The sequence below is a fragment of the Brachybacterium sp. GCM10030267 genome (assembly GCF_042666875.1).
Lineage (GTDB): Bacteria > Actinomycetota > Actinomycetes > Actinomycetales > Dermabacteraceae > Brachybacterium.
Genome location: NZ_JBHTCX010000007.1, coordinates 1 through 55,542, shown reverse-complemented (window position 1 = coordinate 55,542; position 55,542 = coordinate 1). Strand labels below are relative to the sequence as shown.

The 55,542-nt window shown below is 71.6% G+C and carries 56 protein-coding genes, 1 tRNA gene and 1 pseudogene (1 of these 58 only partly in view); 33 read left to right on the top strand and 25 right to left on the bottom strand.

Features of this window, described 5'->3' with window-relative positions:
* On the bottom strand, positions 1–143 hold the start of the coding sequence (locus ACFQS2_RS05520; protein ID WP_377792964.1) for a histidinol-phosphate transaminase. It extends 973 nt beyond the left edge of the window; the window shows 143 of its 1,116 coding nt (coding positions 1–143); the start codon lies at positions 141–143; the stop codon falls past the left edge of the window.
* 242 nt (positions 144–385) lie between these two features.
* On the opposite strand from ACFQS2_RS05520, the gene ACFQS2_RS05515 reads away from it, so the two are divergent.
* The 5 genes from ACFQS2_RS05515 to ACFQS2_RS05495 all read left to right on the top strand — a co-directional run bounded on the left by ACFQS2_RS05515 (position 386) and on the right by ACFQS2_RS05495 (position 3,915).
* The gene (locus ACFQS2_RS05515) at positions 386–847 is read left to right on the top strand and encodes a hypothetical protein (RefSeq protein ID WP_377792963.1); all 462 of its coding nucleotides are present in this window, start codon (positions 386–388) and stop codon (positions 845–847) included.
* Between the two features lie 52 nt (positions 848–899).
* Positions 900–1,310, top strand: a complete 411-nt coding sequence (locus ACFQS2_RS05510) for a phage holin family protein (RefSeq protein WP_377792961.1) — start codon at positions 900–902, stop codon at positions 1,308–1,310.
* Between the two features lie 96 nt (positions 1,311–1,406).
* Positions 1,407–2,852 carry an adenylosuccinate lyase gene (purB, locus tag ACFQS2_RS05505; protein WP_377792960.1) on the top strand — a complete coding sequence of 482 codons (1,446 nt, stop codon included), beginning with the start codon at positions 1,407–1,409 and terminating at the stop codon, positions 2,850–2,852.
* Positions 2,849–3,244, top strand: coding sequence for a metal-sensitive transcriptional regulator (locus ACFQS2_RS05500; protein WP_377792959.1), 396 nt, complete (start codon positions 2,849–2,851; stop codon positions 3,242–3,244). Before purB ends, ACFQS2_RS05500 begins: the two co-directional genes overlap by 4 nt.
* Positions 3,241–3,915 (top strand): DNA-3-methyladenine glycosylase, encoded by a 675-nt coding sequence (locus ACFQS2_RS05495; protein WP_377018282.1) that lies wholly within the window; start codon positions 3,241–3,243, stop codon positions 3,913–3,915. The genes ACFQS2_RS05500 and ACFQS2_RS05495 overlap by 4 nt, the downstream gene beginning before the upstream one ends.
* Before the next feature lie 66 nt (positions 3,916–3,981).
* Here the strand turns inward: ACFQS2_RS05495 and ACFQS2_RS05490 are convergent, their stop codons facing one another.
* Positions 3,982–4,707 (bottom strand): SDR family oxidoreductase, encoded by a 726-nt coding sequence (locus ACFQS2_RS05490; protein ID WP_377792957.1) that lies wholly within the window; start codon positions 4,705–4,707, stop codon positions 3,982–3,984.
* 120 nt (positions 4,708–4,827) lie between these two features.
* Between ACFQS2_RS05490 and ACFQS2_RS05485 the strand changes: the two genes are divergently transcribed.
* Positions 4,828–5,580: a CPBP family intramembrane glutamic endopeptidase gene (locus ACFQS2_RS05485; protein ID WP_377018430.1), complete on the top strand. Its 753-nt coding sequence runs from the start codon at positions 4,828–4,830 to the stop codon at positions 5,578–5,580.
* Between the two features lie 27 nt (positions 5,581–5,607).
* Here the strand turns inward: ACFQS2_RS05485 and ACFQS2_RS05480 are convergent, their stop codons facing one another.
* From ACFQS2_RS05480 to mshD, 10 genes are all read right to left on the bottom strand, one after another.
* Entirely contained in the window at positions 5,608–5,934 is a 327-nt protein-coding gene (locus tag ACFQS2_RS05480; protein ID WP_377792956.1) for a rhodanese-like domain-containing protein, read from the bottom strand.
* A 170-nt stretch (positions 5,935–6,104) separates the two neighbouring features.
* Complete coding sequence (locus tag ACFQS2_RS05475; protein ID WP_377792955.1) at positions 6,105–7,457, bottom strand: FtsX-like permease family protein; 1,353 nt, start codon at positions 7,455–7,457, stop codon at positions 6,105–6,107.
* Positions 7,454–8,347 (bottom strand): ABC transporter ATP-binding protein, encoded by an 894-nt coding sequence (locus ACFQS2_RS05470; RefSeq protein ID WP_377018286.1) that lies wholly within the window; start codon positions 8,345–8,347, stop codon positions 7,454–7,456. The genes ACFQS2_RS05475 and ACFQS2_RS05470 overlap by 4 nt, the downstream gene beginning before the upstream one ends.
* Positions 8,348–8,439: 92 nt before the next feature.
* Positions 8,440–9,225 (bottom strand): phosphate ABC transporter ATP-binding protein PstB, encoded by a 786-nt coding sequence (gene pstB / locus ACFQS2_RS05465; protein ID WP_377018287.1) that lies wholly within the window; start codon positions 9,223–9,225, stop codon positions 8,440–8,442.
* A 27-nt stretch (positions 9,226–9,252) separates the two neighbouring features.
* Positions 9,253–10,416 (bottom strand): phosphate ABC transporter permease PstA, encoded by a 1,164-nt coding sequence (gene pstA / locus ACFQS2_RS05460; protein WP_377792954.1) that lies wholly within the window; start codon positions 10,414–10,416, stop codon positions 9,253–9,255.
* Positions 10,417–10,423: 7 nt separating this feature from the next.
* Positions 10,424–11,440, bottom strand: coding sequence for a phosphate ABC transporter permease subunit PstC (gene pstC, locus ACFQS2_RS05455; protein WP_377792952.1), 1,017 nt, complete (start codon positions 11,438–11,440; stop codon positions 10,424–10,426).
* Between the two features lie 108 nt (positions 11,441–11,548).
* A complete protein-coding gene (gene pstS / locus ACFQS2_RS05450; RefSeq protein ID WP_377792951.1) occupies positions 11,549–12,700 on the bottom strand; it encodes a phosphate ABC transporter substrate-binding protein PstS in 1,152 nt (383 codons plus the stop codon).
* Between the two features lie 237 nt (positions 12,701–12,937).
* The gene (locus tag ACFQS2_RS05445; RefSeq protein ID WP_377792950.1) at positions 12,938–13,432 is read right to left on the bottom strand and encodes a DUF4190 domain-containing protein; all 495 of its coding nucleotides are present in this window, start codon (positions 13,430–13,432) and stop codon (positions 12,938–12,940) included.
* 72 nt (positions 13,433–13,504) lie between these two features.
* A complete protein-coding gene (locus ACFQS2_RS05440) occupies positions 13,505–14,449 on the bottom strand; it encodes an NUDIX domain-containing protein (protein WP_377792949.1) in 945 nt (314 codons plus the stop codon).
* Positions 14,450–14,452: 3 nt separating this feature from the next.
* Positions 14,453–15,376, bottom strand: coding sequence for a mycothiol synthase (gene mshD / locus ACFQS2_RS05435; RefSeq protein WP_377792948.1), 924 nt, complete (start codon positions 15,374–15,376; stop codon positions 14,453–14,455).
* Between the two features lie 137 nt (positions 15,377–15,513).
* Here mshD and ACFQS2_RS05430 point away from each other — a divergent pair, with 137 nt between their 5' ends.
* The 6 genes from ACFQS2_RS05430 to ACFQS2_RS05405 all read left to right on the top strand — a co-directional run bounded on the left by ACFQS2_RS05430 (position 15,514) and on the right by ACFQS2_RS05405 (position 20,560).
* On the top strand, positions 15,514–16,263 hold the full coding sequence (locus tag ACFQS2_RS05430) for a hypothetical protein (RefSeq protein ID WP_377018294.1): 750 nt from the start codon (positions 15,514–15,516) through the stop codon (positions 16,261–16,263).
* Positions 16,264–16,456: 193 nt separating this feature from the next.
* Positions 16,457–17,143: a heme-binding beta-barrel domain-containing protein gene (locus ACFQS2_RS05425; RefSeq protein ID WP_377792947.1), complete on the top strand. Its 687-nt coding sequence runs from the start codon at positions 16,457–16,459 to the stop codon at positions 17,141–17,143.
* The gene (locus tag ACFQS2_RS05420) at positions 17,136–18,257 is read left to right on the top strand and encodes a YgfZ/GcvT domain-containing protein (protein WP_377792946.1); all 1,122 of its coding nucleotides are present in this window, start codon (positions 17,136–17,138) and stop codon (positions 18,255–18,257) included. Before ACFQS2_RS05425 ends, ACFQS2_RS05420 begins: the two co-directional genes overlap by 8 nt.
* A gap of 192 nt (positions 18,258–18,449) precedes the next feature.
* Positions 18,450–18,884 carry a hypothetical protein gene (locus ACFQS2_RS05415; RefSeq protein WP_377792944.1) on the top strand — a complete coding sequence of 145 codons (435 nt, stop codon included), beginning with the start codon at positions 18,450–18,452 and terminating at the stop codon, positions 18,882–18,884.
* Complete coding sequence (locus ACFQS2_RS05410; protein ID WP_377018298.1) at positions 18,881–20,188, top strand: aromatic acid exporter family protein; 1,308 nt, start codon at positions 18,881–18,883, stop codon at positions 20,186–20,188. The genes ACFQS2_RS05415 and ACFQS2_RS05410 overlap by 4 nt, the downstream gene beginning before the upstream one ends.
* 51 nt (positions 20,189–20,239) lie before the next feature.
* Positions 20,240–20,560 carry a DUF2516 family protein gene (locus tag ACFQS2_RS05405; protein WP_377792943.1) on the top strand — a complete coding sequence of 107 codons (321 nt, stop codon included), beginning with the start codon at positions 20,240–20,242 and terminating at the stop codon, positions 20,558–20,560.
* 421 nt (positions 20,561–20,981) lie between these two features.
* On the opposite strand, the gene fbaA is transcribed toward ACFQS2_RS05405, so the two are convergent.
* The 4 genes from fbaA to ACFQS2_RS05385 all read right to left on the bottom strand — a co-directional run bounded on the left by fbaA (position 20,982) and on the right by ACFQS2_RS05385 (position 24,399).
* Positions 20,982–22,010: a class II fructose-bisphosphate aldolase gene (gene fbaA / locus ACFQS2_RS05400; protein WP_377018300.1), complete on the bottom strand. Its 1,029-nt coding sequence runs from the start codon at positions 22,008–22,010 to the stop codon at positions 20,982–20,984.
* 170 nt (positions 22,011–22,180) lie between these two features.
* Positions 22,181–22,819: a TrmH family RNA methyltransferase gene (locus tag ACFQS2_RS05395; RefSeq protein WP_377018301.1), complete on the bottom strand. Its 639-nt coding sequence runs from the start codon at positions 22,817–22,819 to the stop codon at positions 22,181–22,183.
* 9 nt (positions 22,820–22,828) lie between these two features.
* On the bottom strand, positions 22,829–23,443 hold the full coding sequence (locus ACFQS2_RS05390; protein WP_377018302.1) for an orotate phosphoribosyltransferase: 615 nt from the start codon (positions 23,441–23,443) through the stop codon (positions 22,829–22,831).
* A gap of 110 nt (positions 23,444–23,553) precedes the next feature.
* Positions 23,554–24,399 (bottom strand): SDR family NAD(P)-dependent oxidoreductase, encoded by an 846-nt coding sequence (locus ACFQS2_RS05385; protein WP_377018303.1) that lies wholly within the window; start codon positions 24,397–24,399, stop codon positions 23,554–23,556.
* 89 nt (positions 24,400–24,488) lie between these two features.
* On the opposite strand from ACFQS2_RS05385, the gene ACFQS2_RS05380 reads away from it, so the two are divergent.
* From ACFQS2_RS05380 to ACFQS2_RS05350, 7 genes are all read left to right on the top strand, one after another.
* Positions 24,489–25,289: an exodeoxyribonuclease III gene (locus ACFQS2_RS05380; protein WP_377018304.1), complete on the top strand. Its 801-nt coding sequence runs from the start codon at positions 24,489–24,491 to the stop codon at positions 25,287–25,289.
* A gap of 445 nt (positions 25,290–25,734) precedes the next feature.
* On the top strand, positions 25,735–26,913 hold the full coding sequence (locus ACFQS2_RS05375; protein WP_377018305.1) for a hypothetical protein: 1,179 nt from the start codon (positions 25,735–25,737) through the stop codon (positions 26,911–26,913).
* Positions 26,910–28,193 (top strand): TadA family conjugal transfer-associated ATPase, encoded by a 1,284-nt coding sequence (locus ACFQS2_RS05370; RefSeq protein WP_377018306.1) that lies wholly within the window; start codon positions 26,910–26,912, stop codon positions 28,191–28,193. Before ACFQS2_RS05375 ends, ACFQS2_RS05370 begins: the two co-directional genes overlap by 4 nt.
* On the top strand, positions 28,190–29,290 hold the full coding sequence (locus tag ACFQS2_RS05365; protein WP_377792942.1) for a type II secretion system F family protein: 1,101 nt from the start codon (positions 28,190–28,192) through the stop codon (positions 29,288–29,290). The genes ACFQS2_RS05370 and ACFQS2_RS05365 overlap by 4 nt, the downstream gene beginning before the upstream one ends.
* 204 nt (positions 29,291–29,494) lie before the next feature.
* Positions 29,495–29,695 carry a DUF4244 domain-containing protein gene (locus ACFQS2_RS05360; RefSeq protein WP_377018308.1) on the top strand — a complete coding sequence of 67 codons (201 nt, stop codon included), beginning with the start codon at positions 29,495–29,497 and terminating at the stop codon, positions 29,693–29,695.
* Positions 29,695–30,090 carry a TadE family type IV pilus minor pilin gene (locus ACFQS2_RS05355; protein ID WP_377018309.1) on the top strand — a complete coding sequence of 132 codons (396 nt, stop codon included), beginning with the start codon at positions 29,695–29,697 and terminating at the stop codon, positions 30,088–30,090. The genes ACFQS2_RS05360 and ACFQS2_RS05355 overlap by 1 nt, the downstream gene beginning before the upstream one ends.
* Entirely contained in the window at positions 30,087–30,419 is a 333-nt protein-coding gene (locus ACFQS2_RS05350; protein WP_377018310.1) for an Rv3654c family TadE-like protein, read from the top strand. Before ACFQS2_RS05355 ends, ACFQS2_RS05350 begins: the two co-directional genes overlap by 4 nt.
* Before the next feature lie 98 nt (positions 30,420–30,517).
* Here the strand turns inward: ACFQS2_RS05350 and ACFQS2_RS05345 are convergent, their stop codons facing one another.
* Entirely contained in the window at positions 30,518–33,040 is a 2,523-nt protein-coding gene (locus ACFQS2_RS05345; RefSeq protein WP_377018311.1) for a DEAD/DEAH box helicase, read from the bottom strand.
* A 76-nt stretch (positions 33,041–33,116) separates the two neighbouring features.
* On the opposite strand from ACFQS2_RS05345, the gene ACFQS2_RS05340 reads away from it, so the two are divergent.
* The 9 genes from ACFQS2_RS05340 (at position 33,117) to ACFQS2_RS05300 (ending at position 45,457) form a co-directional block, all read left to right on the top strand.
* The gene (locus ACFQS2_RS05340; RefSeq protein WP_377018312.1) at positions 33,117–34,742 is read left to right on the top strand and encodes a methyltransferase; all 1,626 of its coding nucleotides are present in this window, start codon (positions 33,117–33,119) and stop codon (positions 34,740–34,742) included.
* A complete protein-coding gene (locus ACFQS2_RS05335) occupies positions 34,739–35,767 on the top strand; it encodes a phosphatase PAP2 family protein (protein WP_377018313.1) in 1,029 nt (342 codons plus the stop codon). The genes ACFQS2_RS05340 and ACFQS2_RS05335 overlap by 4 nt, the downstream gene beginning before the upstream one ends.
* Before the next feature lie 102 nt (positions 35,768–35,869).
* Positions 35,870–38,626: a type I DNA topoisomerase gene (gene topA / locus ACFQS2_RS05330; RefSeq protein WP_377018314.1), complete on the top strand. Its 2,757-nt coding sequence runs from the start codon at positions 35,870–35,872 to the stop codon at positions 38,624–38,626.
* 230 nt (positions 38,627–38,856) lie between these two features.
* Positions 38,857–40,215: an ABC transporter substrate-binding protein gene (locus ACFQS2_RS05325; protein ID WP_377018315.1), complete on the top strand. Its 1,359-nt coding sequence runs from the start codon at positions 38,857–38,859 to the stop codon at positions 40,213–40,215.
* Positions 40,212–41,435, top strand: a complete 1,224-nt coding sequence (locus ACFQS2_RS05320; RefSeq protein ID WP_377018316.1) for a carbohydrate ABC transporter permease — start codon at positions 40,212–40,214, stop codon at positions 41,433–41,435. The genes ACFQS2_RS05325 and ACFQS2_RS05320 overlap by 4 nt, the downstream gene beginning before the upstream one ends.
* Positions 41,432–42,295 (top strand): carbohydrate ABC transporter permease, encoded by an 864-nt coding sequence (locus ACFQS2_RS05315; protein WP_377018317.1) that lies wholly within the window; start codon positions 41,432–41,434, stop codon positions 42,293–42,295. The genes ACFQS2_RS05320 and ACFQS2_RS05315 overlap by 4 nt, the downstream gene beginning before the upstream one ends.
* A gap of 158 nt (positions 42,296–42,453) precedes the next feature.
* On the top strand, positions 42,454–43,530 hold the full coding sequence (locus ACFQS2_RS05310) for a Gfo/Idh/MocA family protein (RefSeq protein WP_377018318.1): 1,077 nt from the start codon (positions 42,454–42,456) through the stop codon (positions 43,528–43,530).
* Positions 43,527–44,258 carry a dTMP kinase gene (tmk, locus tag ACFQS2_RS05305; RefSeq protein ID WP_377018319.1) on the top strand — a complete coding sequence of 244 codons (732 nt, stop codon included), beginning with the start codon at positions 43,527–43,529 and terminating at the stop codon, positions 44,256–44,258. Before ACFQS2_RS05310 ends, tmk begins: the two co-directional genes overlap by 4 nt.
* A complete protein-coding gene (locus ACFQS2_RS05300) occupies positions 44,255–45,457 on the top strand; it encodes a DNA polymerase III subunit delta' (protein WP_377792941.1) in 1,203 nt (400 codons plus the stop codon). The genes tmk and ACFQS2_RS05300 overlap by 4 nt, the downstream gene beginning before the upstream one ends.
* A 71-nt stretch (positions 45,458–45,528) precedes the next feature.
* Here ACFQS2_RS05300 and ACFQS2_RS05295 read toward each other — a convergent pair whose 3' ends face one another.
* From ACFQS2_RS05295 to nth, 4 genes are all read right to left on the bottom strand, one after another.
* Positions 45,529–46,593, bottom strand: coding sequence for a DUF3027 domain-containing protein (locus tag ACFQS2_RS05295; protein ID WP_377018321.1), 1,065 nt, complete (start codon positions 46,591–46,593; stop codon positions 45,529–45,531).
* Positions 46,594–46,597: 4 nt separating this feature from the next.
* On the bottom strand, positions 46,598–46,984 hold the full coding sequence (locus ACFQS2_RS05290; protein ID WP_377018322.1) for a cold-shock protein: 387 nt from the start codon (positions 46,982–46,984) through the stop codon (positions 46,598–46,600).
* A gap of 246 nt (positions 46,985–47,230) precedes the next feature.
* Positions 47,231–47,938: an NUDIX hydrolase gene (locus tag ACFQS2_RS05285; protein ID WP_377018323.1), complete on the bottom strand. Its 708-nt coding sequence runs from the start codon at positions 47,936–47,938 to the stop codon at positions 47,231–47,233.
* Positions 47,935–48,714, bottom strand: a complete 780-nt coding sequence (nth, locus tag ACFQS2_RS05280) for an endonuclease III domain-containing protein (protein WP_377792940.1) — start codon at positions 48,712–48,714, stop codon at positions 47,935–47,937. The genes ACFQS2_RS05285 and nth overlap by 4 nt, the downstream gene beginning before the upstream one ends.
* Before the next feature lie 158 nt (positions 48,715–48,872).
* Between nth and ACFQS2_RS05275 the strand changes: the two genes are divergently transcribed.
* Positions 48,873–49,550 (top strand): Crp/Fnr family transcriptional regulator, encoded by a 678-nt coding sequence (locus tag ACFQS2_RS05275; protein ID WP_377018325.1) that lies wholly within the window; start codon positions 48,873–48,875, stop codon positions 49,548–49,550.
* A gap of 292 nt (positions 49,551–49,842) precedes the next feature.
* Here the strand turns inward: ACFQS2_RS05275 and ACFQS2_RS05270 are convergent, their stop codons facing one another.
* The 4 genes from ACFQS2_RS05270 to ACFQS2_RS05255 all read right to left on the bottom strand — a co-directional run bounded on the left by ACFQS2_RS05270 (position 49,843) and on the right by ACFQS2_RS05255 (position 51,791).
* Positions 49,843–50,664 (bottom strand): MBL fold metallo-hydrolase, encoded by an 822-nt coding sequence (locus ACFQS2_RS05270; RefSeq protein WP_377792939.1) that lies wholly within the window; start codon positions 50,662–50,664, stop codon positions 49,843–49,845.
* A 9-nt stretch (positions 50,665–50,673) separates the two neighbouring features.
* Complete coding sequence (locus tag ACFQS2_RS05265) at positions 50,674–51,210, bottom strand: RidA family protein (protein ID WP_377018327.1); 537 nt, start codon at positions 51,208–51,210, stop codon at positions 50,674–50,676.
* Between the two features lie 4 nt (positions 51,211–51,214).
* Positions 51,215–51,385, bottom strand: a complete 171-nt coding sequence (locus ACFQS2_RS05260) for a DUF4177 domain-containing protein (RefSeq protein ID WP_377018328.1) — start codon at positions 51,383–51,385, stop codon at positions 51,215–51,217.
* A 103-nt stretch (positions 51,386–51,488) separates the two neighbouring features.
* On the bottom strand, positions 51,489–51,791 hold the full coding sequence (locus ACFQS2_RS05255) for a WhiB family transcriptional regulator (protein ID WP_377018329.1): 303 nt from the start codon (positions 51,789–51,791) through the stop codon (positions 51,489–51,491).
* A gap of 206 nt (positions 51,792–51,997) precedes the next feature.
* Between ACFQS2_RS05255 and ACFQS2_RS05250 the strand changes: the two are divergent.
* The 4 genes and pseudogenes from ACFQS2_RS05250 to ACFQS2_RS05235 form a co-directional block, all read left to right on the top strand.
* Positions 51,998–53,701 (top strand): annotated as a pseudogene (locus ACFQS2_RS05250) (transglycosylase domain-containing protein); the annotation flags it as partial.
* Positions 53,604–54,350: a PASTA domain-containing protein gene (locus ACFQS2_RS05245; RefSeq protein WP_377793124.1), complete on the top strand. Its 747-nt coding sequence runs from the start codon at positions 53,604–53,606 to the stop codon at positions 54,348–54,350. The pseudogene ACFQS2_RS05250 and the gene ACFQS2_RS05245, both read left to right, overlap by 98 nt.
* Before the next feature lies 1 nt (position 54,351).
* Positions 54,352–55,284, top strand: a complete 933-nt coding sequence (locus tag ACFQS2_RS05240) for a metallophosphoesterase (RefSeq protein WP_377792938.1) — start codon at positions 54,352–54,354, stop codon at positions 55,282–55,284.
* 57 nt (positions 55,285–55,341) lie between these two features.
* Positions 55,342–55,418, top strand: a tRNA-Pro gene (locus ACFQS2_RS05235).
* The last annotated feature ends 124 nt before the right edge of the window (positions 55,419–55,542 follow it).

Below are 55,542 nucleotides of genomic sequence, written 5' to 3'. Positions count from 1 at the left end.
TTCGAGGACGCCTTGAAGCGGCGCCGGCCGTCGTCTCCGGCGGGCTTGCCCGCGACGTAGGCGGGCAGTGCCTCGAGCGCGGGGCGCAGGCGGACGGTCTCTGGGGGCTCGGGGTACCGGCCGGGGTCGGGAGGTGCGGACATGCGTTCAGGGTAGGACGAACGGGCGGTCTGTTCCGTGACGTCCGCGCCCGGCTCCGGGGCCCTGTCGAGCACCCCAGACGTCAGCCGACCTCGGCGGGCCGCAGCCCATGGGGACCTCTCCCCATCGCGCCGGGAAGGGCGTTCGGCGAGAATTGGTGCACAGTGCCGATCCTGGGATTTCCAGATGCTCACTATCGATGCCCAGCACGGGGTCGACGTTCGATTGCTGCCGGGAGGCATTGATGGGTGATCGCCGAGTCCTGACCTCCGCCGTCGTGATGATCACCGCTTCGCTCCTGAGCGGCTGCTCCCTCCTCGAGCACGACAGCCCTGTGGAGATCTCGCCGGCCCCGACACCGAACGAGGGCTCCGGTCCCACCGGCGTGCACGTCGAGGGGGACGACGAGGAGTTCGGTGACGCCTGCACGACGGAGGGCGACTACATCGTCGACTCCTCGGTCGAGCGCAGCTTCGAGGAGATCCCGGAAGTGGACGGCGCCGAGCTGAGGGTCGCCCTGGGGTACGCCGCCTCGGACGGACCCTCGGCGCGCCTCTATCTCTCCGCCACCGGCCCGTCCTCCGCCGCCCCCGAGCAGTTCGACGGCAGTGTCGGGGACGCCCACGCGATCGAGGACTGGACGGTCACGATCACCTCGATCTGCGCTGACGAGGTGCGGTTCGACGTCGCAACCGAGGCACCGTAGGAATAGGGATATCCCCGATGCGTTCCCAGCCGGGGCGAGGACAATGGGGCCCATGCGATTCCTCGGACACATCATCGTCACCGGCCTCGCGCTGTGGGTCACGGCGCTGATCCTGCCCGGCATGCATCTGGGCGACGACAGCGCCACGGTGCTGACGCAGGTTCTCACCATCGGCGCGATCGCGCTGATCGTGGCGCTGCTGAACCTCATCGTGCGCCCGATCCTCTCGTTCCTGGCCTTCCCCATCACCTGCGTGACGCTGGGGCTGTTCCAGCTGGTCATCAACACGCTGATGCTGCTGCTGGCGAGCTGGGTCTCGGGACTGCTCGGGCTCACCCTCACGTTCGACACCTTCTGGTGGGCCCTGCTGGCCGGCGTGATCATCGGGATTCTGTCCGCCATCGTCGAGGGGGTCACCGGACTCGGCGAGCGGGACGACCGCCGCTACGAGGTGCGTGACTGACCATCGGGGGCCGCCCCGCCGGCGCCCGTTCGCCGAGGCGCTCCCATGGCCCAGACGTTCCGCAGCCGTGCGCGCGGACTCTGGGAGAATGACCCCATGGCTCACTCTTTCGCGGACATCACGCCGCCGATCGCCCTGACCCCTCTCGACGGCCGCTACCGCGCCCAGGCCGCGCCCCTGGTCGATCACCTCTCCGAGGCCGCACTGAACCGTGCCCGCCTGGTTGTCGAGACCGAGTGGATGATCCACCTGCTGGACGGCGGGGTCATCCCCGGCCTGCGCTCCCTCGACGAGGACGAGCGCGCCCTGCTGCGTGCCATCCCCGAGGACTTCGGCGCCGAGGGCATCGCCGAGCACGCCGAGATCGAGCGCGAGACGGTCCACGACGTCAAGGCGATCGAGTACTACATCAAGCGCCGCCTGACCGGCACCAGCCTCGAGCCGCTCGCCGAGGTGGTGCACATCTACTGCACCAGCGAGGACGTCAACAACCTCTCCTACGCGCTGATGATCCAGGGCGCCGTGCGCGAGGTGTGGCTGCCGGCTCTGCGCGCGGTCATCGGCGACCTCGCCGAGCTGGCTCGGTCGACCGCCGAGGTGGCGATGCTCTCGCGCACCCACGGCCAGCCCGCGACCCCCACCACGCTGGGCAAGGAGATCGCGGTGTTCGCCTACCGGCTGGAACGCCAGGCCCGCCGGATCGAGGACGACGAGATCCTGGGCAAGATCAACGGCGCCACCGGCACCTATGCCGCCCACGCCACCGCCGTGCCGTCGGCCGACTGGGAGCAGGTCTCCCGCAGCTTCGTCGAGCACCTGGGGCTGACGTGGAACCCGCTGACCACGCAGATCGAATCCCACGACTGGCAGGCCGAGCTGTACGCGGACATCGCCCGCGCCGGACGGATCCTGCACAACCTCGCCACCGACATCTGGACCTACATCTCGCTGGGCTACTTCCGCCAGCGGCTCTCGGCCCAGGGTGGGACCGGCTCCTCCACGATGCCGCACAAGGTCAACCCGATCCGGTTCGAGAACGCCGAGGCGAACCTCGAGATCTCCGGCGCGCTGCTGGACTCGCTGTCCCAGACGCTGGTGACCTCGCGGCTGCAGCGCGACCTCACCGACTCCACCACCCAGCGCAACGTGGGCCCGGCGCTGGGGCATTCGCTGCTGGCGATCTCGAACCTGCGCCGCGGCCTGGCCGGCCTGGATGTCGACGCCGACGCGATGGCGGTCGACCTCGAGGACAACTGGGAGGTGCTCGGGGAGGCCGTGCAGTCGGTGATGCGCACCCTCGGCGTCCAGGGGACCACCGGCATGGACAACCCCTACGAGCGGCTGAAGGATCTCACCCGCGGCCACCGCGTGGACGGCGCGGGGATGCGCGAGTTCATCGGCACCCTGGGCCTGCCCGAGGCCGAGCGCGACCGCCTGCTGGCACTGTCTCCGCACACCTACACCGGCTACGCCGCCTCGCTGGTGGACCACCTCGAGGACCATGGCGGCACCGGCACCGAGCCCGAGAGGCAGCCGCGATGACACCCGACGACACCCCGATGGAGACGACAGGCGCCGACGAGGCTGACGCCACCGACGTCGACGCCGCTGCGGTCCCCTCCCCCGAGCCCGGCGACCACGGCACCCACGGCGACCCCGGGTACCACGGCAACAAGGCGCCCTACCTGCGCCGGCTCAAGCTCATCGAGGGTCAGGTGCGCGGACTGCACCGCATGGTCGAGGACGACACCTACTGCATCGACGTACTGACCCAGGTCTCCGCGGTGACCAAGGCCCTGCAGTCGGTCGCCCTCGGTCTGGTCGATGACCACATCCACCACTGCGTCCACGACGCGGCCGACTCCGGGGACACCGAGGAGCTGGATCGCAAGATGGACGAGATCATGGGCGCCGTCAAACGGCTCATGAAGTGACCGCCACGCGTCCGCCGGCGCCTCTGCCCCGCTCCTTCTTCGACCGGCCGGTGCTGGAGCTGGCGCCGCTGCTCCTGGGTTGCGTCCTCGTCGGCCGCGGGACCGCCCTGCGCATCACCGAGGTCGAGGCCTACGTCGGCGCGGAGGATCCCGGCTCCCATGCCTTCCGCGGCCGGACCGCACGCAATGCCACCATGTTCGGCCCGCCCGGGCACCTGTACGTGTACCGGCACATGGGGCTGCACTCGTGCATGAACGTGGTCGCCGACGCCGAGGGCACCGGGACCGGGTGCCTGATCCGCGCCGGCCAGGTGGTCGACGGCGTCGAGGAGGCGTATCGCCGCCGTCGTGCCACCGGCGTGTGCCGCAGCGACCGGGACCTCGCCCGCGGGCCGGGTCGCGCCACCGTGGCCTGCGGGATCACCTTCGCCGACGACGGGCTGGACCTGTGCGATCCCGGCAGCGGCGTGCACCTGTTGGGGCGGGTGGATCCGGCGGACCGGGCCGACGGCGAGCATCCGGGCGAAGAACCTTTCATGCCCCATCCCCGGCTCGCGGCGGGACCACGGATCGGGCTGCGCGAGGAGGCCTCGGATCCGGGCCTGTATCCGTGGCGCTACCGCATCGCCGGTGACCCGACCGTGTCCGGGCCGGGCCGGCTGAACGCCTGAGCGGTTCGGCGTCCGGACCGGCACCGCACGATCCTTCCGCGATCGACCGAGCGGCAACTGCTGTCCTCAGCGGGGGCGCACGGACAGCTCGTCGATGTTGGCGTCGGCTGGCAGCCGCAGCGCCAGGGCGACGGTGGCCGCGACGGTCTCGGGCCGCATGTAGTCCTCTTCGCGGTACTCACCGCCCTCGTCGCTGCGCAGCTGACGCTGCATGTCCGTAGCGGTGCGCCCGGGGTGGACGGAGCTGACCCGGACGCCGTGCTCGCGCTCCTCGGCGCGCAGGGCGTCGGTGACCGCGCGCAGCGCGAACTTCGAGGCCGCGTACGCGCTGCCGCCCGGACCGGAGTTGTACCCCGATCCGGAGTTGATCGCGACCACCGTGCCCCGGGCGGTGCGCAGCGCGGGCAGCAGCAGGCGCGTGAGGTCGGCGACCGCGGTGACATTGGCCGTGAAGGAGCGGGTCCAGTCCTCGGCCGTGAGCTCCTCGATGCGACCCCGGACCAGGATCCCGGCGGAATGGGCGAGACCCGCCAGGCCGTGGGGCAGGTCGAGGGCCTCGGCGGCGCGGGCAGCGGCGGCGGAGTCGGTGAGGTCGGCGGCGAAGGGCTCGGCGGACGGGAAGGTCGCGGCGAGCTCCTCGAGGTCGCGGAGGGAGCGGCCTCCCAGGACCAGGTGGTGATCGGCAGCGAGCTCCTCGGCGACGGCCCGGCCGATGCCGCGGGAGGCGCCCGTGATCAGGACGGTGGGGCGGGACGCGCTGGTGGAGTCGGGATTCGCAGTAGTCGTCGTCATGATTCCGAGTCTGCCACGGCGGCGTTCCCGTCGATCGTGCGCTGTGTCCGCGCCCCGCGCCCCGCGCCTTGCGCCCCATTTCTCGCGCCCCGTGGTGGGAGCATGTGCCCTGTGCACACCATGGTCGGAAACACCCGCTGGCTGCGGGCAGAGGTGCTGATCGTCCTCGCCCTGTCCCTCGGCCAGAGCGCGGTGTACTCGCTGCTCGCCCTCGCCCAGGCACTCGCGGCCGGTCCTCTGGCCGATCAGTCCACCGCCCTGAATCCCTCGTTGCGGGAGAACCCATGGGTCGATCTGCTCTACCAGCTGCTCTCGATCCTCTTCGATCTGATGCCGGTCGCACTGGTGGTGCTGCTGCTGACCCTGAGCGCCGGGACCTTCTCCCGGGCGCTGCGGGAGCTGGGCATGGACCTGGGCCGATGGAGCCGGGACCTGGCATGGGGCGTGGCGCTGACCGCAGGCATCGGCCTGCCGGGGCTGGTCATCTACTACGTGGGCCGAGCCCTCGGGGCGACCGTCGAGGTCATCCCCGCCGCCCTGGACACCCACTGGTGGACGGTGCCCGTGCTGGTGCTGCACGCGGTCAAGAACGCCGTGCTCGAAGAGGTGATCATGGTCGGCTATCTCTTCGATCGCCTCGAGCGACTGGGCTGGTCATCGAGGCGGACCATCGTGGTCTCGGCCCTGGTGCGCGGTGCGTACCACACCTACCAGGGCATCGGCCCGGGGCTCGCGAACCTCGCGATGGGGCTCGTCTTCGGGGAGTTCTACCGGCGCACACGGCGCACCATGCCCCTGGTGATCGCACACACCCTGCTCGACGTCTTCGCCTTCGTGGGCTACGCCCTGCTCCAGAGCGTCATCCCCACCTGAGCGGGTGACCCTTCCTGAGCGGGCCGCTCAGAGGACGTAGGGCTCGCCGTCGCCCTCGGACTCCATGGGCAGGCCGGACTCGAACCACATGTCCATGCCGCCGGCGACGTTGATCGCCTCGAAGCCGTTGGTGTTCAGCCACTGCGTGACCTGAGCGCTGCGGCCGCCGCTGCGGCAGACGATGTACAGCTCGGAGTCGTCCTCCGGGATCTTGTCGAGGTTCTCCAGCAGGGAACTGGCGGGCAGGTGCTGTGCGTTCGGGGCATGGCCCGCATCCCATTCGGACTGCTCGCGCACGTCGATCAGGTGCGCGTTCTCAGGGACGGCGGCGGGGGCGACGGAGTCGGAGTTCATGGCCTCCAGCGTAGTAGCCGCTCCCCCGCCGCGGTGGGTCCCGAGGTCCGCACCAGCGGCAGGGCGCGAGATCCGAACCGGCGGCGCGGCGGGAGGGCCCGGAGCCGGCCGCTGGGCGCACAGGTCCGGAGCCAGCCCGGCCGGGCCGCACCCGACGGCCGCCCCGGCCCTCAGACCGCCCGCAGCGCGTAGCGCCTGACCAGCGGCGAGGCGACGAGCACGGCGGCGATGACCAGCGCATAGGCTCCCAGCACGCACAGCACGTACTGGACCGCGCCCATCGGGTTGTTCGGGGCGCCGCCGAAGACGGCCGAGACGACCATCAGCGCGGTGCCGGTGGCGAGGATCGAGCTCAGCGCCACAGGCACCGAGATCTCCGCGATCCGGGCCCGGTGCAGCTGGCCGACCTCGGCGCCGGCGATGTGCTGGGCGCGCAGCGTGGGCGCCTGGTCGATGACCTGAGCGGTCTGGGTCACTCCCGTGCTCACGGCTGCGAGCACCGCGGCGATGCCGAGGGTGAGGATCCCGCCGGTGAACATGGCCGTCATCAGCATCTGCTCCTCCGCGCTCGCGGTCTGCGACAGCAGCGAGAGCACGGTCAGGAACCCGGCGATGACCAGAGCGAAGGTGATGCCTGAGACGGCGCGCCAGCCGGCCCTGGGATCTGCAGCCAGGCGGCGAGCACCCACCAGCAGCGACGGTGTGGGGGCGAGCCTCGCCAGTGCCAGCGCGGCGATCCAGACGATGAACGGGCCCACCACGTTCACACCGGCGACGATCGCTCCGATGAACAGGACCATGATCGCCAGCGCGGCCCCGATGTTGCCGGACTGGCCCAGGAGGGCCGGACCGATCTGCATGAAGGCGAAGAAGCCCACGATCAGAGCCGCCCAGAGGATCACGCGGATCACGGACATGCGCACCACGCGCGAATCCCGGGCGACGCCCAGCGGGCTGAGCACCACGCCCGTCAGGGACACGGCGGCCGAACCGACGGCGAGCAGGACGAGGCCGAGCACCAGCAGCGGGTAGGCCCACCACGGCATCAGCAGGTCCGCCGTCGTGAACGGGGTGATCCCGAAGTCCAGCCGGGTCAGCGCCGGGGTGACGGCGACGTGGACGCCGATGCCGAGAACGCCGCCGAGCAGTGCCTGAGCGGCGACGTCGAGCACCGCCACGGAGCCCACCTGGCCACTGGTCCCGCCGACCAGGCGCATGGTGGCCAGGTCACGCTCGCGCCGGGCGAGGGAGAGCCGGGCGGCGGATCCGCCCAGGCCGATGGCACTGGGCACCAGGAGTACGGAAGCGATCATCGCGCAGATCACGAGCGTGCCCATGATCTCCGCCTCGCCGCCGGTTCCCGGCCCGGCTCCGGAGGGCATACGGCCGACGAAGGCCGCTGCGCCCCCGATGACGGTCGCGGTGATGGCGGTGGAGGCGGTGAACGCGATGACCGGCAGGATGTCCGCGAGGGCGCCGCGCCGGCGCAGCAGGAGCGGGGCGGTCGCGAGCAGCGCCCTCATCGGGACACCGCCTGACCGGGGCCCGAGGCTGCGTACTGGCCGGCACCGTGGTCAGTGGACGGCTCGGCGGTCTCCGGGCGGAAGAACTCCTGGGCGATGCGCCCGTCTCGCATGGTCACGGTGCGGCGGCAGGCGGCGGCGACCGAGGAGTCGTGGGTGACCATCACCAGGCTGGCGCCGGAATCGCGGCAGGACTCCACCAGGATGTTCAGCACCGCCTGGCCGGTGGCCTGGTCGAGGGCGCCGGTGGGCTCGTCGGCGAAGACGACCGAGGGACCTCCGGCCAGGGCGCGGGCGATCGCGACGCGCTGGGCCTGGCCGCCGGAGAGCTGGGTGGGACGACGGTCGTGCATGCCCTGCAGCCCGAGGCGGTCCAGCCAGGAGGCGGCCTCAGCGGTCGCGGCGCGGCGGGAGGTGCCCGCCAGCATGCGCGGCAGGATCACGTTCTCCAGCGCGGTCAGCTCCGGCAGCAGCTGGCCGTCCTGGAAGACGAAGCCGAAGTCGTCGCGGCGCAGACGGGTCCGCTTGCGGTCACCGAGGGCGGCGAGATCGGTGCCGTCGTGCTCGACGCTGCCGGACGTCGGCCGCAGGATCCCCGCCAGGATGTGCAGCAGCGTGGTCTTGCCGCAGCCCGAAGGGCCCATCACGGCCAGCGAGTCGGCGCGACCGATATCGAGGTCCACTCCGTCCAGAGCATGGGTCGCGGCCCCGGCGGCACCGTAGGTCATGATCAGGCGCCGGGCGGAGAGCACCGGGGCCGGGCGCATCGGGACGGCCTGAGCGGGAGCCCCGTTCTGAGCGGCGGCGGCATGAGGCGGGCCCGCATGCTGGGCCGGTGCCGGGTAGCGGGCCGGAGCCGCCGCGGGATGAGGGTTCGGTGCGGTGTTCATGCGCCCAGGATCGTCGGCCCGCCCGTGGACGCGCATCGGCCCCGGGATCGATCTCCCGGGGCCGACGTCAGACTGTGGGTGGAGGACGGCTCTCAGCCGAAGCGGCCGGAGATGTAGTCCTCCGTCTCCTTGTTCGAGGGGTTGGTGAACATCTTCTCGGTGTCGTCGACCTCGATCAGGTGGCCGGGCTTGCCGGTGCCCGCGATGTTGAAGAAGCCGGTGCGATCGGAGACGCGCGAGGCCTGCTGCATGTTGTGCGTCACGATCACGATCGTGTACTCCTGCTTCAGCTCGTGGATCAGGTCCTCGATCGCGAGCGTCGAGATCGGGTCCAGGGCTGAGCAGGGCTCGTCCATGAGGACGACCTCGGGGCGGACGGCGATGGTGCGGGCGATGCACAGGCGCTGCTGCTGGCCGCCGGAGAGACCCATGCCGGGCCGGTCCAGACGGTCCTTGACCTCTTCCCAGAGGTTGGCGCCCCGCAGTGCCTGCTCGGCCAGCTCGTCAGCGGCGTTCTTCGACATGCGACGGTTGTTGAGCTTCACGCCCGCCAGCACGTTGTCGCGGATCGACATGGTCGGGAAGGGGTTCGCCTTCTGGAACACCATGCCGACGCGGCGCCGCACGTTGACCGGGTCGATCCTCGGGTCGTAGATGTCCTCGCCGTTGATCTCGACCTTGCCCTTGGCGTAGGCACCGGGGATGACCTCGTGCATACGGTTCAGGGTGCGCAGGAACGTCGACTTGCCGCAGCCGGAGGGGCCGATCAGGGCCGTCACCGAGCGGGGCCGGATCTGGACGTCCACGCCTTCCACGGCCAGGAAGTCGCCGTAATAGATGTCGAGATCCTCGACGTTGATGGGCTGAGGGGCTGCCATCAGGGTCCTTTCGCGTGGGGCTTCGGCTCAGCGGCTGAGCTTCGGGGAGAAGTAGTAGCTGACCAGGCGGGCGACGATGTTGAGCACCATCACGATGAGGATGAGGGTGAAGGCCGCCGCCCACGCACGGTCGATGTTCGTCGTGATCGAGCAGTTGTAGACCTCATCGGTGATCGGATTCCTCACCGTATCGTTCATGCAGTTCGCACTGCCCGCGCGGTACTGCTGGTTGATGAACGTCGGCAGGGTCGCCATGCGTCCGTCGAACATGTTCCAGTTCACGCCCGTCACCATGCCGACCGTCAGCAGCAGAGGCGCGGTCTCGCCGATGACGCGGGCGATGGCGAGGGTGACGCCGGTGGTCAGGCCCGCGATGGCCGTACGCAGCACGACCTTGACGATGGTCAGCCACTTCGGCACGCCCAGGGCGTAGGAGGCCTCGCGCAGGTCCATCGGGACCAGCCGCAGCATCTCTTCGCTCGAGCGCACCACGGTGGGGATCATCAGCAGCGACAGTGCCACGGCGCCCATGATGCCCATGCGCACGCTGTCGTCCGGCATGAAGGCGATGAACAGCGCCAAGCCGAACAGACCGGCGACGATCGAGGGGATACCGGTCATCACGTCGACGAGGAACGTCACCCCCTGCCCCAGGACCCTGCGCCAGCCCACGTCCGCGTACTCGACCAGGAAGATGGCCGTGAACAGGCCGATCGGGATGGAGATGATCGAGGCCCACAGGGTGATCAGCAGTGTGCCGACCGCCGCATGGAGCACACCGCCTGCGTCGGCGCCGCCGATCACGCCGGACATGGAATCGGTCCAGAAGGAGAAGGGAGTGGGTGCGGCTTCGACCGCACGGACCAGGCCGCGGCCGACCACCTCCCACAGCAGCGAGAGCAGGGGGAACATCGAGACCGCGAAGGCGCCGATCACGGTCAGCATCATCAGCCGGTCCATCGCCCAGCGGCGACCTTCCCGGATACGGGAGTAGGTGTAGCCGAAGACGAGATGGAGGAGGAAGCCCAGCACGATCGCCGAGGCGATGGAGAGGCCGTCGAAGATCGCCAGGATGGCGATGGCCACCAGCAGGCCGGCCAGGCCGGTCAGGAGCAGGTGGTACCAGGGCAGCCGGCGCTCGTCGTGGCGACGTCGGACGGAGGTGTTCTCGGTGGTGGTTGTGGAGCTCATGAGGACCTCAGCTCTGCACGCCGCTGCGCGCGACGATCCAGCGGGCGAGGGCGTTGATGATGAACGTCAGCACGAACAGCACCAGGCCCACGAAGATCAGCAGGGACATGTCGACGCCGGACGCCTCGGCCTGCCGGGAGGCGATGTTCGCGGCGATGGTCTGGTGCCTGCCCACCTCGAGGATGTGGAAGGAGAAGGTGGCCCCGGGCGCCAGGATCATCAGCACGGCCATGGTCTCTCCCAGCGCGCGGCCGAGCCCGAGCATGGAGGCGGCGACCACGCCGCTGCGACCGAAGGGCAGCACCACGGTGCGCACGGTCTCCCAGCGGGTCGCCCCGAGCGCCAGAGCCGCCTCCTCCTGGAGGCGCGGCGTCTGCAGGAACACCTCGCGGGCGACTGCGGTGATGATCGGCAGCACCATCACGGCCAGCACCACCGAGGCGGAGGCGAGGTTGTTCATGGGGGCCGTCGGATCCCCGGCGAACAGAGCGATCACCGGGTCCCCTCCGACCCAGGGGATGAACTCGGGCCAGACGGGCCAGCTGCCCAGCGTGCTGTTGAGGAGCTTGTACAGCGGCTCGAGCTTGGGGACCAGCCAGATACCGCCCCAGAGTCCGTAGACCACGGAGGGCACGGCGGCCAGCAGATCGATCATGTAGCCGAGACCGGAGGCCATCTTGCGCGGCGCGTAGTGCGAGATGAACAGCGCGATGCCCATGGCGACGGGGATCGCCATGGCCAGAGCCATGGCCGCGGCCAGCACGGTGCCGAAGATGTACGGCAGCGTGTAGGAGACCAGCGAGAACTCCCCCTCGGCCTCGCCGACGACCTCGGTGCTGACGCGGATGGCCGGCACCGATTCGCTGCCGAGGAAGATGGCCACCGCGGCGAGGGTCAGGAAGATGAGGACGCCCGAGCCGATGCTCAGATAGGAGAAGAGGGAGTCCCCGAAGCGGCGATTGCTGCTCCTGAGGGAGGCCGGAGGGGCCTCCGGCGTGTCTGGCTCGACGTCGGTGGTGCTCAACAGGTGCCTTCCTCAGAGCTCACGGGACAGGGACAGGGGCGGTGACGCGCCGATGCCGCCGGGTCACGAAGGACCCGGCGGCACGGCAGTGTGCATCTGGCAGGATTCTCAGCCCGCGGTGATGCCGTCGATGGAAGCCTGCGCATCCTCGGAGAGGGCGGGGGTCAGCGGAGCGGAGCCGGCGTTCTCGGCAGCCGTCTGCTGGCCGTCCTCGGAGACGATGTAGGAAGCGTAGGCCTTGACGGCGTCGGCCGTCGCCTGATCCCCGTAGGAACCGCACAGCGCCAGGTAGGAGACCAGGACGATCGGGTAGACGCCCTCCTCGGTGGTGGTGCGGTCCAGCTCCATGACGATGTCGTTCTCCTCGCGGCCCTCGGCGCGCGGGGAGACCTCGACGGCCTTGGCGGCGGCCTCGGGAGTGTAGTCCACGAACTCCTCGCCGACCTGGATGCTGGCCACGCCGAGGTTGCCGGCCTGCGAGGCATCGGCATACCCGATGGTGCCGTTGCCGCCCTCGACGGTGGAGATCAGACCCGAGGTGCCGTCACCGGACTGGCCGCCTTCGATGGGCCAGGTCTCGATCGGGCCGTGCGTCCACGCGTCGGGCGCGACCTGGGAGAGGTAGTCGGTGAAGTTCTCGGTGGTGCCGGAATCGTCCGAACGGTGGACCGGCACGATGTCCTGGTCGGGCAGGTCGGCATCCGGGTTCTCGTCGGCGATGGCAGGGTCGTTCCACTTGGTGATGTCGCCCGCGAAGATGCCGGCGAGGGCCTCCGGGGTGAGGTTGAGGTTGTCGACACCCTCGAGGTTGAACACCACGGCGATCGGGGAGATGTAGACCGGGAGGTCGAAGGCCTGCTCACCGTTGCACACCTCGGTGGAGGAGGCGAGCTCCTCCTCGTCCAGGGCGGCGTCGGTGCCGGCGAACTTCACCTGGCCGGAGAGGAACTGCTCGCGACCGGTTCCCGAGCCGGTGGCGTCGTAGGTGACCTGGATGTCGCCACCCTCGGCCTGGACCATGCCCATGAAGGACTCGGTCCACGCGGTCTGGGCTGCCTGGGCCGAGGAGGCACCCGAGCCGGCGAGGTTCCCGGTGAGGCTGGCGTAGTCGACGCCGCCGGCGCCGCCGCCGTCGGACGCCGAACCGCCGCCGTTGCCGCCGTCGGTCTCCCCGTTGCCCCCACCGCAGGCGGAGAGCGCGAGCCCGCCGGCCAGGCCGAGCGCGGCGAGTGAGACGAGCTTGTTCTTGCGAACGTTCACTTCGAGTCCTTTCGGGGCCGAGGGCCCGGGGTGATTACTGCGGAGACGTCTTTCGCCGGTGACGCTAGGGAGCGCAGATGACACGGCACCCGCTCTCGTGTGAACAGCGGGTGAACAACCCTCCGGGATGCATGAACGCGCAGGTCAGTTCGTAGATACGATCGGGTCACAGTTCTGGTTACGAAGTTATCACGGGGCTGCGCGCGAGGCTCGTGAGCGCTTTCGCTGCGACGACGCTCACGTTGCCTCCACGATGGCGAAGACGATGATGGCCCCGATGTAGAGGACCATGAGCAGGAACGGGATCATGCCGATCAGGGAGGTCACGAGCCCGGCGATCGCCAGGCCCCGGCCGCTGCGCGGCGGGTCCGCCTCCGGTGACGTGGCGCGCATGCCCAGGGCCGAGAAGACGATGCCCACCGGGGCGGTGAGACCTGCACACATGACCAGACCCGCCAGTCCCAGGATGAAGCCCGTGATGGCGTGGCTCGAGCTCGGGGGCAGCTGCACGTACGGACCGGGCGGCCCGGGCACGGGAACTCCGGCGGAGTACGAGGCGTGCCCTGCCGGCGCTCCGGAACCCTGAGTCGGGAACGACGATCCGAACCCCTCGCCGGCCGGCGGGTCCGTGGCATAGGGGTCGCCCGCTGATGGCGAGCCCGCATACGGGTCGCCCGCGGATGGCGAGCCCCAGGAATACCCGGAGTGCCCCGGTCCCTGATCCATGCTCATGCCCTTCTCCTTCTCCTCGTCCTCGCAGCGTCGCCGCGAGGACCTCCGGGTGGCGTCCGCCCGCGCCCGGGCTCAGCCGATGTTGGGAAGATGCCGCTCGATCGCGACCACGGAACCCTGCGGTGTCGTATGCAGCATCAGGGCCTCGCCGGCGGCCAGGAACGGATTCTCGCGCGGCAGCTCGAGAGCGGCGCCGGGCCGGGCGACGTCCCGCACGCTCTGGATCACCGTCGGCAGGACGGGCCGGTGCGTGCACACCACCGTGCCGCGCGCCTCGTGCAGCACCCTGGCCATCACCGCGGCGGTCCGAGAGGGATGAGCCTCATGGCCGGCCTCGGTCAGCTCATCCTTGGTACGGATCGTCAGCCCCTCGATGCGGGCCACCGGCTCGACGGTGCGCAGACATCGCTGCCACGGGCTGCTCAGCACGCTGTCGGGGTCGAATGCGTCGATCAGCGGCGGCAGGGCCTGCGCCTGCTTGCGTCCCTTGGAGTTCAGCGGCCGGGACTTCTCGCCCTTGCGCCACTTCGCCCGGGACACGGCGGCCCCGTGGCGCTGGACGATGATCGGCACGGTGACCAGCTCCTCGGCATCGAGATAGCGACGCAGCGCCACCAGGGAGACCTGGTCGCCCTGGCGGGTGACCAGGGACTCCGCCTCGTCGAGCCCTACCCACCGCACCTCGTCGATCTCACCGGGGTCCAGCGGCCCGGGCGCGGTCTTCGCCCGCACCGTCCCCGTCCAGTACTGCACGATCTTGGTGCGGCCGTCGGGCAGCAGGTACACCGATGCGGGCAGCGGCCGGTGCAGACGCACGCGGTACCCCGTCTCCTCGGCCACCTCGCGCACGGCGGCCGCCGGAAAGGTCTCGCCCTTGTCGAGCTTCCCCTTGGGCACGGACCAGTCGTCGTAGCGCGGGCGGTGGACGAGCATCACCTCGATACCCTCGGTGCCCTCCCGCCAGGCGAGGGCACCGGCAGCGAGCACGGGCGGCGGCTTGCCGGGGGCGACGCGCACGGGTCAGGCCTTCGCCGCCGCGCGCATCTGCACGTCCCGGCCCGAGACGGTGAAGCCCCACGCCTCGTACAGGCGCAGTGCCGCGGTGTTGTCTGCCTCGACGTAGAGCTCGACGCCGGGCACGCCCGCGGCCTGCAGCCGCCGCAGCGCCGCAGCCAGCAGGTACCCCGCCACACCGTGGCCCTGGACGGACGGCGCGGTGGCGACGACGTAGATCTCGGCGTCGGCCTCAGGGCCCTCCGCCGCGTCCCGCTTGATCCACACGAATCCGACCAGCTCCTCGTGCTGGAGGGCGACCAGCAGGTCGCCGGCGTCGAACCAGGGCTCGGCCAGCCGCCGGTCCAGATCGGCCCGCCCCAGCGAGCCCTGCTCGGGGTGATCGGCGAACGCCAGCGCATTGACCTCGACCCAGCGATCCGCATCGCGCTCGAGGTCGAAGGAGTCCAGCCGGAAGTCCTCGAGCGTCGGGACGGCGACGTCCCGCACCGGATCCCCGGCGGCGAGCTCTCGACGCAGCGTGAGCAGTCGGCGGGTCTCGTGCATGCCCGCAGCGGTGAGGAAGGCGAGCGACCCGTCGAGGGCGCCGTGGGCCCAGACGCCCGCGTCGGGACGCAGCTCGAGGGCGGCTCGCAGCAGCGCCGTGCCGTGCCCGCGCCGGCGATGGCCGGGATGGACCATGCCCTGGACGGTGCCGTCGGGCAGCAGGCTCGCGTAGCCGAGCAGCGTCTCCGCCGCGGCCGGATCGGCTCCGGGGTCCGTGCTGTGCTCGGGTCCGGCGGGCAGGAGCAGGTGCTGTGCGGAATCTCCCGTCAGGGCGAGCCGCGCCGCCTCGTCCAGCGGGGCGACTCCGTCGTGCGCGGTGACTGCATCGAGCAGCTCACGGGCCGCGTCGCGCTGGGTCTGCGACAGGGCAGCCGTCGTGATCATGGGGTCCTTCCGGGGCTCGGACGGTTCGCTGTGGATGCCGCCGCCTGCGGGCGCTCGTAGACTGACACTGTAGCGCCCGCCTGACCACGCTCGTCGGCGACGGCGAAGTGACCGGAACCGAGTGCGAGGGAGGCCTCATGACCGCTCCCGAGCGCGCCCCGCTCGGTGCCGCACTGGCGCTGCTGCTGACTCTGATCTCGCTGACCGGCCCGCTGTCGCCGGTGGTGATGGCGACGTTCGTGGCCCTGCTCACCGTGCTGCTGGGTATCGCCTGGCCGGGCCTGCTCGAGCTCCGTTCCGCGGTCGGGACGGCGGTGGTGATGGCGGGCACCGGTATCGCCGGCGCCGTGATCGTCTCCGCCCCGTCGGACCGCATCGCCCCGATGACCGGGATCGTGATGGCGTGCGCCGTCGGGGTGTTCGCCTCCTTCGTCCACCAGATGCTGCGCCGGGACCGGCGGGACCTGACGGCCTCTCTCACCGGCACGGTGGCAGGGGTGTTCGCGGCCGGGGTCGCGGCGTGCTGGGTGCTGGCGCAGGCCCAGGCCGCTGCCGAGGGCCGGGCCGCTCTGGTCTCGGCCATCGCGGCGGGTCTCGCCGCGACTCTCCTGATCAACGCCACGGCGCTGCCGGCCGGCCTGCGTTTCGTGCTCTCCGCGGGCGCGGGCGCCGGGGTGACGGCGGCGCTGGCCTCTGCGCTCCTGGCGGTGTCGTTGCCCCTGGCGATCGGGCTCGGCCTCGTGGTCGCGATCGGGGGCAGCTGTGCGCATCTGCTGGCAGGGTCCTCCCTGGTGGCGCGGGAGCCGGTCCCCTCGCTCGCGGTGGCGGTGGTGCCCGTGGCCACCATCGGTGTGGTCGCCCACCTCGCGGTGATGCTGCTGCCCTGAGCACTCCCGGCCGCTCCCCGGACCGCTCCGTCGCGCACTGCTCGCCGCAGCTCGTGGACGATAGACTCTGCGGCATGTCCGCGCTCTCCCTGATCTTCATCTCGCTCGTGGTCCTGGTGGGTCTCGGCACCCTGGCATTCGCCGTCCTGGTGCTGCTGCGCCTGTTCGACCGCTGAGCGGCTGATCGGCTCCCATGCCCATCACACTCGACCCCTCCCTCCCGGAGCCGCTGTACCCGCTCGCCTGGCTGATCGGCAGCTGGCAGGGCTCCGGAGCCCTCCATCGCCCCGGGGATCCCGACGCCGGCGAACGCCGCGTCCAGCAGCACCTGGTGTGCACCGCCCGCGAGGACGGCACCATGGGCTGGCGCTCGACGATCCACGAGGTCGACGCGCCCGCCCCGCTCCCTCCCACCAGCGCCTTCGCCCGGGCGGACGCGCCCCCTGCCGCGGGCACGGGCGAGCGCACCCTGCTGATGCGTGAGGACGGCATCTGGACCGTCGGCGACGTGCTGCCCGGCCAGGATGTCGCCGCGGCCCGCGCGGCCAAGCCGGGCGATCCCGCCAGCTTCCTGTCCTACGGGCTGCGGGCGCGTTTCGAGCGCCGGGACCGGGCCGGAGAGCACGCGGCCGGTGAGGACTCGCCCCGTGACGACCCGGCCGGCCCGGAATGGGCCGGTGAGGTCCGGGGACCCCGCATCCAGCTCGCCCTGGGCGAGCCCGCGGCGGATGGCAGCCCCGAGGTCACGGCGACCCGCATGTTCGGGTACGTCGGCGGCAACCTGATGTGGCTGTGGGAGCAGCGGGTCCCCGGCGCCGCGAGCGAGACCGGCGAGACCGACATGACCCCCTACATCTCCGTGGAGCTCCACCGTGCCTGAGACCGACCGTCACATCCGCCCGCTGCTGAGCACAGGAGCCGTCCTCGGCGACGGCCCGGATGCGGCGGTGCCCGCCCACTACGGCGCACCGCTGCGCGAACAGCGCCGGCTGCTGGATGGCCGCGCCGTCGTCGACCTCGGCCACTTCGAGGTGCTCGAGGTCACCGGCCCCGACGCCCGCAGCTGGATGACCACCGTGACCACCCAGGTTCTCGAGGGCATCCCCGTCGGCTCCTCGGCCAGCCTCGCCGTGCTCTCGCCGCAGGGCCGGGTCGAGCACCTCGCCTCCGCCGTGGTCACCGCGGAGGAGACGCTGCTGCTGGTGCTCGATGCCGGAGCCCGCGCGGGCCTTCGCCGCTACCTGGAGATGATGCGCTTCGCGGCGCGCGTCGAGCTGACCGATCGTGATGACCTGCGCGTTCTCGGCGGCACCGCGCCGGCCGCCGACGTCCTGCCCGAGCTCGACCTGCCCGCTCCGGTCGCCGTCTGGTCCGAGCCCTGGCCGCAGGTCGCCCCCGGCGGGGTGGCCTACGGGCCGGATCCCGACGACCCGGTGGGCGCCGTGCTCACCGTCGCCGATGCCGACGCTCTCGCTCAGGTGCCCTGGCGCTCCGACCACCTCGCCGGGATGTCCTCGTGGGAAGCGCTGCGGATCGCCGACCACCGCGCCCGGGCGGCCCGGGAGGTGGACGAGCGCAGCATCCCCCACGAGCTCGATCTGCTGCGCACGACCGTGCACACCACCAAGGGCTGCTACCGCGGCCAGGAGACCGTCGCGAAGGTCCTCAACCTCGGCCAGCCCCCGCGCCGCCTGGTCATGCTCCACCTGGACGGCTCGCAGGACGTGCCCGCCGCCCCCGGCGGCGAGGTGCGTCTCGGCGGGTCCGACGGGAAGGTCATCGGCGCCGTCACCTCCGCGGCCCTGCACGCCGATCTCGGGCCGATCGCGCTGGCCGTGGTCCGACGAGCGGTCCCGCTCGACGCCGCTCTGGCCGTGGAGGTCCCTGTCTCCGCCGCCGACGGGGAGACGAGCTCGGTGTGGATCGATGCGTCGCAGGAGCCGGTCGTGGTGCCCCGCGACCACGGCGACCGACCGGCGACCGCCAAGCTCTGAGGCGCGCACAGCACGGCAGGTGCCGGCCGTGGGTGCGCCCCTGGCCGGTGCCGGCGCCCGAGCCGGTCGTTCCGTCCCGGCACCCGTACCGTTCGGCCCGCCCGAACGTCCACGCAGCCTGCACAGCATTCGCACCGCTCTCCTACCGTGCTCGTCCTGCGGCGCCCGGACGGGCCTGGAACAATGGGAACCATGAGTGCACAGGGCGAGCAGCAGGACTGGAGCCGGCAGCGACGACAGGTGCTCGAGGCCAAGGAGCAGGCGCTGCACGCCGCCCGCGAGGACGAGCACCTCAGGGCCACCGCCACCATCCGTGACGCGGTCGCACGATTCCGGGAGGCCGGTATCCATCCGATCCCGCTGCGCGCCCGGCCGTACACCGGCGGCGGGACGATCCGCACCTCACTCCGGGGCTGGTACCTCAAGCGCGACCGGTCCCTCGCGGTCGACGCCGAGGGCCGCTACTACGTGATGCGGGTCGACGGCGGCCTGCGGTCCCGGCTGCGCGGCGCCACCCCTGCCCCGTCGCCGGCACCGCTGGTGGTGGGCCGCGGAGCCCGCGACGGCGACACGTTCCGGCTCGAGGAGCTGCTGGAGATGCGGCTCGAGGACCCGGTGCGCCCATGAGCCAGGCCTCTCCTCCGCCCGGGGGGACTCCGCAGCGGGCTCCCCTGCTCGATCGCGTCCGCGGGGCCGTCGCCGGCTGGCTGGCCCAGGGCGCCTCCCGCGGCCGCTCCGACGCCGTGACCGTCACCCGCGCGGCGGTGGCGGCCGCCCTCGCCTACCTGCTCAGCGGCCTGATCTGGGATCACCAGTACCCGTTCTTCGCCTCGATCGCCGCGTTCGTCATCATCGGATTCGGCATCGAGAAGAAGGTCCGCAAGATCTTCGAGATGGCCGCCGGAGTGATGCTCGGCGTGGTCATCGGCGAGATCGCCCGCTCCCTGATCGGCTCCGGCACCTGGCAGATCCTGGTCGTCGTGTTCGTCGCCGGGATGCTCGCGCGCTTCATCGACTCCAGCAACCTCTTCGGGATCCAGACCGCGATCCAGTCCCTGCTGGTGACCATCATGCCGCTCACCCCGAACATGACCCCGGGCGGGCGCGTGCTGGATGCGCTGACGGGCGTGGTCGTCGCGATCGTGATCCATCTGCTGTTCTCGGGGGATCCCCGGCGCCCCCAGCGCCGGGCTGCATGCTCGTTCTTCCAGGAGTTGGAGGACACGCTGGTCTCCCTCGCCCTGGCCGCACGCAGCGGTGATCGCGGCGTCGCCCAGGCAGCACTGGTGAGCATCCGCAACAACTCCCAGAAGTACACCGATGAGTGGCAGCTGGCCAATGACGCCGCCAACGAGATGGCCACCTTCTCCCCCGCGGGGCTGCGTCACGCCGGCGACGTCGGCCGCCTGCAGCACCTGCTGGTGGGCTCTGACCGCGCGATGCGCAACATGCGGGTGATCGCCCGGCACGAGGTGGAGTTCCTCGACGCCGTGCGCGGGGATGCGCATTCGACCCTGGCCGACGCGCTGCTGGCCGCGCGCGACGCCGTGACGGAGCTGGGGACGGCCGTCCGGCACGACGAGGTCGACTTCACCGAGGCCCGGCGCAAGCTGCGCCTGTTCGCCTCCTACCTGACCCCCGAGATGCTGCTGCGCAACGACGAGGGCGTGCGGCCGGGCCGTGCCGGCCACTTCGAGGGAGTCACCCTCGCGATCCAGCTGCGCTCCCTGGCCATCGACCTGCTCCAGGCCACGGGGCTGACCTCCCAGGAGGCCAAGCAGTTCCTGCCCAGCCTGCTCGTCGCCGCCGACGGGGACGCGATCGGCCCGCGCCTGATGACGCAGGAGATGAAGGCGGTCGAACCGCCGGCCACCACGGAGGCGCTCGAACTGCTGATCACCGACCGCTCCGACCCCGATCGGCGCAGCTGAGGCCGAGCCGCCTGCCAGCGGGCGTTCGGCGGGCGCGGTTATCCTGGCCGGATGATCGGACTCATCCAGACGTGGATCTTCGCCGTCCTCGCGCTCGCCCTGTTCGCCATCGAGATCTGGGCGTTCGTGAACGCGATCCGCTTCCGTCCCGACGCCTACACGGCGGCCGGCAAGCGCAGCAAGCTGTTCTGGGGGATCCTCACGGGCGTGGCGCTGCTGCTGGGCTTCCTCTCCCTGCCCTATCCGATCGGCAGCGGCGGCTCCTCGATGCTGTTCATGCTGGCCGGCGTCGTGATCGCCGGGATCTTCCTGGCCGACGTGCTGCCCGCGCTGAAGCGGGTCATGGGGCGCGCTCGCGGCAACCGCTGGTAAGCGCCGCTCACGCTGGACCGCCGATCCATGACCCGTCGGCCCGGTCCCCTCGACCGCGCCCATGCCGCCCGTCGACATAGAACGAACTTTGGCCACTGACGTCGCATAATCCGCTGGAAATGCGTCGTCAGTGGCCAAAGTTCAGGTGCCACCGTCCCCGGGTCGAGCCCGGGGACGGTGGCAGTCGATCGGGTCGATCGGCCTCTAGCGACCTGCCCGATCTCCTACCGCTCGCAAGCTCGCAGCACGTCGATCAAGCGGTTCCGCACTGCCCGATCTCCTACCGCTCGCAAGCTCGCAGCACGTCGATCAAGCGGTTCCGCACTGCCTGATCTCCTACCGCTCGCAAGCTCGCAGTACGTCGATCAGCCGGTTCCGCACTGCCCGATCTCCTACCGCTCGCAAGCTCGCAGTACGTCGATCAGGCCTTGTGGGAGCCGGCGCTGCGGAGGTTCTCGCAGGCCTCGACCAGGCGCGTGGCCAGGCCGGCCTCGGCCTTCTTGCCCCAGGCGCGGGGGTCGTAGGCCTTCTTGTTGCCGACCTCGCCGTCGATCTTCAGCACGCCGTCGTAGTTCTCGAACATGTGAGCGGCGACGGGGCGGGTGAAGGCGTACTGGGTGTCGGTGTCGATGTTCATCTTGATGACGCCGTTGTCCACCGCCTCCTGGATCTCCTCCAGGGTGGAGCCGGAGCCGCCGTGCATCACCAGGTCGAAGGGCAGGTCTTTGCCGTACTCGGCACCGACGGCCTTCTGGATCTCCCCCAGGATCTCGGGACGCAGCTTCACGTTGCCCGGCTTGTACACGCCGTGCACGTTGCCGAAGGTGAGTGCGGTGAGGTAGCGGCCCCGCTCGCCCAGGCCCAGCTTGGCGGCCGTCTTGAGGCCGTCCTCGGGGGTGGAGAAGAGCTTGTCGTTGGAGACGTCGGCCTGGATGCCGTCCTCCTCGCCGCCGACGACGCCGATCTCGATCTCGAGGATCTTCTTGGCGGCGGCGGACTTCTCCAGCAGCTTCTCGGCGATCTCGAGGTTCTCGTCGACCGGCACGGCGGAGCCGTCCCACATGTGCGACTGGAACAGCGGGTCCAGGCCCTTGTTCACGCGGTTCTCGAGGTCCCAGGCGATGAGGGGCTCGACCCAGTTGTCGAGGGCCTCCTTGGGGCAGTGGTCGGTGTGCAGCGCGACGTTGATCGGGTAGTTCTTCGCCACGGCGTGCACGAACTCGGCCAGTGCGATGGAGCCCGCGACACGGTCCTTGACCGTGGAGCCCGAGAGGTACTCGGCGCCGCCGAAGGACACCTGGATGATGCCGTCGGAGTTCGCCTCGCTGAAGCCGCGCAGGGCGGCGATAGCGGTCTGCGAGCTCGAGACGTTGACCGCCGGGTAGGCGAACTTCCCGCGCTTGGCGTGGTCGATCATCTCTGCGTACTGATCCGGGGTTGCGACTGCCATGAGGCATGCTCCTTCGCTGAAGAGAGTCCGTGACGATGACCGGCGGCGCGGAGTGCGTCTCGCACGATCGTCCTATCCGGCTCATTGTCCCATAGGGCCCTTTCGAGCCGACCGGGCTCTCATCCCACGAGAGCGGCCACCGCCGCAGCGGCTCGTGGTCGGCGCATACGTCAGCGCAGCGGCCCCTCGGGGAGATCGGCGTGCTGGATGATCCAGGTGTGCATCGCGATCGCGGCCGCGGCGGCGACGTTGATCGAGCGGGTGGATCCGAACTGGGTGATGCCGACGACGAGGTCCGCGGCGGCGAGGATCTCCGGGCTCACGCCGGGACCCTCCTGGCCCACGACCAGCACCGCGTCGCGCGGCAGCGGTGTGCGCTCTATCGGCAGGGCACCGGGCACCAGGTCGATCGCGACCAGCGGGCGGCCGTGCGCCCGGGCCCAGGAGATGAGCTCGGCGGCGTCGGGATGGTGGATCTCGTGCTGGTAGCGGTCGGTGACCATGGCGCCGCGGCGGTTCCAGCGGCGCCGGCCGACGATGTGGAAGGCGCCGACGGCGAAGGCGTTCGCGGTGCGCACCACGGAGCCGATGTTCGCGTCGTGCTCGAGGTTCTCGATGGCCACGTGCAGCTCGTGCCGGTGGGTGTCGAGGTCGGCGATGATCGCCTCGCGCCGCCAGTACCGGTAGCGGTCCTCGACGTTGCGGCGGTCCCCGTGCGCGAGCAGCTCAGGATCCAGGCGCGGATCCTCCGGCCAGGGCTCGGGATGGGGGCCTACACCGACCTCGCGGCCGGGTTCGGGCTCGCTCATGGACGGTGCTCAGATCTCCAGCTCGGAGATGTCGTAGGCCGCGAGGTAGCGGTACCCGGCGGCCTCGACGGCCTCGCGGGACGCCTCGGAGCGGTGCACGATCACGGCGACGGCGGCGATGTCGGCGCCGTCCTCGGTGAGTGCCTCGCAGGCGGTCAGCACGCTGCCCCCGGTGGTGGAGGTGTCCTCGACGGCGACGACACGGCGCCCGGTGACGTCGGGCCCCTCGATGCGTCGCTGCAGACCGTGGGCCTTGTTGGCCTTGCGCACGACGAACGCGTCCAGCGCTCTGCGCTCATCGCCCGCGGCGCCGGGAGCGTGAGCGGCGGCGTGCAGGATCGACGTCGCGACCGGGTCCGCCCCCAGGGTGAGCCCGCCGACGGCCTCGACGCCGGGGACCAGGCCCTCGCGGTGCAGGAGGTCCAGCATGACTCGACCGACCAGCGGCGCCGCCTCGTGGTGGAGGGTGACGCGACGCAGGTCGACGTAGTGATCCGCCTCGGCACCCGAGGAGAGGACGACGTGTCCGCGGACGACGGCGAGGTCCCGGATCAGGACGCGCAGACGCTCACGGGCGACCTCGATCGGAGCGGACACGGGGGAATCGGGGCTGGTCTCCGGCATGATGCCAGCGTAATGGACTCTCCCTCGTCGTCCCGTCGGAAATTCAGCCCGTCGGCCCCGCCGGCCGTGCAGTCCGTCGGCCGCATCGCGCCGCCGTTGGGTCGGCCCGCCTAACCCTCCTCGCGCTGCCAGGGGGCGTGCAGGTTGCGGCGCGAGGCCTTCCGGCGCGAGCGCAGCACGGCCCGCTGCTGCATCCTGCGGTACCAGGTCGGTGAGGTCAGTGCGCGCACGAGGGGCCGCGGGGCGATCCGGGAGAACTCGCCGGCGGTGCGGTACTTGACCGACGGGATCGACATGACGTTGCCCTTGGCGGCGTCCTTGAGCGCCTGCTCGACCACGAAGGGGGCCTTCAGCCAGGTGATGCGCGGCAGGCCGTCCATCGTCATCGCGGCCCGCTCGTGGAACTCCGTCTGCACGAACCCCGGCAGCAGGACGGTCGCGGTCACGCCGGTCTCCTTGAGCTCCATCGCCAGCGACTCGGTGAAGACCGTGACCCAGCTCTTGGAGGCGGCGTAGGGGCCGGCGGTGGTGTACCCGGCGAGCGAGCTGACGTTGATGATCGCTCCGCGGCAGCGCTGGACCATCGCGCGCGCCGCCGCGTGGGAGAGGACCAGGACCGCCTTCATGAGGGTGTCCATCTGCTTCTCGTGGTCGCCCACGCCGATCTCCAGGAACCCGCCGCGGAGCCCGTAGCCGGCATTGTTGACCAGCAGATCGATCCGGTCGACGGGATCGGTGAGACGGACCGCGACCCGCTCGAGGTGCTGTCGGTCCGAGAGGTCTGCGGGAAGGATCTCCACGCTGACGTCGTGGACATCGCGGATCTGCTCGGAGACCGCACGCAGGCGGTCCTCGTCGCGCGAGACCAGCACGAGGTCGTGCCCGGTCCCGGCCAGCTGCCAGGCGAACTCCAGACCGAGTCCGGACGTCGAACCGGTGACGAGTGCGCGCGCCATGTCCTGAGTTTACGACTGCGCGGGCCGCACGACGGCGGCGACGGGCCGTGGGCCTGCGTCGATCTGACGCCGCCCGTAGGATCGGGGCCATGCGGATCGCGACCTGGAACATCAACTCGCTGCGGGCACGGATGGATCGGGTGCTGGCCTTCCTGGAGCGGCACGACGTCGACGTGCTGGCTCTGCAAGAGACCAAGGCCAAGCCCGAACAGCTGGATCTCACGGCCCTGGAGGCGGCGGGCTACGAGGTCCGCGCGCACGGGCTGAATCAGTGGAACGGGGTGGCGCTGATCTCCCGCGTCGGCCTCACCGACGTGCGCACCGAGCTGCCGGCGGTGCCGGCCTGGCCGGAGGACGGCACCGGCGTGGTCGAGGCCCGTGCGATCGGCGGCGTGGTCGGTGACGGCCTGCGGATCTGGTCGCTGTACGTGCCCAACGGGCGCGAGCTCGGCCACCCGCACTACGCCTACAAGCTGCGCTGGCTGGACGCGCTGCGCGCCGAGGGTGAGCGCGAGCTGGCCGCGAACCCGCAGTCGCGCACGGTGTTCGTCGGGGACTTCAACGTCGCCCCGCAGGACGAGGACGTGTGGGACATGGAGTTCTTCGAGGGGAAGACGCACGTCACCGAGCCGGAGCGGGCGGCGTTCCGGGCGGTGGTCGAGGCCGGGTACGCCGACGTGGTGCGCCCCGACCATCCGGGCCCCGGTGTGTACACCTACTGGGACTATCAGGCCCTGCGCTTCCCGAAGAAGGAGGGCATGCGCATCGACTTCGTGCTCGGGTCCCCGGCCGTGCAGTCCGCGGTGCGCGGCTCGCTCATCGATCGCGAGGAGCGCAAGGGCAAGGGCGCCTCGGACCACGCCCCGGTGATCGTGGACCTCGAGTTCTGAGGTCCTCCCCCGCCGGTTCCCGCGCCACGACCACGGCCGGCGGACCAGAGCGGGCTGCGGTCCACGAGGATGCGCCGCCGGAAGGCGAGGATGCGCCGCCGCACGGAGGCTCGCCGCGAGGAGATACGACGAGAGATAGGACGCAAGGAGGAGCGGCGTCGCGATCAGTCGCGGCGCCGCTCCGGACGAGCCATCTGCATCGGGATCAGGCGTGCACGATAAGTGGTTGCGGTGGCGCTTTCGACGCCTCGCAGCCGGTCCGTTGCGGGGACCAATCGCACGTGGGTTCCGGTGCCGGTATTCGTCGTTGTCCACATCACACTACGCCCGCCGCGAGGTCCCTGCAAGCCCTCGGTGAGAGCGATCTTTCCTCCACATAGCGGCCTCGTCCACCACCCGGGCCACTGCCGGGCGAGCGCCCCACCGCAGCAGTCACGCTGGCCGCATGACCAGCACCACCATCCCTCAGCTCCCGGCTGCATCGCGGCCGCCGGATCCCCACGATCCCACCCTGCGGACCGAGCCGGATGTCCATCCGGGCTCCGGCCCGAGGCGACAGCGCTCCCGGTTCCCCGGTCGGGCGGCCGCACGCAGCGCCGGGCCCGACGGACCGGTGGCGGGAGCCGCGGACAGCCCTGCCCAGGTGCGCTGGAGCGGTCAGGACGAGAGCCTGCGCGAGCTGGTCCGGGACCACGCCACCGCCGCGGGGATGGCGCTCGTCGACTCCTCCGCGGGTCCCTGCGCATGCGTCGTGGTCGAGGGAGCATCGCTCGTGCGCGGCGACTCGGACGGTGCCGGAAGCCGCTCCCCGCTGATCGTGGTCACCGCCGAGGTCGACATCCCGGCATCGCTGTGGCAGCACGCCCTCGCCGCCGGTGCCCTGGCCGTGATCCCGCTGCCGGATGGATCCGAGCAGCTCCTCTCCCAGTTCTCCGAGCTGGCGCGGCCCCGCGGTGCCTCCACGGTGCTCGCCGTGGCCGGCGGCTGCGGAGGGGCGGGTGCCTCCAGTTTCGCTGCACGTCTCGCCGGAGCCGCGCGCACCCACGGTCCGGTGGTCCTGGTCGACGCCGATCCCCTCGGCGGCGGTCTGGATCTCCTGGTCGAGACCTCGCCCACCAGCGGCATCGGGTGGCAGGAGGCGACCGGACTGGGTCCCGACGACGGAGAGGCACTGCGCGAGGGCCTGCCCCGGGTCGACGACGTGCACCTGCTGATCTCCGGGGACCATGCCGGCCCCGATCCGCAGACCCTCTCCCGCGTCCTCTCGGCGCTGTCCCCGCTCGGCGGAACGGTGGTGGTGGACCTCGGTGCCGGTCTCGTACCCGTCGCTGCCGAGCACGCTGATCACCTGTTCATGGTGGTCCCCTCCACGGATCATGCAGTCCGGGCGAGTGCCCGCCGTCTGCGCGCGTGGCGCCCACCCGAGATGCTGGCGCAGGCCGTGGTGCGCCGGCGCGGGCCCCTGACGCCGGCGGAGGTCGCCCACGATCTCGACCTGCCGCTGGCCGCATCGTTCCGCGACAGCCCCCGCTCGACGGTGCCCCTGCTGGATGCGCGGCGCCGCGGCGCCGACCGCGCCGCGCGCCGGCTGCTCACCGGGCTGGCTGCGGGCAGGGCGTCATGAGCACCGTGCACCCGCCCACCTCCGACGCGGAGCTCTCTCCTCTGCTGGAGCTGGTGCGGGAAGACCTCGTGCGATCACCCGGCGCGGTGGACGTGCCCCGCATCGCCCGGGTGCTGCGCCGGCAGGGCAGGGTGCTCGGCGCCGCGGCCACCCTCGAGCTGACCACGCGCATCCGCGACCACATCGACGGGCTCGGCCCTCTGCAGCCACTGACCGGGCCCGGCGTGACGGACCTCCTGGTCAACGACGACGGCTCGGTGTGGCTCGACGACGCAGACGGGCTGCGCCCCGCCGCGATCCATCTCGCTCCCGCACAGGCCCGGGACCTCGCAGTACGGCTGGCGACCGCCGGCGGACGACGTCTGGACGACGCGGTCCCCTGGGCCGATGCGCACCTGCCCTCGGGGATCAGGTTCCACGCGGTGCTGCCCCCGCTGTCACCGGGCGGGGCGATCCTCTCGCTGCGTCTCCCCGGCCAGGAGCGCCTCGATCTCGATGACCTCCAGCGACTGGGCGCATTCGGCCGGGAGGCCCGCGAGGTGCTCATGGCCGTCATCACGGCCCGGGTCCCGTTCCTGGTCACCGGTGGCACCGGCACCGGGAAGTCGACACTGCTGGCGGCGATGCTGCGCGAGGTCCCGGCCGACGAGCGGATCGTGGTGGTCGAGGACGTGCTCGAACTCGCCGTCGACCACCCGCACGTGGTCCACCTGCAGTCCCGCCATGCCAACAGTGAGGGCGCGGGCGCCGTGGACCTCACCGCCCTGGTGCGCCAGAGCCTGCGGATGCGCCCTGACAGGATCGTGCTCGGTGAGTGCCGGGGCGCGGAGATCCGGGAGCTGCTGCAGGCCCTGAACACGGGCCACGAGGGCGGCTGCGGCACCGTCCACGCCAACACCGCGAGGGACGTGCCGGCACGCCTGGAGGCCCTGGGCGCGCTCGGCGGCCTGGACCGGGGCGCTCTCGCGGCCCAGGTCGGCAGCGCCCTCGAGGTGGTCGTCCACCTCGGGCGGCACGACGGGGTCCGCGCCCTCGACGAGATCGCCCTGCTGCACCGGGACCGGGAGGGGACGCTGGGAGCGACCACAGCGCTGAGGGTGGACGGGGGAAAGCTGCGGGAGGGCCCGGCGGCCGGGGAGCTGGCGGCACGGCTGCACCCGCCCGGCCGTGCGGCCTCGCCCGCGGCCGAGACCGGTCGCGGCGCCTCCTCGCCCGCCCCGGCCGGGACCGGCGCCTCCTCCTCGTCCCCGGAGACCCGGGCGCGACGGAGGGCGGCATGATCGTCACTGCGCTGCTCACTCTGACCGCCGCGGCCACGCTCGCCTGGGTGCTCACTCCCCCTCCGGTCCTGGCCGGCCCCCGCCCGGTGAGAGCCCGGGTCCCACGCGCTGGTGCGGGCACCCTCGAGGTGGCGCGCATGATCGAGCAGCTCGCCACCGTGATCAGCTCCGGCTCCAGCATCCGTCAGGCCTGGGGCGCCATCGCCCGGTCCCTGCCCGAGGGTGAGCTCACCGAGCTGGCCCGCGCCGCCGCGGCCGGGGCCGACCCGAGACGCGGAGCCCCGGGGCGACTGCGGCAGACGGAGGTGATCGGTTCCCTCGGCGCCGCACTGACCGTCTGCGAGCGCACCGGGGCGCCGACGGCAGGAATGCTGCAGAGCCTGGCCGATGCGCTCCGGGACCTCCACGACGCCGCCCAGGCCCGCCGCAGTGCCTTCGCCGGGCCCCGCTCCACCGCCCGGATCCTGCTGGTGCTTCCCCTGGCCGGGCTCGGGCTGGGGATCCTCCTCGGCGGGGATCCGCTCCGGCTGCTGCTGGCCTCGCCCGCCGGGAACCTGATGGGCGCGCTCGGCATCGCGCTGACCGGGCTGGGCTGGTGGTGGATGCGGCGCCTGATCCGCCGGGCCGATCCGCCCAGCGGGCAGCGCGTGGATCCCTCGGTCGTGCTCGAGCTGATCGCCGGCGCCCTCGAATCCGGGCTGCCGCTGTCCCGGTCCGTCTCCGCGGTGGCCGGCGCCCTCACGGCCGGACCGGACGCCCACGCTCTCGAGCGGCTCGCGACATCTCTGGAGGCCGGGGTCCCTGCAGCTGTGGCCACCCGGGAGCTGCCGGCGGAGTTCACAGCGCTCGGGGAGTCCGCGGTCCTCGCGGAGACGGCCGGCGCGGATCTCGCCCACGTCCTGCGCTCCGCGGCCCGCGACGCCCGGCGCGGCCGGGCTCGGCACGCCGAGGTACGGGCCGCTCAGCTCGCGGTGCGCCTGGTGCTGCCCACCGGTCTCGCGCTTCTGCCCGCGTTCGTGGTCCTGGGCATCATCCCCACCGTCATGTCGCTGCTCGGCGGCACGTTCTCCCTCACCACGGCGGGCGCCGTGCCATGAGCTCCCGCCCAGGAAGCCCTCGACCCGGTCGCGCGGCACCTCCCCGCGACCCCTCCGACCACCGGGAGCCTCCCGGTGCGTGGGCCCTGGCCCACGTCGGCAGCTGCAGCTGCCCTCCCGGAACGGCGCCCGCCGTTCCGGACCGAGCGGCCACGGCCGCTCACCCACGGGCGGTGCGCCGCCCACGACGAGAAGGAGAACACCATGTCCGTGACCAAGATCCGGATGCGCCGCGCCCTCGACCGTGTGATGCGGGACGAGACCGGCGCATCGACCGCCGAATATGCCATCACGGTGCTCGCAGCCTGCGGGTTCGCCGCTGTCCTGGTCGCCCTGCTGGCGTCCGGGGAGGTGCGCGAGATCCTGCTGGGCATCATCACCTCGGCCCTGTCGATGGGCTCGTGATGACGCGGTCCGCCCGGTCGTCCCGCTGGCGGGACGACCGGGGGTCCGCCACGGCGGAGACGGCGATCGTGCTGCCCGTCGTGGTCGCGATGGTGGTCGTCATCCTGTTGACCGGAGCGGGGCTGGGCACCCAGATCCGGTTGGAGAGCGCAGCCCGCGGCGCTGCCCGCGAGCTCGCGCGCGGGGAGGATGCCGGTGCGGCGGTCGCCACCGCTCAGCGCATCGGCGGCGAGGGCACCCAGGTCCATGTCTCCGGTACCGGCATGTGGGTGCACGTCGAAACGACTCGGACCCTGCAGGCTCCCTCGGGACCGCTGGCCGGGGCGAACTGGGAGCTGAGCGCCGATGCGGAAGCGCGGCGGGAGCCGCACCTGATCGACGGCGGCGTCTCGTGAGCACGGGTGCCGCCGGAGTCCTGGCCTGGACGGGAGCGACGACCGCGGCCCTGGCCGGGCTGTCCCTGCTGGGCACCGGGCTGCTTGCGCAGTCGCGCGCGGCGACCGCCGCTGACCTCGCGTCCCTCGCGGGGGCCGACGCCCTGGCGGCGGCCAGCGGCGAACCCTGCGCGGTGGCGGCGGAAGCCGCCTCCCGCAACGGTGCGCAGCTGACCAGCTGCGAGCAGCGGGAGTGGGACGTGGTCGTGCAGGTCCAAGTCGACGCCTCTCCCCTGCCCGCGGCAACGGCCCGCGCGCGGGCGGGCCCCGGCCCCGCGGACCTGCCGTGAACTCGCGGTCGACGATCACCCGATTCCCGGGGGTCGAGAGGCTGGGAACGTCGGCGGCGGCCGACCTCGAGTGGCCGGGCGAGGAGCCTCTGCGGAGGTCAGGGGTGGAGGATCTCCAGCAGGCGTTCGGCCTGAGCCTTGGACAGCGGCTCGTTGCCGTTGCCGCACTTCGGGGAGACCACGCAGGCGGGGCACCCCGCCTCGCACGGGCACTCCGCGATCATGTCCGCGGTGGCTCTGAGCCAGGCGTGCGCGTCCTCGGCGCCGCGCTCGGCGAAGCCGGCACCGCCGGGCGCTCCGTCGTAGACGAAGATGGTCGGCTCGCCGGTGTCCTCGTGCTGGGCGGCCGAGACCCCTCCGATGTCCCACCGGTCGCAGGTGGCCAGCAGCGGCAGCATGGAGATCGCGGCATGCTCGGCGGCGTGCAGGGCCCCGGGCAGCTCCTCCCCGGGAATCTCGGCGGCGTCGGTGCGCTCCTGCGGGATCACCCACCACACGGCTTTGGTGGTCAGGGTGCGCGGGGGCAGATCCAGCGGATGCTGGGCCAGGACCGTCTGCGTGAACACGTCCCGCACCTGGTAGCCGGTGACCTGGTCGGTGACGTCCACCGTGCCGAAGCACAGCTGGACCCCACCGGACCACGCCACCTCGCGGTCCACCTGCCGGATGCGGATGGTCGAGGTGGTCTGGGGATGGGTCGAGTGCAGCGGATCCTCGCGATGGACGAACGCGACCGCCCGCTCCACGTCCAGATGATTCACCACATAGCTCATGCCCTGGTGGAGGTACACGGCGCCGTCGTGGACCTGGGTGTGCGCGCTGGCGGCGTCGACCGTGCCCAGCAGTGTGCCGCTGGCCTCCTCGACGATTCGCACCGGTTCCCCGCCGCTGCCGCGCAGATCGGTCAGCTCGTGCGCGGACTCCGTCATGGTCCAGTACCAGCCGGTGGGGCGCGAGCGCAGCACACCTCGAGCGGCGAGCGTGGTCAGCAGGTCGCGAGCGGTGGGTCCGAAGATGCTCTCCTCGCCGTCGCGGATCGCCAGCTCCGAGGCCGCTGCGCACAGGTGAGGGGTCATGACGTACGGGTTCGCGGGATCGAACACCGCGGCCTCGACCTCAGCCCCGAACACGGTCTCGGGGTGGTGGACGACGTAGGTGTCCAGCGGGTCCTCCCGTGCGACGAACAGGGCGAGCGCGCCGCCGTCGCGGTCCTGACGGCGCCCGGCCCGGCCGAACTGCTGCCACAGGGACGCGCGGGTGCCCGGCCAGCCGGCGACCACGACGGCGTCCAGCCCGGCGATGTCGATGCCGAGCTCGAGGGCGTTGGTGGAGGCGAGCGCCTTGAGCTCGCCCGAGCGCAGAGAGTCCTCGAGAGCCCGGCGTTCCCGGGCGAGGTACCCGCCGCGGTAGGCGGCCACGCGCTTCGCCCTGTCCGCGAGCTCCGGAGCGAAGGCGTGCTCCGCCTTCTGCTCGAGCAGCCGCCGGGCACTGCCCGAGACCAGTTCAGCGCCGCGCCGGGAGCGGGCGAAGACCAGTGTCTGGACGTCGCGCTCGACGAGGTCCGCCAGGATCGCTCCGGCCTCGCTGGTGGCCGAGCGACGCAGCGGCTCCTCGCTCGTGGCGCCGCTGCCACTCGTGGCCCCGCCCTCGCCATCTCCGGCATCTACCCCGGCCGGGGCGCCGTCGTCCGTGGCCTTCGCGGCGTCCGGGCCGGACCCGGCTCCCGCGCCGGCGGGATCCGCCTCGCCCTCGGGGTCGGCGTCGTCGCTCCGCCCCGGACCGCGTCCGTCCACGCGCGTGCGCGTGCCCGGTTCCCACAGCCCGATGGTCAGCCCGGCCCGCGGGGAGCCGTCCTCGACGACCGGGGTGACGTCCTGCCCGATGAGCCGGGAGGCCGACAGCTCCGGGTTCGCCGTGGTGGCCGAGGCCAGGATGAAGGTCGGGTCGGCGCGGTAGTGGGCGGCGATCCGGCGCAGGCGACGCATCACCATCGCCACGTGGCTGCCGAAGACGCCGCGGTAGCTGTGGCACTCGTCGATGACCACGTAGCGCAGAGCGCGGAAGAAGCTCGCCCACTGCTCATGGCCGGGCAGGATCCCGAAGTGCAGCATGTCCGGGTTGGTCAGCACCACGGTTCCGTGGCGGCGCACCCACCGCCGCTGCTCGGTGGGGGTGTCCCCGTCATAGACCGCGATCCGGGCATCACGCAGTCCGGCCCCGTCGGCCATGGTGGTGATGTTGGTCAGCTGATCCGCGGCGAGCGCCTTGGTCGGCGAGAGATACAGCGCGGTGGCACGGCGCGCCTCCGGCTCGAGCTCACGGGCGCCGATCGCGGTGAGCACGGGCAGCAGGTACCCCAGCGACTTGCCCGAGGCGGTCGCTGTGGCCAGCACCACGTGCGTGCCGCCATGGGCGAGTTCCGCGGCTTCCTGCTGGTGGATCCACGGCGCAGTGATTCCGCGCTCAGCCAGGTGCGCGACCAGGCGCGGGTCCGCCCACTCGGGGAAGAAGCCGCGGCGGCCCTCCCGGGCCGGACGCTCCTCGACGTGGGTCAGGCACGTTCGGCGGGTCGGCGGTTGCGTGAGATCGGCCAGGAGATCGGCCGCTCTGCCTGCCCGCATCCGCTCCTCATTCCCTGCGCATCGTCCACACCTGGCCTCCGTTCCGGCTCCAGGTGGCTGGGGCACAATCGTAGCCATGCCACCCGACTCGCCAGCGGCGCCCTCACGGACCCCGACGCCCGCCCCGCCGCGGATCGTGCCGGAGCAGATCGCTGCGCTGCGCGCGGACCTCACTGCCGCCTCCTACACGGTCGAGACCACCGAGGCTCTGCTGGGACCGGTCGCCGTCGCCGCCCTGCGCCGCGAGAATCCCGTGCCGGCCCGCCGTGCCCTGGAGGGCCGCACCGACGCCGCCGCCGTCCTCTTCCGCCTGTTCACCCTGGGAGCCGTGGTGCCCCGCTCCGTGATCCAGCGCGCACTGCCCACGCTGGGCGCTGACGGGGCGAGCGCACTGGGCCTGGTGATCCCGGCCGCGTCACGGGAGACTCCCGGAGCTGCGGAGGCCGCCGAGCCGCTGCTGCGCGCCGCCGTCGACCTCGCCCCGTACGCAGCCAGCGACGACGCCGGTCAGATCGCCTGGTGGATCGCCTCGGACCTCTCCGAGCTGGCCACCGGGCAGGCGCTGGGCCCCGACCATGTCCTCGGTATCGGTGGGGCCTCGCTCACCCTGGCGCGGATCACGCCGCGCACCCGGGTCGCCACCGTGCTCGATCTGGGCTGCGGCGGCGGGATCCAGGCGCTGCACGCCGCCCGGCATGCCGATCACGTCGTGGCCACCGATCTCTCACGGCGGGCACTGGCCTTCGCCGCCTTCAACGCGGCGCTCAACGACGTCGAGATCGAGCTGCGACACGGATCGCTCCTGGCCCCGGTGGCCGGGGAGAGCTTCGACCTGATCGTCTCCAACCCTCCCTTCGTGATCACCCCGCGCGAGGCAGGGCAGGAGGAGGCCCGCTGGACCTACCGCGACGGCGGCCGCGCCGGGGATTCGCTGCTCGCCGAGCTGCTGGAGGCGGTCCCGGCACACCTGGCACCGGGCGGCAGCGCCGTGATGCTCGGGAACTGGGAGATCTCCCGCGATCAGCCGTGGGACGCGCATCCGCGAGCCTGGCTCGATCCCGCGAGAGCCGACGGCGTGGACGCCTGGGTGATCCAGCGCGAGCAGGAGGATCCCGCCCAGTACGCGGAGACCTGGGCCCGTGACGGTGGCATCACCGAGCGCGACGCCCGCTGGTCCCCGCTGTTGGAGGCGTGGCTGGACGATTTCGCCGCGCGCGATGTGGAGGGCATCGGCTTCGGCTATCTGCTGCTGCGACGCCCGGACCACGGCGCCCGGTCGGTCCCTGCCCTGCCTCGCCCCGCAGTGCTGCGCACCGAACAGGCCGCGGGCACCGGGACCGGGTCCCTGGCCGCCCATCTCGCCGACGGCCTGGACGCGATCGACGAACTCGCGGCCCTGGATGACGACGCCCTGGCCGCCCTGCGCCCGGTGCGCGCAGCCGACGTCATCGAGCGGCGCCACTTCACGCCGGGCGCATGGGACCCCACGCTCATCGAACTGGCCCAGGGCGCCGGGTTCGCCCGCGTGGTCCGGGCCGACCAGATACTCGCGGCGACCGTCGGCGCACTGGATGGGACCCTTACCCTCGGTCAGGTCCTCGCCGCCGTATGCGCCCTGACCGACGCCGACGAGCACGAGGCCCGCGCGCGGGTCCTGCCAGCGGTGCGTGAACTCGTGATCAGCAGGATGGTGACTCTATGACCGCCGGACGCACCGCGACCGACCCCACCGGGGACCACAGCGCCGGGTCCCGCCGCCGCGTCGGCGGCCTCGCCCGGCCGCTGCTGTCGCTGCTGGCGGCAGCCGTCTGCGTCGCGGCGGTCACGCTGCTGGCGCGGACGGCCGTGGGCACCGCGAGCGGGCAGCGGCTGGACGAGCTGGCGCTGTCCGGTGCGCTCGCCCACGAGGGCCGCCTGGCGCAGTACGCGGAACTGGCCGTGGGGACGGTCAGCCTGCCCGTGATCGCGGTGCTGCTGGCCCTCTCCCTGGTGCTGGTGCTGGTCCGCGGCCGGTGGCGCCTGCTGCTGCCGCTGGCGGTGCTGGTGGCGGGCGCGAATCTCACCACCCAGGTGGTCAAGCACTTCCTGGTCTCGCGCGAGCCGCTGGGGCTGGGCATCGAGATCACCCCGAACTCGTTTCCCTCCGGCCACACCACGCTCGCCGCGACGGCGGTGATCGCGCTGGTGCTGGCTTCCGGCGGCGCCCGGGCCGTGCTCGCCCCGCTGGGGACGGCGTGGACGGCGAGCGCAGGCATCGGGACGGTGGTACTGGGCTGGCACCGGCCCAGCGACGTCCTCGGCGCGCTCGTGCTGGTGGCGGCGTGGACGTTCCTGGTCCTCGCCCTCGACGGGCTGGGCACCAGGCGCCGCCTGGCCCGCAGTGCCCGACGCACCGGGCACGGGCGCCGGCGCAGGGGCGCCCCGGGAGCGGACGTCGCCGGGCCGGACGGCTCCACGGGACCCCTGCTGCGGCTGCGCACGAGCGCCGTCGATTCCGTGGTGGCGCTCCTGCTGGCTCTGGCCGGCCTGGCCGGGCTCGGCGTCGGGGGTTACGAACTCGTCTCATTGCAGCTGCCGCTGGACCTCCAGGACGGGGCCCAGCAGGCCACCGCGTTCTCCGCGATGGCCGCCGTCATCGGCGGGTGCACCGCTGCCTGGATGGCTCTGGTGCTGCTTCTGCGCACGCCGATCTCACACAGGACCCGCCCCGGCGAACGTGTACCGTGAACAATCGCCGAGCGCGCAGTACGTGCTCGGACAACCCTGACCTCGGCACCTTGCCACGGCGGACGGGCCGCGACGTCTCGCGGCGAGGAAGGACACAGCAACGTGACTGGCGGACGACATCTGGTGATCGTCGAGTCCCCGGCGAAGGCGCGGACGATCGGCCGCTACCTCGGGGACGACTTCATCGTCCAGGCATCGGTGGGACACATCCGTGACATCCCGGTGCCTCGCGACCTGCCCGCCGAGATGAAGAAGGGGCCCTACGGGAAGTTCGGGGTCGACGTCGAGGGCGGCTTCGAGCCCTACTACATCGTCAGCCCGGACAAGAAGAAGACCGTCGCGGACCTCAAGAAGGCCCTCAAGGACGCCGACACCCTCTACCTCGCCACCGATGAGGACCGCGAGGGCGAGGCGATCGCCTGGCATCTGCTGGAGACCCTCAAGCCCAAGAAGTCCCTGCCGGTCAAGCGGATGGTGTTCCACGAGATCACGCGCGACGCGATCCTGGGGGCGCTGGAGAACACCCGCGAGATCGACTCCCACCTGGTCGACGCGCAGGAGACCCGCCGCATCCTGGACCGTCTGGTCGGTTTCGAGCTCTCCCCGGTGCTGTGGCGCAAGATCAAGCCCTCCCTGTCGGCCGGACGCGTGCAGTCCGTCGCGACCCGCCTCGTGGTCGAGCGCGAGCGCGAGCGGATGGCGTTCGTCCCCGCCGACTACTGGGACGTGACCGGCACCTTCGGCGCCGAGGCCGAACAGTTCACCGCCAAGATCGCCACCGTCGACGGCTCGCGCGTCGCCACCGGCAGCGACTTCGCCGACGACGGCACCCTGAAGTCGCGGGCGCAGAACGCGACCGTGCTCACCGAGGCCTCCACCCGGGAGCTCGTCGAGACCCTGACCGACGCCCCCGCCACGGTCACCTCGCTGGATTCGAAGCCGTACACCCGCCGCCCCGCGGCGCCGTTCACCACCTCCTCGCTGCAGCAGGAGGCCTCCCGCAAGCTGCGCCTCGGTGCCCGGCAGGCGATGCGGATCGCGCAGTCGCTGTACGAGAACGGCTACATCACCTATATGCGTACCGACTCGGTGGCGCTGTCGGGAGAGGCCGTCAAGGCCTCCCGCGGCCAGGCCGCGGAGCTGTACGGCTCCCAGTACGTGCCGGACAAGCCGCGCTATTACCAGACCAAGTCCCAGAACGCGCAGGAGGCGCACGAGGCGATCCGCCCCGCCGGGGATCGTTTCCGCACTCCGGCCGAGGTCTCCGGATCCCTCTCGGGCGATGAGTTCCGCCTCTACGAACTGATCTGGAAGCGCACCGTCGCCTCGCAGATGGCCGACGCCAAGGGCACCACCTCCACCGTCGAGCTGCTGGTCGAGAACGGGGAGCGCGCCGCGACCTTCCGTGCCTCCGGCACCGTGATCACCTTCCGCGGCTTCCTGGCCGCCTACGAGGAGGGCCGGGACGCCACGCGGTACAAGGAGGACTCCGACAGCGGCAGCGACAAGCGCCTGCCGCAGATGGAGGAGGGCCAGACGCTCGATACCCGCGAGCTGGTCCCGGACGGGCACAGCACCACCCCTCCCCCGCGCTACACCGAGGCCTCGCTGGTGCGAGCGCTCGAGGAGCGCGGGATCGGCCGCCCCTCGACCTTCGCCTCCACCGTGGCGACCGTCCAGGATCGCGGCTACGTGCTGCGCCGCGGCACCGCCCTGGTGCCCAGCTGGACCGCGTTCGCCGTCGTCCGTCTGCTCGAGGAGCATTTCGGGGCGTTCATCGACTACGACTTCACCGCTCAGATGGAGGAGCAGCTGGACCGCATGGCCCGCGGTGAGCTGGGCCGGGCGCAGTACCTGGAGGACTTCTACCTCTCGGACGGGTCCGAGGGGCCCATCGGGTTGAAGCCCATGGTCGACGATCTCGGCGACATCGACGCCCGCGCCATCAACAGCATCGAGATCGGCGAGGGCATCACTCTGCGCGTGGGCCGCTACGGCGCCTACGTCGAACGCCAGCCCCGCGACGAGAACGGCGAGCCGATCGAGGGCGGCGAGCCACAGCGCGCGTCCGTCTCCGATGACATCGCGCCCGACGAACTGACCGTCGAGGTCGCCTCCGAGCTGCTCGAACGCGCCAAGGACGACGGCCGTGTGCTGGGAGTGGACCCCGAGACCGGGCACGAGCTCGTCGCCAAGGACGGTCGCTTCGGCCCGTACATCACCGAGATCCTGCCGGAGGCCGACGAGGGCGCGGAGGGGACGGCGAAGAAGTCGACGGCCAAGAGCAAGAAGCCCAAGCCGCGCACGGCCTCGCTGCTGAAGTCCATGGATCTGGCGACCGTGACCCTCGAGGACGCGCTGAAGCTGCTGAGCCTGCCCCGCGTCGTCGGCACCACGGAGGACGGCACGGAGATCACGGCGCAGAACGGCCGCTACGGCCCCTACCTCAAGAAGGGCTCGGACTCGCGCTCCCTCGAGAGCGAGGAGCAGCTGTTCACGATCACCATGGAGGAGGCGGAGAAGCTCTACGCCCAGCCCAAGACGCGCGGCCGGGCGGCCGCGAAGCCCCCTCTGAAGGAGCTGGGCACCGATCCCACCAGCGAGAAGCCGATCGTGATCAAGGACGGGCGCTTCGGCCCGTACATCACCGACGGCTCCACCAACGTCTCGCTGCGCTCGAGCGAATCGGTCGAGGAGATCACGGAGAAGGTGGCCGTGGAGAAGCTCGCGGAGAAGCGTGCGAAGGGTCCGGCCAAGAAGCCGGCCGCCCGCCGCTCCACCTCCAAGAGCTCGACGACCAAGGGCTCGACGTCCAAGGGTTCGACGACCCGGAAGAAGAGCACCACGACGAAGAAGTGAGTCCCTCGGGGCCGGCACGCGGCATTCCGCGCGCCGGTCCGAGGTCTCCCGATTCCGGGCCCCGGGCTCCAGACCCCGGGATCCCATGATTCCGGGCGAACGAGGACCGAACGGTCGGCACCGAGGGGCGGGATTCCCGGTTCCTTCCTCATTACCCCTCTTCGCGCCATGACCTGGGCGTAGTATGAATGCAGCAACATCCCCATCACCGTTGATGAAGGAGTTCTGTCATGCGTTCACATCTTTCCCGCCGCACCGTCATGGGTGGCGCGGCGACGGCCACCGCGCTCGGACTCGCCGGGTGCCTGCAGAATCCTGAGAACTCCGGCGGCAGCGGCGGCTCCGATGGCGGCGGGGGCGGGGGCGGTTCCGCCGGAGGCAGCCCGGGCGACGGTGTGGTCACGATCCTGGGAAACTTCGGCGGCGTCGAGGCCGAAGGGTTCAACGCCGCGCTCAAGAGCTTCACCGACGAGAGCGGCATCAGCGTCGAGTACACCTCCGACCAGGACTTCGCGAACTCCATTCGCACCCGGGCGAGTGCGGGCGATGCGCCGGACATCGCTCTGTTCCCGCAGCCCGGTGGGCTGCTCGAACTCGCCGCCGACGGCCACATCGCCCCGATCGGCGACGTGCTGGATGTGGACTCGCTGGAGTCCTCGCTGATCCCCGGCTTCCTGGAGGCCGCCACGGCGGAGGACACGATCTACGGCGCACCGATCCGTCTGGCCGTGAAATCCCTGGTCTGGTATCCCGCGGCGGCCTACGCCGACGGCGGCTGGAGCACCGAGCCGGCCACTCTGCAGGAGCTGCAGGGCATCGCCGACGAGATCAAGGCCTCCGGAACGGCCCCCTGGGCGGATGCCTGGAACGCCGATCAGGCGACCGGCTGGGTGGGCACCGACTGGCTCGAGGAGTTCATCCTGCGCATGCACGGGCCGGAGTTCTACGACCAGTGGACCTCTCATGAGGTGCCCTTCAACGACCCCAAGGTGGTCGAGGCCCTCGACGCGCTCGGGGAAGTGCTCAAGACCGAGGGCAACGTGCTGGGCGGCTCCGAGACCATCCTGAACACCGACTTCTCCGAGGCGTCCCTGCCCCTGTTCGAGGACCCGCCGCGAGCAATGCTCCACCGCCAGGGCAACTTCGTGACCGGGTTCTTCCCCGAGGACGTGCAGGCAGACCTCGACAACGCCGTCGGCGTCTTCGCGCTGCCGCCCTGGGAAGGCGGCTTCGATGGCCAGCCCATCCTCGGCGGCGGGGATCTGGCAGCGCTGTTCGCCACCGAGGACGACGAGGCGAAGCAGGTCATGGAGTTCATCACCTCGAGCGACTTCGGCGGCGAGTGGGCCCAGGCCGGCGGCTGGCTGAGCCCGCACCAGAGCTTCGACAACTCCCACTACGCCGACGAGACCACCCGCCGGGTCGCGGACATCGCCTCGAATGCGGAGGTCTTCCGCTTCGACGGCTCGGATCTGATGCCCGGCCCCGTCGGCAGCGGCAGCTTCTGGACCGCGATGAACCAGTGGGTCGGCGGGGACAAGACGTCCCAGGAGGTCCTGGACGACGTCGAGGCATCATGGCCCCAGTGAGCAGCGCTGCTGCCCGCCCCCAGGAGCCCGATCCGGCTCCGGGAGCGGGCTCCGGCGCTGCGAGTTCAGCGGGGGGACCGGGCTCTTCGGGCTCGACAGATCCGTCGGCTCCGTCGGCTCCGTCGTACTCGACGGCGAAGCCGCTGCGGATCCTGATCGGCGCCGTCGGCCTCGCGGTCACCGCGTGGGCGGTGTGCACCCTGTTCCTGGCGTTCGCGTACTACCCCGCCTGGTTCGGCGGCAGCGACGTGATCATCGGGCTGACCGGCCTGGTCGTCGGCATCGGCGGCGCGGTGCTGTTCTTCCTGTTCCTGAACATGGCGATCGAGGGATTGCCGGGCCGGTTCTCGCGGGGCCTGATCCCCTACGCGTTCCTGCTGCCCGGCTTCTCCCTGATCGCGGTGATGCTGGTGTACCCGACGGTCCAGACCGTCGTGTACTCCTTCGCCAACAACGACTCCACGCAGTGGACGGGGCTGGAGAACTATGCCGCGATCTTCTCCTCGAACGGCTTCTGGCAGGCACTGATCAACAACCTCCTGTGGGTCGTCGTGGTGCCCGTGGTGACCGTCGCGTTCGGTCTCATGGTCGCCGTGCTCGCGGACAAGCTCTCCCCGACCGGGGAGAAGACCGCGAAGTCGTTCATCTTCCTGCCGATGGCGATCAGCTTCGTCGGGGCCTCGACGATCTGGGGTCTCATCTACGCCTACGACTCCCCCGGCTCGCAGCAGACGGGCGTGCTGAACGCGATCGTCGTCGGCCTCGGCGGAGAGCCGCAGCCGTGGATGCAGATCAGCGAGGGCCGCCTGAACTCGCTGCTGCTGATGGTGATCCTGATCTGGCTGCAGACGGGCTTCGCGATGGTGCTGCTGAGCTCGGCGATCAAGGCCGTGCCCGAGGACACCGTCGAGGCGGGGCGCATCGACGGCGCCGGCGAGATGCGCATCTTCTGGCAGATCGTCTTCCCGCAGGTGCGCGGCACCGTCCTGGCCGTATTCATCACGGTGCTGATCGTGGTGCTGAAGGTGTTCGACATCGTCTACGTCATGACCAACGGCCGCAACAACACCGATGTGATCGCGAACCTGTTCTTCCGCAAGCTGTTCACCGAGCAGCGAGCCGGAGAGGCAGCCGCGGTCGTGGTGGTGCTGCTGATCCTGGTGATGCCGGTGGTGTTCTACCAGGTGCGGGCCTACAAGCAGCAGGAGGCGCAGCGATGAGCGCACGCATGGCGGACGGCCGCCGCCGCTCCCCGGCCGCCATCATCGTGATGATCCTGCTCGGGGTGCTGTGGACCATCCCGACGCTCGGCATGCTGATCACGAGCTTCCGCAGCCGCACCGACGCCGCCACCTCCGGCTGGTGGACCGCCGTGCTGGGCCCCTTCGGCGCGGACTGGACGCTGGCCAACTACCAGCGGCTGTTCGAGAGCACCGCCCTGGGCTCCTCGCTGCTGAACTCGGTCGTCGTGGCCGTCCCCGCGACGGTGCTGCCGATCATGTTCGCCGCCTTCGCGGCGTACGCGTTCACCTTCACCCGCTTCCGCGGCAAGGAGCTCGCGTTCATCCTCATCGTGGCGCTGATGGTGGTGCCGATCCAGGTCGCCTTCCAGCCCCTGCTGAACCTGCTGGGACCGCGGGGACTGGGCATCTCCGGGGAGTTCGTGGCCGTGTGGCTGCTGCACTCGGGCTTCGGGATGCCGCTGGCGATCTACATCCTGCGCAATTACATGAGCGGGCTGCCGTGGTCGGTGATCGAGAGCGCGAAGATCGACGGGGCCTCGCACTACCAGACCTTCTGGCGACTGGTGGCTCCGATGTCGATGCCCGCGATCGCCGCCTTCGCCACCCTGCAGTTCCTGTGGGTGTGGAACGACCTGCTGATCGCACGCCTGTTCCTGGGCGGCGGCGCCAACACCACCATCATCGTGGCCCTGCAGCAGCTGCTGGGCACCCAGGGACAGGGCGCGGAGCTGCTGACCGCCGGCGCGTTCCTGTCGATGCTGATCCCGCTGATCGTGTTCTTCTCGCTCCAGAACTTCCTGGTGCGAGGCATGACGGCGGGCTCGGTGAAGGGCTGAATCGGATCACTGGGAGGCCGCCCCGGCGCAGTCTCGAGCGGCGCACCGCGATATCTCGGACGGCGCGCCACGGAGTGCGGATTCAGCCGAGGGCGGACCTCTCCTCCCCATCGTCCACCATGGCAGTGGACGTCGGACGCGCTGGGTAGATTGGAGTCATGAGCGAGACCGCCGACCCCCGAGGCCCCGAGGCCCAGAACTCCCTGGCCCTGCCTGCCTCCACCGTCCCCGACCCGGCCACCGCGCCCGGCCTGCGCTGGGGCGTGATCTCTCCCGGTCACATCGCCGGGCAGTTCACCGCGACCGCACATCGCGCGACGGCCTCCCGAATGGTCTCCGTCGTCTCCCGCTCGGCGGAGCGCGCCGAGGCGTTCGCCGCCACGCACGGCATCGAGCAGGCGTTCACCTCGGTGGCCGACATGCTCGCCGCCGGCGGCCTGGACGCCGTCTACGTCGCCTCTCCCCACGCCCAGCACCATCAGCTGACCCGGCCCGTCCTCGAAGCCGGCATCCCGGTGCTGGTCGAGAAGTCCTTCACCCTCAGCGGCAGCCAGGCCCGCGACCTGCTGGAGGTGGCCCGTGCGCGCGGCACCTTCGCCATGGAAGCGATGTGGGCACGCTTCCTGCCGCAGTACGACGTGCTGCGGCAGGTCATCGCCTCGGGTCTGCTCGGCGAGGTGATCGAGGTCGCCGCCGATCACGGCCAGTCCTTCCCCGAGGACCCGGCCCACCGCATGTACGCCTCGGAGCTCGGCGGCGGCGCCCTGCTCGATCTCGGGGTCTACCCGGTCTCCTTCGCACAGATGGTCCTCGGCGATCTCACCGAGCTCGCGGTCCGCGGCGACCTCACCTCGACCGGCGTCGACGCCTACCTCGCCGTCCTGGCCCGCGGGACCGGCGGTGGCCGCGCCCGGCTCTCGAGCACCCTGCTGGCGCGCACCCCCACCGAGGCCGTGGTCAGCGGCACGCTCGGCGCGGCGCGGCTGTCCGGCCCGTTCTTCGCGCCCGGCACTCTCACCGTCTCCCTGCTGGACGGCCGCACGGCGAGCTTCGAGCATCCCGGTGCGCCCGGCGACGGCATGGCCTACGAGATCGCCGAGGCCGCCCGCCGGGTCACCGCAGGAGACCTGGAATCCCCGCTCATGAGCTGGGCGGATACCCTGAGCGTCATGGACACGATGGACACCGTGCGCGCCGAGCTCGGCGTGGTCTACCCCGGGGAGGAGCGCGCGTGAGCATCCTCGAGACCGCCCGCGGCCTGCGCATCCCCTCACCGCATCCCCCGCGCCGAGGGGTGTTCATCTCCTTCGAGGGCGGCGACGGAGCGGGCAAGTCCACCCAGATGGCGATGCTGCGCGACCACCTGGTCAGCGAGCGCTCGGTCTCCGAGGAGCTGATTCTGACCACCCGTGAGCCCGGCGGCACCCCCCTGGGGGCGCGCATCCGGGAGCTGCTGCTGCACGGAGAGCACGTCGATCCCCGCGCGGAGGCGCTCCTGTACGCAGCCGACCGCGCCCACCACATCTCCACGCTGGTGCGCCCCCACCTCGCCCGCGGCGGCCTCGTGCTCGGCGACCGGTACCTCGACTCCTCGATCGCCTACCAGGGTGCGGGCCGGGACCTGGAGCCCGACTCGATCAGCTCGCTGTCGCTGTGGGCGGCCGACGGACTCCTCCCCCACCGCACGATCCTGCTCGACCTGCCCCCGGAGGTTCTGGGCACGCGCCGGGAAGCGGCCGGCCGTGATCGTCTCGAGCAGGCCGGCGAGGATTTCCACGCCACGGTGCGCCAGGAGTTCCTGGACCTGGCCGAGGCCGACGAGGAGCGCTTCGCGGTGATCGACGGCACCCGACCGCGCGAGGAGGTCCACGCCGAGGTGCTCGAGGCCGTCGCCGAGTTGCTGGACCTCTTCGACCCCACCTTCGAGGAGCTCCCGCACACCTCGCACCGGGACGAGCTGTGACCGCGCCGGGAACGCACCTGCCCGCCGGCCCTCCTGGCGGGGGCCACTTCGATCCGGCCTCCGGCGTGTGGGCCGACGTGGTCGGGCAGGAGGCCGCCGTCGCACAGTTCCGCCGTGCGGCGTCCCCGGAGGGCTCCCTCGCCCAGGCCTGGCTGATCACCGGCCCGCCCGGTTCGGGGCGGTCCACGGCGGCACGGGCCTTCGCCGCCACGCTCGAGTGCGAGCACGGCACCGGCTGCGGGCAGTGCCGGGCCTGCCGGACAGTGCTGGCCGACACCCATCCGGATGTCACCGTGGTCGCGACCGACAAGCTCTCGATCGCGAAAGAGGAGGTCAGGGCTCTGGTCATGACCGCCCAGCGGTCCCCGGCCACCGGGCCGCGCCGGGTGGTGATCATCGAGGACGCCGATCGGATGAGCGCGGGCACCTTCAACGTGCTGCTGAAGTCCATCGAGGAGCCCCCGCCCTCGACCGTGTGGATGCTCTGCGCGCCCTCGGCCGAGGACCTCGCACCCACCATCAGGTCGCGCTGTCGGGCGGTGACCCTCGCGGTGCCGTCCTCGGACGTGGTCGCCGAGCTGCTGCGGCGCCGCGACGGCGTGGCCGAGCAGCTCGCCGTGCGGGCGGCCCGCGCCGCGCAGGGACACATCGGTCTCGCCCTGCGCTACGCCACGCAGGAGGGCGCTCTGGCGGCGCGTGAGGACTCCGCGCGCACGCTCCTGGGCCTGCGCAGCACCGGAGAGGCGGTGCTGGCCGCGCAGTCGCTGGTGGACCGAGCGACCGCGGAGGCCAAGGAGCATGCCGATGCCGTCGCGACCGAGGAGAAGGAGCGTTTCCTGCGCTCTGCGGGCGTGGACGACGGGAAGGTGCCGCCGGCGCTGCGGGCGCAGGTGCGTCAGCTCGAGGAGGATGCCAAGCGGCGCCAGACCCGGCTGGTGCGCGACGTGCTGGATCGCTACCTGCTCGATGCGCACTCGGTGCTGCGCGATGTGCTCAGCCGCCAGCTCGGCACCTCCAGCGAGCTGGTCAACATCGAGGTCGCCGAGGAGGTCGAACGGACCGCGGCGAACGGCTCCGGGACGATCACCCTGGGACTGCTGGATGCGGTGGGGCAGGCTCGGGCCCGGATCAGCGGGAACGTGCCGCCCCTGCTCGCGATCGAGGCGCTGCTCTCGCGCGTCGCCGTCTCTCTGCGCTGACGCACGCCCGCGCGGAGCTGCGCTGGCGCGCGTCCGCGAGGAGCTGCGCGGGCAGGCGCGTCGGCGAGGAGTCAGGCCTGCGGCGTCTCGGAGGCGTCGGTGCTCGACTCGGCGTTCGCGTCGGCCGCCGGCTTGGCGTCCGGTGTCGCGGCAGCGTTCTCCTCGTCGGCGGCAGAATCGGCCTCGGGCACGTCGGTCAGCGTCCTGGACGCCGCCCCGACTTCCGTCGGCTCAGCGGCCTCGGCAGCACTCGCCGGCGCCGTCTTCTCGGCACCGCTCGCCGACTCGGCGTTCTCGTCGGCGCTCGCCGGCTCAGTGGTCTCTGTGGGCCCGACGGAGGCCGGGTCCTCGACATCGAGCTCCTCGACGCCCACGGGACCGGCGCCGGACCGCTGGATCTCGCGATCCTCGTCCTCCTGGCCGGTCTCGGAGTGCGCCCCGCAGCCGTACCCGAGGTGGACGACCCTGCCGTCGGCCGGGGACCACTCGTTGGTGCACACGCCGAACTCGCCGCGCAGGGAGCCGGCGAGCTGGGTGAGGAAGCCGCAGCTGCTGCAGGTGGCGGACACGGTGCCGCGGCGACCGCGGCTCGAGGTCTGACGGGGGCCGAAGTCGCTCTCCAGCCAGCGCTCGGCGGCGTCGGACCGGCCGTGCGGGGAGAGCACCCGCGGGCGGCCCAGGCCCAGCTCCCACAGCGCGACGCGGTCGGCGTCCTCGTCCCCGGTGGCCTCGTAGCCGGGCTCGAGCCGTTCGTCCTGCTCGTGGAAGGGGAGCAGATCGTCGGCGCCGATGTCCTCGGGCTTCAGACGCTCGGACCACGGCTCCCACTCGGGGGCGAGGATGGCGTCCTCGCCGGGCAGCAGCGCGGTCTCCGCCACGGTCGGCACCTTCGCGCGCGGTGCGCGGGCGATCACCGAGACCCAGGACCAGCCGCGGTAGCCCGGCATGGTGCATTCGAAGACATGGGTGACCAACCGCTCGCCACTGGCCTCGACGCGCAGGTGCTCACCGACCTGGCCGGGCTCGGTGACCTCGAGCAGCGCCTCGCGGGCGAGCTCGACGGCGTCGGCCGCGACCGCGTCCAGCCGAGGCCGGGCGGTGCGGGTGCGACGGGGGGCGATGGTCGACTGCGTCATGTATTCAGGCCTCGAAGTTGTCGGCGACGGCGCGGAGCACGGTGGAGATCTTCTGTGCGTGCGCGCGATCGGGGTAGCGGCCCTGGCGGAGGCCGTTGGATGCATCGTCCAGCAGGCGGATGAGGTCCTCGACCATGCCCGCCATCTCGTCGGGCTTGGGGCGGCGCGCGCGGCTCACCGACGGGGCAGGCTCGAGCATGCGCAGCGCGAGCACCTGCGGGCCGCGACGGCCGTCGACGATGTCGAAATCGACCTTGGTCCCCGGGCGGAGCGTGGCGACTCCCTCGGGAAGGGTCGAGGCGTGCACGTAAACACTCTGTCCGTCCTCGTCATCGAGGATGAAGCCGAAGCCCTTCTCGGCGTCGTAGAACTTCACCTTGCCGCGTGGCACGTGGATCCCATCCTTGTCTGCTGGTGTCGGTCTGCTGGTTCTGGAAGTCCGGGCGCGCGCGGAGCCGGGTTCGGGTCCGACGGGTTCTGCGTGCACGCACCCTGCATGCGTTCGGGCATGCAGTCGGCCGCCGGAGACCGTCCGGCAACGATCCAGTCTAGCGCGTGCAGTCCAGGCCGTGGCGAGCGCGCTCGACGCGGGTGACGTCGGGCACCGCTCGGGTGGTCGGCGGCGGCGCCTGCATGGTCAGCGGCGCCGCTGGGCCGGGATCTCGCGGGTGGGGGCCGTCCGCGCAACGGGCTCCAGACCCATCCCGGTCAGCACGTTCTCCAGGATCATGGCGGTGAAGCCCCACACGAAGGCGTCCTCGGGCAGCTCGAAGACGGGGCCGACGGGGACGCCGCTGAGCAGGCCGCGCCGCCGGTGCGCGGGATCGCTCAGGGAGCCGGGACCGGTCAGCGACGCCCACACCACGCGCTCCACCTCGATCGGATCCTGGACACCCAGCGCAGGGGCGACGGGGGTCCAGGCCAGCACCGGGGTGACCCGCTGGCCGCGCCAGGGCATCGGGATCGGTGCGAACGCCCCGAGCACCCGTACGCCATCGGGGTCCAGGCCGGTCTCCTCCTGCGCCTCGCGCAGCGCGGTCTCCACATCGTCGTCGTCCCCCGCGTCCCGTCCCCCGCCGGGCAGGGAGAACTGGCCGGGCTGGGAGCGCAGTGCGTTGCCCCGCTCCTCCAGGACGATCCGGGCGTCGTCGATCTCCGTCCCGGCGACGAGGATCAGCACGGCGCTGCGGCGCTCCTGGTCGGTGCCGCGGGCGGGGTCGCGGGGATCGGGGTCGCGGGTGACCAGCACGTCGCCGCTGCGCGCCCGGTCGGCGAGCGACGACAGGAACTGCGGGGTCCGTGCGCCGCCGCTGCGCGGTGGGTGCGGAGCGCTCGCGCCTCTCATACGGCGCCTGCGCTCGGACACACGTCGGCCAGGACGCAATCGGGACAGCGCGGTGACCTCGCCGTGCAGATCCGGCGCCCGTGCAGGATCAGCCGCAGCGAGAGCGCCGCGAGATCCTCCTCCGGCTCCTGCGGATGCTCCGCGCGGTCAGCGGGCCCCGCGGGCGGCTCCGCGTCCTCCGTGCGTGCCTCGCCGGACCCCGTGCCCTGCGGGCCGGCCGGCGGACTGCTGCGCACCGCGGCGACCACGTCCTCCTCCACGGCCCGGGGGTCGGTGGCCGCGGTCCACCCCAGGCGGCGGGCGAGCCGGCCGACGTGCGTGTCGACGGCCAGCAGGGAGCGACCGAACCATGCGCCCCGCACGACGTGCGCGGTCTTGCGCCCCACACCGGGCAGCGCCTCGAGCGCCGCCTGATCGTCGGGCACCTCGCCGCCGTGCTCCGCGAGCAGCCCTCGGGCGAGTCCGATGATGCGACGCGCCCGGGTCGGACCCATTCCCAACGGACGGACCACGTCGGTGACCTCGCTCTCCTCGGCCGCCGCCAGGGCGGCCGCGTCGGGCCAGGCGGAGAACAGCTCCGGAGTGACGGAGTTGACCCGCACATCGGTGGTCTGGGCGGACAGCACCGTCGCGACCAGGAGTTCGAACGCGTCGCGATGCTCGAGTTCCGTGCGTGCGTCCGGGTACAGCTCCCGCAGCCGGGCGCTGACCTCGGCGGCGCCGGCCGGCCCTGCGGGCGTCGGCGCGGCGCCCGCGGACGGGGTCGGCGTGGGCATCAGGACTGCTCCTCGTGGGAAGGTGGCGGGCCCCGGTGGCGCAGGCGCGATAGTGTTCCCCCATCATGTGACTGTGACCACCGCTGTTGGTTGCATCGGTCACAATGGGTAGCACAGCACGGTCCCGGACGTCCGGGGCCCCACCATCAGGAGGTTCCGTGGACGAGAACATCGTACGGTCATCGCCGCTGTTCGCTGCGCTCGACGAGGACGGCAAGCAGGCCGTGCTGGCGTCGATGAAGCAGGAGGACTATCACCGCAGCGCCATCATCTTCCGGGAGGGCGATCCGGGCGACCGGCTCTTCATCATCGGCTCGGGCAAGGTCAAGGTCGGCCACGCCTCGGGCGACGGCCGCGAGAATCTCCTCGCGGTGCTCGGCCCGGGCGAGACGCTCGGCGAGCTGTCCCTGTTCGACCCGGCCCCCCGCAACGCGACCGCGACCGTGGTCGCCGAGTCGGTCCTGTACTCGCTCTCGCAGCAGGATCTGTACCGGGTGCTCGCGCAGCGCCCCGAGGTGGGCCGTCACCTGCTCGCCTCGCTGGCTCGGCGTCTGCGCAAGACGAACGAGTCGCTCGCCGACCTGGTCTTCGCCGACGTCCCGGGCCGCGTGGCCAAGAACGTGCTCGACCTCGCCCAGCGCTTCGGTCGCCAGACCGACGACGGCGTGATGGTCGCGCACGGCCTCACCCAGGAGGAGCTGGCCCAGCTGGTCGGGGCGTCCCGCGAGACGGTGAACAAGGCGCTGGCGGACTTCGCCTCGCGCGGCTGGATCCGGCTGGAGGCACGCGCCGTCCTGATCTCGGACGTCGAGCGTCTGCGTCGCCGCGCCCGCTGACTCGGGCCGGCGCCGCCGACCTCGGACCACCGCCACGCCGGACCGAGACGTCGAATCCCCTGATATGTGCCACGACCGGCACATATCAGGGGATTCGACGTTGCGCGGCCGGTGTGTCCTCGTCGGCAGGCGGGCCCGCGGCGCCAGGGCGGGCGAGAGCGCCCTTCGGCGGGCAGGCCGGTCGGCGCGAACCGGTCGGCGCGAACCGGTCGGTCAGCCGAGGCCAGAGGGTCAGCCGAGGCCAGACGGCCAGCCGAGACCAGGCGGTCCGAGCCGCATGTCCCGGCCCGCCTCAGTTCCCCTCGGCCAGATGCTCCAGCGTGGCGCGCAGGTTCCAGCGCGCCGCCTCCTGCAGCGACGCGGGAAGATCAGGGCCATAGACGGAACGCACCAGTCGGTCCAGGGTGAGGACGCCTGCCGTGCGCGCCCGACGGACCTGCTCGATGCGCTCCTCGCGATGCGAGATCGCCTCCTCGATGGCCGCCAGCGCGGCGGGCGGCGACTCGTAGGCCGGGCCGTGACCGGGGTGGATCGAGCCGATCCGGCCGTCCAGCGCCATCGCGCGCAGGATCGCGAGCGATTGCAGGTAGTCACCGAGCGATCCGCCGTCGTCGGGCACGATCACCGTCGAGGAGCCTCCCAGCAGCGTGTCGCCGCTGAGCAGCCGGCCGCCGTCGAGCAGCACGGCCGCGGAGTCCGCGGTGTGACCGGGCAGGTGGATGATGTGTCCGACCATGCCGTGGTCGCTCTCCAGGCTGGAGGGCAGGGGCCGGGAGCCGGGCACGGCCACCTGGTCCGCCGCCCACAGCGGCACCTCGCGGCCGCTGCGGGCTGCGAGCTGGCGAGCCAGTGTCGCCGCGCCGGCGGTGTGGTCCAGGTGTCGGTGGGTGACCAGCACGCCCATGGGCCGTGCGTCCTCGCCGCAGCTGACCAGCAGCTCGGCGAGGTGCTCGGGGTCCTTGGGGCCCGGGTCGACCACCCACACCTGGTCACCGTCACGGATCACGTAGCTGTTGGTGCCGCTGAGGGTCATCGGCCCCGGGTTCGATGCGGGGACCGCCAGCAGTTCGACGGCGGGTCCTGCCGGGTCCCGCTGCGATTCGTCGTCGGACACGGCAGGGCCTCAGCCGGCGGGGACGGAGACGGGCGCGGGGCCCGGCACGAGCGGGGAGTCCACTTCCACCAGGAGATCCAGCTCCACCGGCGCATCCAGCGGCAGCACGGCCACTCCGACGGCGCTGCGCGCGTGCCGGCCGGCGTCGGCGAACACCGCGCCGAGCAGCTCGCTGGCGCCGTTGATGACCGCGGGCTGCGCGGTGAAGCCGGGATCGGAGGCGACGTATCCGGTCAGCTTCACGATGCGCACCACGCGGTCGAGGTCTCCGGTGAGATCCTCGATGGCGGCGAGGGCGTTGAGGCAGCAGGTCGCGGCGAGCTCGGCGGCCTGCTCCGGGGTCACGTCGGCGCCGACCTTGCCCGTGCGCGGCAGGACGCCGTCGACGAACGGAAGCTGGCCGGAGGTGTGCACGTGGACACCGGTCGCCACGGCCGGCACGTAATCGGCCACCGGCGCGGCGACAGCGGGCAACGAGAGCCCGAGCTCCTCCAGGCGAGCCCGGACGCGGGGGCCGGTGGTGGCGCCCTGCGCTGCGGCGGCCACCGGCTCAGGCCTCGGCGAGAGGACGCTTGAGGTAGGCGACCAGGTTCTCCGGGTTCGGCCCGGGGACGACCTGGACCAGCTCCCAGCCCTCCTCGCCGTAGTTGTCGAGGATCTGCTTGGTCGCGTGGATCAGCAGCGGAACGGTGAGGTACTCCCAGCGGGTGTGCGTGCTCATGGGGCGAGCCTACCGGCCACGGCCTGCTCCGGGGCCTCGCGGGACCGCCCGTGGACACGCGCCCGAGCGGATGGACACGCCCCGACCGGCCAGCTGCGACCGGTCAACTGCCCACGGCTTCCTGCGAGGCACGCCGCAGCACGGCGGACCAGTCGCTGACATCGGGATGCCGGCGCAGCAGCCGCCGGCGCTCCCGCTCCGTCATCCCGCCCCACACCCCGAAGTCCACACGGTTGTCCAGCGCGTCGGCCAGACATTCCGTCCGGACGGGGCAGGAGCCACAGGTGGTCTTGACCGCATGCTGCTCCGCGCCCTGCACGAAGAATCCGTCCGGATCCATGCTCACGCAGGCTCCGCGTGCCGCCCAGCTCGAATCGGCGCTGATGGGAGTCCCCCCGATGCTCATCTGCGTCCCCTTCCCGGGTCCTCGTCGACCCGTTTTGTCCATACTCTAGGGAGACCCACGCCACATCGCAAAACCCGGCCACCGACCGCGAGCACTCCTCGAGCGGCAGCGACCCGAGGACCCGGCCCGGTCTCGCGTTGTGAAGATTCCTCGGCCACCGGCCCGGCGTCTGGCCCTGCGTCCCGTGCCCGCCGTACTCTTGGATCATGGCCAGCACTCCGTCCAGCTCCGGTTCCGGACGCTCCCTTCCCGTCGCCCTGGCGCAGTCCCTGTACCTGCTGCTGGGGATGATCGCCGTCTCGGCGCTCGGCGGCGTACTCCTGGCCGCCTTCTTCTTTCCCGCCGTCTCGGCCACCTCCGCGATCGCCGAGGACGGGGTGGAGCTGTTCGAGTCCTACCCGACCGAGCTCGAGGTCGAGCCGCTGAACGAGGCGAGCCGGATCGAGGCCGCTGACGGGTCGCTGCTGGCGACCTTCTACACCGAGAACCGCATCATGGTGCCGCTCGAGGAGATCTCGCCGCACATGCAGCATGCGGTGATCGCGGTCGAGGACCGCCGGTTCTACGAGCACGGCGGTGTGGACCCGAAGGGCCTGGTGAGGGCGTTCGCGAGCAATGCTGCCGGCGGCGCCACCCAGGGCGGGTCGACACTGACCCAGCAGTACGTCAAGAACGCCCTGCTGATGGACGCGGTCCAGCGCGGCGACCAGGAGGACATCAACGAGGCGACCGAGCAGACGTACGGGCGCAAGGCGCGAGAGGCGAAGCTGGCGATCTCGCTGGAGAAGCGCTGGAGCAAGGACGAGATCCTCAACGCCTACCTCAACGTCGCCCAGTTCGGCCCGTCCCAGTACGGGGTCGAGACCGGCTCGCGGCACTACTTCTCGAAAAACGCTGCGGATCTGAATCCGGGCGAGGCAGCGCTGCTGGCGGGGGTCACCAACGGTCCGAACCAGTACGACCCGGTCAGCCACCCGGAAGCCGGCGAGAAGCGCCGCAACGAGGTCCTGGCGGACATGCGCCGTGAAGGCTTCATCACCGACGAGGAGTACACGAAGTACTCCGAGCAGCCCATCGAGGACATGCTCCAGATCCAGAACCTCCGGGCCGGTTGTGCCGACGCGGAGGGCAGCGGATTCTTCTGCGACTACGTCACCCGCACACTGCTCAACGACCCGGAGTTCGCCCCGACGTACGAGGAGCGCCAGAAGCTGCTCTACGGGGGCGGGCTGACCATCCGCACCACGCTGGATCCCTCGACGCAGGCGGCCGCCGAGGAGGTGCTGCAGCGCCGGGTCCCGGGGGATGCGCAGCACGGCTTCGGCCACTCGATCGTGACCGTCGAGCCGGGAACGGGCAACATCCTCACGATGGCCGAGAACCGTACGTTCAACCCGTACGACGAGGTCAATCCGGGCGAGACGGCGATCAACTACAACGTCCCCAAAGCCCTCGGCGGCTCCAGCGGCTTCCCCGTCGGCTCGACGTTCAAGCCCTTCGTGCTCCAGGAATGGCTGGAGACCGGGCACGGGATCATGGACAAGGTCGCCACCGGCCGCGAGACGATGCCGAGCTTCCCGGCCAAGTGCCTCTCCCGGGGCGCATGGCGGGAGAGCCCCGGATACAACCCGGACAACGCCGTCTCCGTGGACATCGCCCCGATGGAGACCGCGCTGAACTCGACGAAGTTCTCGATCAACACCGCCTACGCGAACATGGCCCGGCAGCTGGATCTGTGCGACATCGCCGGGGGCGCCCGCGACATCGGCGTGGTCCCGGCGACGCATAATCCGTACGACCAGGCCACCTGGGATGCCGGCATCGAGGACGTCTACGGCACCGAGCTGGCGCCGTCCGTCGTGGTCCTCGGTGAGGTGCGCATCTCAGCACTGGACATGGCCAGCGCGTATGCGACCTATGCCGCCGGCGGGACGTACTGCAAGCCGCAGGCGGTCACCGAGGTCATCGACCGCAACGGCGAGGCCATGCCGATCTCCGGGGCCGAATGCCACCAGGCGGTCNGAGGACCCCCGCGCCACCGGCAAGGGCAAGATCATCGAGGGCCACCCCGCCGGCGGCAAGACCGGCACCTCCGGCTCCCAGTTCCACACCTGGTACGTCGGCTTCACCCGCCAGATGTCCACCGCCGTCTGGTTCGGCCACCCCCAGGCGAACGTCCGCCCCGCGGGCTTCCCGGTCGACGGCGAGATGCTGCGCAGCGGGAAGGTGTGGGGCAACACCGTCTCCCTGCCCACCTGGCAGGAGTACATGAGCCGCGTCCACGAGGGCCTGCCCAGCGAACCCTTCCCGTCCGCACCGGCCTCGACCAAGCAGCCGGGGACCCAGGCGGTCCAGAAGGGCGTGGTGCCCGACGTCTCCGGCATGGTCCTCTCCGAGGCCCAGTCGACGCTCGAGGCCGCCGGCTACAGGGTCGAGATCACGAAGGAGCCCTCCGGCACGGTGGGCGAGTGGTTCGTGATCGGCACGGAGCAGCCCCCGGGCACGCGCCTGCCCGAGGGCGAGACGGTCGTCGTCCGCCAGTCCACCGGGCAGGGCTGACGTGCGGCCGTTCCCCGCGGCCGCGGGCGCAGTGGGCCTTGCCGGCCTCGGCGCCGCCGCGGCGGCGCACGTGTGGTCGCGTCACGTCGAGATCCACCGCTTCACGCTGCGGGAGGCGGAGCTGCGGATCCTCCCGCCCGGTACCCGCACCATCCGGGTCCTCCACCTCAGCGACATCCATCTGATGCCGGACCAGGAGCGCAAGCTCGCGTTCCTGCGCCATCTGGCCGCACTGCGGCCGCACCTGGTCATCGACACGGGAGACAACATCTCCTCGGCCGCTTCGGTGCCGGTGCTGGCCGAGGCCCTCGATCCGCTGCTGCAGCGCCCGGGCGCCTTCGTGATGGGCTCCAACGACATGTTCGCCCCCTCGCCCAAGAACCCTGCACGCTACCTGCTGCCCGATGCACGCCCCGAAGGCCTCACCGACCCCAAGGAGCCGACGCTGCCGACGCCCTACCTGGCGCGCGTGCTCTCGGCCCACGGCTGGAAGGACCTGACCAACACCCGGGCGACCATCGAGCTCGGCGGGCTCGAGATCCGCCTGGTGGGCGTGGATGATCCGCACCTGGACCGGGACCGCGTCCCCGAGCCGGCCCAGGAGCCGCCGCCGGCGCACGGGCACGTGCTGCGTCTCGGGGTCGCCCACGCGCCCTATCGCCGCGTGCTGGATGCCTTCGTGGCCGACGGGGCCGAGCTGATCCTGGCCGGCCACACCCACGGCGGCCAGCTGCGCCTGCCGGGCATCGGCGCGCTGGTGACCAACTGCGACCTGCCCCGCCGGCAGGCCCGCGGGCTCTCCTCGTGGCACGGCGTCCCGCTGAACGTCAGCGCCGGGCTCGGTGCGAGCCCCTATTCGAACTACCGCCTGCTGACCCCGCCCGAGGCGACGTTGCTCACGTTGCGCGCACCGGCGCCCGCCAGGGGGACCTGACACCCGCGCACCCCTGCTAAAGTTGCTCCTCGGTGAACCGCTTCGGCGAGGATCCTCCGGGGTGTAGCGCAGCTTGGTAGCGCGCCTCGTTCGGGACGAGGAGGTCGCAGGTTCAAATCCTGTCACCCCGACCATGTGATGTCGCAGGACATCGGCATGGCCCGAACCCACGCAACGTGGGTTCGGGCCTTTGTCATCTCTGCTGTGGTTGGTAGTCGCGGGTGGGGTCGATGATGAGCTCTCTGAGGACTTCTCCGG

Bases quoted from the DNA above. Each gene is read 5' to 3' on its own strand.
- ACFQS2_RS05340 (WP_377018312.1), top strand. From the start codon at position 33,117: ATGCCACCCGACTCGCCAGCGGCGCCCTCACGGACCCCGACGCCCGCC.
- ACFQS2_RS05260 (WP_377018328.1), bottom strand. From the start codon at position 51,385: ATGAGCACGCACACCCGCTGGGAGTACCTCACCGTTCCGCTGCTGATC.
- ACFQS2_RS05500 (WP_377792959.1), top strand. From the start codon at position 2,849: ATGACACCCGACGACACCCCGATGGAGACGACAGGCGCCGACGAGGCT.
- ACFQS2_RS05475 (WP_377792955.1), bottom strand. From the start codon at position 7,457: ATGAGGGCGCTGCTCGCGACCGCCCCGCTCCTGCTGCGCCGGCGCGGC.
- ACFQS2_RS05325 (WP_377018315.1), top strand. From the start codon at position 38,857: ATGCGTTCACATCTTTCCCGCCGCACCGTCATGGGTGGCGCGGCGACG.
- ACFQS2_RS05415 (WP_377792944.1), top strand. From the start codon at position 18,450: ATGAGTGCACAGGGCGAGCAGCAGGACTGGAGCCGGCAGCGACGACAG.
- ACFQS2_RS05355 (WP_377018309.1), top strand. From the start codon at position 29,695: ATGACGCGGTCCGCCCGGTCGTCCCGCTGGCGGGACGACCGGGGGTCC.
- ACFQS2_RS05515 (WP_377792963.1), top strand. From the start codon at position 386: ATGGGTGATCGCCGAGTCCTGACCTCCGCCGTCGTGATGATCACCGCT.
- ACFQS2_RS05430 (WP_377018294.1), top strand. From the start codon at position 15,514: ATGACCGCTCCCGAGCGCGCCCCGCTCGGTGCCGCACTGGCGCTGCTG.
- ACFQS2_RS05315 (WP_377018317.1), top strand. From the start codon at position 41,432: ATGAGCGCACGCATGGCGGACGGCCGCCGCCGCTCCCCGGCCGCCATC.
- ACFQS2_RS05360 (WP_377018308.1), top strand. From the start codon at position 29,495: ATGTCCGTGACCAAGATCCGGATGCGCCGCGCCCTCGACCGTGTGATG.
- ACFQS2_RS05370 (WP_377018306.1), top strand. From the start codon at position 26,910: ATGAGCACCGTGCACCCGCCCACCTCCGACGCGGAGCTCTCTCCTCTG.
- ACFQS2_RS05335 (WP_377018313.1), top strand. From the start codon at position 34,739: ATGACCGCCGGACGCACCGCGACCGACCCCACCGGGGACCACAGCGCC.
- ACFQS2_RS05365 (WP_377792942.1), top strand. From the start codon at position 28,190: ATGATCGTCACTGCGCTGCTCACTCTGACCGCCGCGGCCACGCTCGCC.
- ACFQS2_RS05255 (WP_377018329.1), bottom strand. From the start codon at position 51,791: ATGAGCATCGGGGGGACTCCCATCAGCGCCGATTCGAGCTGGGCGGCA.
- ACFQS2_RS05485 (WP_377018430.1), top strand. From the start codon at position 4,828: ATGGTCGGAAACACCCGCTGGCTGCGGGCAGAGGTGCTGATCGTCCTC.
- fbaA (WP_377018300.1), bottom strand. From the start codon at position 22,010: ATGGCAGTCGCAACCCCGGATCAGTACGCAGAGATGATCGACCACGCC.
- nth (WP_377792940.1), bottom strand. From the start codon at position 48,714: ATGCCCACGCCGACCCCGTCCGCGGGCGCCGCGCCGACGCCCGCAGGG.
- ACFQS2_RS05410 (WP_377018298.1), top strand. From the start codon at position 18,881: ATGAGCCAGGCCTCTCCTCCGCCCGGGGGGACTCCGCAGCGGGCTCCC.
- ACFQS2_RS05490 (WP_377792957.1), bottom strand. From the start codon at position 4,707: ATGACGACGACTACTGCGAATCCCGACTCCACCAGCGCGTCCCGCCCC.
- ACFQS2_RS05445 (WP_377792950.1), bottom strand. From the start codon at position 13,432: ATGAGCATGGATCAGGGACCGGGGCACTCCGGGTATTCCTGGGGCTCG.
- ACFQS2_RS05285 (WP_377018323.1), bottom strand. From the start codon at position 47,938: ATGAGAGGCGCGAGCGCTCCGCACCCACCGCGCAGCGGCGGCGCACGG.
- ACFQS2_RS05480 (WP_377792956.1), bottom strand. From the start codon at position 5,934: ATGAACTCCGACTCCGTCGCCCCCGCCGCCGTCCCTGAGAACGCGCAC.
- ACFQS2_RS05425 (WP_377792947.1), top strand. From the start codon at position 16,457: ATGCCCATCACACTCGACCCCTCCCTCCCGGAGCCGCTGTACCCGCTC.
- ACFQS2_RS05470 (WP_377018286.1), bottom strand. From the start codon at position 8,347: ATGAACACCGCACCGAACCCTCATCCCGCGGCGGCTCCGGCCCGCTAC.
- ACFQS2_RS05375 (WP_377018305.1), top strand. From the start codon at position 25,735: ATGACCAGCACCACCATCCCTCAGCTCCCGGCTGCATCGCGGCCGCCG.
- ACFQS2_RS05295 (WP_377018321.1), bottom strand. From the start codon at position 46,593: ATGACGCAGTCGACCATCGCCCCCCGTCGCACCCGCACCGCCCGGCCT.
- mshD (WP_377792948.1), bottom strand. From the start codon at position 15,376: ATGATCACGACGGCTGCCCTGTCGCAGACCCAGCGCGACGCGGCCCGT.
- ACFQS2_RS05380 (WP_377018304.1), top strand. From the start codon at position 24,489: ATGCGGATCGCGACCTGGAACATCAACTCGCTGCGGGCACGGATGGAT.
- ACFQS2_RS05390 (WP_377018302.1), bottom strand. From the start codon at position 23,443: ATGCCGGAGACCAGCCCCGATTCCCCCGTGTCCGCTCCGATCGAGGTC.
- ACFQS2_RS05310 (WP_377018318.1), top strand. From the start codon at position 42,454: ATGAGCGAGACCGCCGACCCCCGAGGCCCCGAGGCCCAGAACTCCCTG.
- purB (WP_377792960.1), top strand. From the start codon at position 1,407: ATGGCTCACTCTTTCGCGGACATCACGCCGCCGATCGCCCTGACCCCT.
- ACFQS2_RS05345 (WP_377018311.1), bottom strand. From the start codon at position 33,040: ATGCGGGCAGGCAGAGCGGCCGATCTCCTGGCCGATCTCACGCAACCG.
- ACFQS2_RS05395 (WP_377018301.1), bottom strand. From the start codon at position 22,819: ATGAGCGAGCCCGAACCCGGCCGCGAGGTCGGTGTAGGCCCCCATCCC.
- ACFQS2_RS05510 (WP_377792961.1), top strand. From the start codon at position 900: ATGCGATTCCTCGGACACATCATCGTCACCGGCCTCGCGCTGTGGGTC.
- ACFQS2_RS05405 (WP_377792943.1), top strand. From the start codon at position 20,240: ATGATCGGACTCATCCAGACGTGGATCTTCGCCGTCCTCGCGCTCGCC.
- pstA (WP_377792954.1), bottom strand. From the start codon at position 10,416: ATGAGCTCCACAACCACCACCGAGAACACCTCCGTCCGACGTCGCCAC.
- pstB (WP_377018287.1), bottom strand. From the start codon at position 9,225: ATGGCAGCCCCTCAGCCCATCAACGTCGAGGATCTCGACATCTATTAC.
- ACFQS2_RS05385 (WP_377018303.1), bottom strand. From the start codon at position 24,399: ATGGCGCGCGCACTCGTCACCGGTTCGACGTCCGGACTCGGTCTGGAG.